Source organism: Bradyrhizobium sp. USDA 376 (genome assembly GCF_054063675.1).
In genome coordinates this window covers 5829957-5883077 of record NZ_JBSSGN010000001.1, presented here as the reverse complement: position 1 = coordinate 5883077, position 53121 = coordinate 5829957, and the positions used below count along the sequence as shown (strand labels likewise).

Annotated in this window: 66 protein-coding genes (2 of these 66 running past the window's edge); 19 read left to right on the top strand and 47 right to left on the bottom strand. The window is 64.0% G+C overall.

The features are described 5' to 3' along the window. Window positions 1-137, bottom strand: the 5' portion of a protein-coding gene (locus ACVJ19_RS27175) for a peptide chain release factor 3 (protein ID WP_211408414.1). Its footprint begins 1486 nt before the window's first position; the window shows 137 of its 1623 coding nt (coding positions 1-137); its start codon is at window positions 135-137; the stop codon falls past the left edge of the window. Between the two features lie 157 nt (window positions 138-294). On the opposite strand from ACVJ19_RS27175, the gene sugE reads away from it, so the two are divergent. After that, window positions 295-609: a quaternary ammonium compound efflux SMR transporter SugE gene (gene sugE, locus ACVJ19_RS27170; protein WP_018646088.1), complete on the top strand. Its 315-nt coding sequence runs from the start codon at window positions 295-297 to the stop codon at window positions 607-609. Here sugE and ACVJ19_RS27165 read toward each other — a convergent pair. The 7 genes from ACVJ19_RS27165 to ACVJ19_RS27135 form a co-directional block, all read right to left on the bottom strand. Beyond that, the gene (locus tag ACVJ19_RS27165) at window positions 602-1609 is read right to left on the bottom strand and encodes an anion permease (RefSeq protein WP_453952261.1); all 1008 of its coding nucleotides are present in this window, start codon (window positions 1607-1609) and stop codon (window positions 602-604) included. The genes sugE and ACVJ19_RS27165 overlap by 8 nt on opposite strands. A 9-nt stretch (window positions 1610-1618) precedes the next feature. Further along, window positions 1619-2263, bottom strand: a complete 645-nt coding sequence (locus ACVJ19_RS27160) for a DUF47 domain-containing protein (RefSeq protein WP_453952259.1) — start codon at window positions 2261-2263, stop codon at window positions 1619-1621. Between the two features lie 156 nt (window positions 2264-2419). After that, window positions 2420-3388 (bottom strand): branched-chain amino acid ABC transporter permease, encoded by a 969-nt coding sequence (locus ACVJ19_RS27155; RefSeq protein WP_453952257.1) that lies wholly within the window; start codon window positions 3386-3388, stop codon window positions 2420-2422. 1 nt (window position 3389) lies between these two features. Beyond that, window positions 3390-4253, bottom strand: a complete 864-nt coding sequence (locus tag ACVJ19_RS27150) for a branched-chain amino acid ABC transporter permease (protein ID WP_453952256.1) — start codon at window positions 4251-4253, stop codon at window positions 3390-3392. A gap of 67 nt (window positions 4254-4320) precedes the next feature. Continuing rightward, a complete protein-coding gene (locus ACVJ19_RS27145; RefSeq protein WP_453952254.1) occupies window positions 4321-5538 on the bottom strand; it encodes an ABC transporter substrate-binding protein in 1218 nt (405 codons plus the stop codon). A 39-nt stretch (window positions 5539-5577) separates the two neighbouring features. Further along, the gene (locus ACVJ19_RS27140) at window positions 5578-6324 is read right to left on the bottom strand and encodes an ABC transporter ATP-binding protein (protein ID WP_453952252.1); all 747 of its coding nucleotides are present in this window, start codon (window positions 6322-6324) and stop codon (window positions 5578-5580) included. Further along, window positions 6317-7072: an ABC transporter ATP-binding protein gene (locus ACVJ19_RS27135; RefSeq protein ID WP_008551999.1), complete on the bottom strand. Its 756-nt coding sequence runs from the start codon at window positions 7070-7072 to the stop codon at window positions 6317-6319. Before ACVJ19_RS27135 ends, ACVJ19_RS27140 begins: the two co-directional genes overlap by 8 nt. A 339-nt stretch (window positions 7073-7411) precedes the next feature. On the opposite strand from ACVJ19_RS27135, the gene ACVJ19_RS27130 reads away from it, so the two are divergent. Beyond that, the gene (locus tag ACVJ19_RS27130; RefSeq protein ID WP_453952249.1) at window positions 7412-8053 is read left to right on the top strand and encodes a hypothetical protein; all 642 of its coding nucleotides are present in this window, start codon (window positions 7412-7414) and stop codon (window positions 8051-8053) included. A 21-nt stretch (window positions 8054-8074) separates the two neighbouring features. Here the strand turns inward: ACVJ19_RS27130 and ACVJ19_RS27125 are convergent, their stop codons facing one another. Further along, a complete protein-coding gene (locus tag ACVJ19_RS27125; protein WP_453952248.1) occupies window positions 8075-8428 on the bottom strand; it encodes an ArsC family reductase in 354 nt (117 codons plus the stop codon). Window positions 8429-8533: 105 nt separating this feature from the next. Between ACVJ19_RS27125 and ACVJ19_RS27120 the strand changes: the two genes are divergently transcribed. The 3 genes from ACVJ19_RS27120 to ACVJ19_RS27110 all read left to right on the top strand — a co-directional run bounded on the left by ACVJ19_RS27120 (window position 8534) and on the right by ACVJ19_RS27110 (window position 10533). Further along, the gene (locus ACVJ19_RS27120; RefSeq protein ID WP_453955218.1) at window positions 8534-8905 is read left to right on the top strand and encodes a tRNA-binding protein; all 372 of its coding nucleotides are present in this window, start codon (window positions 8534-8536) and stop codon (window positions 8903-8905) included. 209 nt (window positions 8906-9114) lie between these two features. Continuing rightward, window positions 9115-9747, top strand: coding sequence for a TetR/AcrR family transcriptional regulator (locus tag ACVJ19_RS27115; RefSeq protein WP_453952247.1), 633 nt, complete (start codon window positions 9115-9117; stop codon window positions 9745-9747). A gap of 3 nt (window positions 9748-9750) precedes the next feature. Then, entirely contained in the window at window positions 9751-10533 is a 783-nt protein-coding gene (locus ACVJ19_RS27110; RefSeq protein ID WP_453952246.1) for a sulfite exporter TauE/SafE family protein, read from the top strand. A gap of 2 nt (window positions 10534-10535) precedes the next feature. On the opposite strand, the gene ACVJ19_RS27105 is transcribed toward ACVJ19_RS27110, so the two are convergent. The 3 genes from ACVJ19_RS27105 to ACVJ19_RS27095 all read right to left on the bottom strand — a co-directional run bounded on the left by ACVJ19_RS27105 (window position 10536) and on the right by ACVJ19_RS27095 (window position 12519). After that, entirely contained in the window at window positions 10536-11240 is a 705-nt protein-coding gene (locus ACVJ19_RS27105) for a glutathione S-transferase family protein (RefSeq protein ID WP_453952244.1), read from the bottom strand. 90 nt (window positions 11241-11330) lie between these two features. Then, the gene (locus tag ACVJ19_RS27100) at window positions 11331-11648 is read right to left on the bottom strand and encodes a hypothetical protein (protein ID WP_453952242.1); all 318 of its coding nucleotides are present in this window, start codon (window positions 11646-11648) and stop codon (window positions 11331-11333) included. Between the two features lie 205 nt (window positions 11649-11853). Further along, window positions 11854-12519, bottom strand: coding sequence for a DUF429 domain-containing protein (locus ACVJ19_RS27095; RefSeq protein WP_453955217.1), 666 nt, complete (start codon window positions 12517-12519; stop codon window positions 11854-11856). A 398-nt stretch (window positions 12520-12917) separates the two neighbouring features. Between ACVJ19_RS27095 and ACVJ19_RS27090 the strand changes: the two genes are divergently transcribed. After that, on the top strand, window positions 12918-14258 hold the full coding sequence (locus tag ACVJ19_RS27090; RefSeq protein ID WP_453952240.1) for an RtcB family protein: 1341 nt from the start codon (window positions 12918-12920) through the stop codon (window positions 14256-14258). Between the two features lie 277 nt (window positions 14259-14535). Here the strand turns inward: ACVJ19_RS27090 and ACVJ19_RS27085 are convergent, their stop codons facing one another. The 5 genes from ACVJ19_RS27085 to ACVJ19_RS27065 all read right to left on the bottom strand — a co-directional run bounded on the left by ACVJ19_RS27085 (window position 14536) and on the right by ACVJ19_RS27065 (window position 19746). After that, window positions 14536-15720 (bottom strand): serine hydrolase domain-containing protein, encoded by a 1185-nt coding sequence (locus ACVJ19_RS27085; protein WP_453952238.1) that lies wholly within the window; start codon window positions 15718-15720, stop codon window positions 14536-14538. Between the two features lie 72 nt (window positions 15721-15792). Beyond that, entirely contained in the window at window positions 15793-16485 is a 693-nt protein-coding gene (locus ACVJ19_RS27080; RefSeq protein ID WP_453952237.1) for a GNAT family N-acetyltransferase, read from the bottom strand. Between the two features lie 4 nt (window positions 16486-16489). After that, a complete protein-coding gene (locus ACVJ19_RS27075; protein WP_453952234.1) occupies window positions 16490-16837 on the bottom strand; it encodes a Lin0512 family protein in 348 nt (115 codons plus the stop codon). A 225-nt stretch (window positions 16838-17062) separates the two neighbouring features. Further along, window positions 17063-18727 (bottom strand): acetolactate synthase large subunit, encoded by a 1665-nt coding sequence (locus ACVJ19_RS27070; protein ID WP_453952232.1) that lies wholly within the window; start codon window positions 18725-18727, stop codon window positions 17063-17065. A 125-nt stretch (window positions 18728-18852) separates the two neighbouring features. Continuing rightward, the gene (locus ACVJ19_RS27065) at window positions 18853-19746 is read right to left on the bottom strand and encodes a LysR family transcriptional regulator (protein ID WP_453952231.1); all 894 of its coding nucleotides are present in this window, start codon (window positions 19744-19746) and stop codon (window positions 18853-18855) included. Window positions 19747-19850: 104 nt separating this feature from the next. Between ACVJ19_RS27065 and ACVJ19_RS27060 the strand changes: the two genes are divergently transcribed. Further along, a complete protein-coding gene (locus tag ACVJ19_RS27060) occupies window positions 19851-20591 on the top strand; it encodes an SDR family oxidoreductase (protein ID WP_453952229.1) in 741 nt (246 codons plus the stop codon). Window positions 20592-20618: 27 nt separating this feature from the next. Then, on the top strand, window positions 20619-20852 hold the full coding sequence (locus ACVJ19_RS27055) for a tautomerase family protein (RefSeq protein WP_453952228.1): 234 nt from the start codon (window positions 20619-20621) through the stop codon (window positions 20850-20852). Between the two features lie 15 nt (window positions 20853-20867). On the opposite strand, the gene ACVJ19_RS27050 is transcribed toward ACVJ19_RS27055, so the two are convergent. Both ACVJ19_RS27050 and ACVJ19_RS27045 read right to left on the bottom strand, forming a co-directional pair. Next, window positions 20868-21494, bottom strand: coding sequence for a PadR family transcriptional regulator (locus ACVJ19_RS27050; RefSeq protein ID WP_453952225.1), 627 nt, complete (start codon window positions 21492-21494; stop codon window positions 20868-20870). A 126-nt stretch (window positions 21495-21620) separates the two neighbouring features. Next, window positions 21621-22172: a carboxymuconolactone decarboxylase family protein gene (locus tag ACVJ19_RS27045; protein WP_453952223.1), complete on the bottom strand. Its 552-nt coding sequence runs from the start codon at window positions 22170-22172 to the stop codon at window positions 21621-21623. A 69-nt stretch (window positions 22173-22241) separates the two neighbouring features. Here ACVJ19_RS27045 and ACVJ19_RS27040 point away from each other — a divergent pair, with 69 nt between their 5' ends. Further along, a complete protein-coding gene (locus ACVJ19_RS27040; RefSeq protein ID WP_453952221.1) occupies window positions 22242-22604 on the top strand; it encodes an MmcQ/YjbR family DNA-binding protein in 363 nt (120 codons plus the stop codon). 45 nt (window positions 22605-22649) lie between these two features. Here the strand turns inward: ACVJ19_RS27040 and ACVJ19_RS27035 are convergent, their stop codons facing one another. Further along, window positions 22650-23390 carry a 2-keto-4-pentenoate hydratase gene (locus tag ACVJ19_RS27035; RefSeq protein ID WP_453952220.1) on the bottom strand — a complete coding sequence of 247 codons (741 nt, stop codon included), beginning with the start codon at window positions 23388-23390 and terminating at the stop codon, window positions 22650-22652. A 79-nt stretch (window positions 23391-23469) separates the two neighbouring features. After that, window positions 23470-23928, bottom strand: a complete 459-nt coding sequence (locus ACVJ19_RS27030; RefSeq protein WP_453952219.1) for a MarR family winged helix-turn-helix transcriptional regulator — start codon at window positions 23926-23928, stop codon at window positions 23470-23472. A gap of 148 nt (window positions 23929-24076) precedes the next feature. Here ACVJ19_RS27030 and ACVJ19_RS27025 point away from each other — a divergent pair, with 148 nt between their 5' ends. Further along, window positions 24077-24478 (top strand): Ohr family peroxiredoxin, encoded by a 402-nt coding sequence (locus ACVJ19_RS27025; RefSeq protein ID WP_453952217.1) that lies wholly within the window; start codon window positions 24077-24079, stop codon window positions 24476-24478. Window positions 24479-24556: 78 nt separating this feature from the next. Continuing rightward, window positions 24557-24970, top strand: a complete 414-nt coding sequence (locus ACVJ19_RS27020) for a cupin domain-containing protein (RefSeq protein ID WP_453952215.1) — start codon at window positions 24557-24559, stop codon at window positions 24968-24970. Between the two features lie 112 nt (window positions 24971-25082). On the opposite strand, the gene ACVJ19_RS27015 is transcribed toward ACVJ19_RS27020, so the two are convergent. Next, window positions 25083-27542 carry a DEAD/DEAH box helicase gene (locus tag ACVJ19_RS27015; RefSeq protein ID WP_453952213.1) on the bottom strand — a complete coding sequence of 820 codons (2460 nt, stop codon included), beginning with the start codon at window positions 27540-27542 and terminating at the stop codon, window positions 25083-25085. Between the two features lie 155 nt (window positions 27543-27697). Between ACVJ19_RS27015 and ACVJ19_RS27010 the strand changes: the two genes are divergently transcribed. After that, on the top strand, window positions 27698-28570 hold the full coding sequence (locus tag ACVJ19_RS27010) for a bifunctional helix-turn-helix transcriptional regulator/GNAT family N-acetyltransferase (RefSeq protein ID WP_453952212.1): 873 nt from the start codon (window positions 27698-27700) through the stop codon (window positions 28568-28570). Here ACVJ19_RS27010 and ACVJ19_RS27005 read toward each other — a convergent pair. Then, window positions 28567-29292, bottom strand: a complete 726-nt coding sequence (locus ACVJ19_RS27005; protein WP_453952210.1) for an SDR family oxidoreductase — start codon at window positions 29290-29292, stop codon at window positions 28567-28569. The genes ACVJ19_RS27010 and ACVJ19_RS27005 overlap by 4 nt on opposite strands. Window positions 29293-29397: 105 nt before the next feature. Between ACVJ19_RS27005 and ACVJ19_RS27000 the strand changes: the two genes are divergently transcribed. Together ACVJ19_RS27000 and ACVJ19_RS26995 are read left to right on the top strand one after the other, a co-directional pair. Next, the gene (locus ACVJ19_RS27000; RefSeq protein ID WP_453952208.1) at window positions 29398-30288 is read left to right on the top strand and encodes a LysR family transcriptional regulator; all 891 of its coding nucleotides are present in this window, start codon (window positions 29398-29400) and stop codon (window positions 30286-30288) included. A gap of 16 nt (window positions 30289-30304) precedes the next feature. Then, window positions 30305-30691 carry an ester cyclase gene (locus ACVJ19_RS26995; RefSeq protein WP_453952206.1) on the top strand — a complete coding sequence of 129 codons (387 nt, stop codon included), beginning with the start codon at window positions 30305-30307 and terminating at the stop codon, window positions 30689-30691. A gap of 21 nt (window positions 30692-30712) precedes the next feature. On the opposite strand, the gene ACVJ19_RS26990 is transcribed toward ACVJ19_RS26995, so the two are convergent. The 3 genes from ACVJ19_RS26990 to ACVJ19_RS26980 form a co-directional block, all read right to left on the bottom strand. Continuing rightward, window positions 30713-31933: an MFS transporter gene (locus ACVJ19_RS26990; protein WP_453952204.1), complete on the bottom strand. Its 1221-nt coding sequence runs from the start codon at window positions 31931-31933 to the stop codon at window positions 30713-30715. A 305-nt stretch (window positions 31934-32238) separates the two neighbouring features. Further along, complete coding sequence (locus ACVJ19_RS26985; protein ID WP_453952202.1) at window positions 32239-32670, bottom strand: PIN domain-containing protein; 432 nt, start codon at window positions 32668-32670, stop codon at window positions 32239-32241. Beyond that, window positions 32667-32954 carry a hypothetical protein gene (locus ACVJ19_RS26980; RefSeq protein WP_211409437.1) on the bottom strand — a complete coding sequence of 96 codons (288 nt, stop codon included), beginning with the start codon at window positions 32952-32954 and terminating at the stop codon, window positions 32667-32669. Before ACVJ19_RS26980 ends, ACVJ19_RS26985 begins: the two co-directional genes overlap by 4 nt. A 117-nt stretch (window positions 32955-33071) precedes the next feature. Here ACVJ19_RS26980 and ACVJ19_RS26975 point away from each other — a divergent pair, with 117 nt between their 5' ends. Further along, entirely contained in the window at window positions 33072-33530 is a 459-nt protein-coding gene (locus ACVJ19_RS26975; protein WP_453952201.1) for a cupin domain-containing protein, read from the top strand. A 131-nt stretch (window positions 33531-33661) separates the two neighbouring features. On the opposite strand, the gene ACVJ19_RS26970 is transcribed toward ACVJ19_RS26975, so the two are convergent. Beyond that, window positions 33662-34603, bottom strand: a complete 942-nt coding sequence (locus ACVJ19_RS26970) for an alpha/beta fold hydrolase (protein ID WP_453952199.1) — start codon at window positions 34601-34603, stop codon at window positions 33662-33664. A 232-nt stretch (window positions 34604-34835) separates the two neighbouring features. Between ACVJ19_RS26970 and ACVJ19_RS26965 the strand changes: the two genes are divergently transcribed. Then, window positions 34836-35432 carry a phasin family protein gene (locus ACVJ19_RS26965; RefSeq protein WP_453952197.1) on the top strand — a complete coding sequence of 199 codons (597 nt, stop codon included), beginning with the start codon at window positions 34836-34838 and terminating at the stop codon, window positions 35430-35432. Window positions 35433-35577: 145 nt separating this feature from the next. Here ACVJ19_RS26965 and ACVJ19_RS26960 read toward each other — a convergent pair whose 3' ends face one another. Both ACVJ19_RS26960 and ACVJ19_RS26955 read right to left on the bottom strand, forming a co-directional pair. Next, window positions 35578-36168, bottom strand: coding sequence for a DUF308 domain-containing protein (locus ACVJ19_RS26960; protein WP_453952195.1), 591 nt, complete (start codon window positions 36166-36168; stop codon window positions 35578-35580). A gap of 105 nt (window positions 36169-36273) precedes the next feature. Beyond that, window positions 36274-36858, bottom strand: a complete 585-nt coding sequence (locus ACVJ19_RS26955; protein WP_453952193.1) for a TetR/AcrR family transcriptional regulator — start codon at window positions 36856-36858, stop codon at window positions 36274-36276. A gap of 79 nt (window positions 36859-36937) precedes the next feature. Here ACVJ19_RS26955 and ACVJ19_RS26950 point away from each other — a divergent pair, with 79 nt between their 5' ends. Further along, window positions 36938-37438, top strand: coding sequence for a peptide deformylase (locus tag ACVJ19_RS26950; RefSeq protein WP_453952191.1), 501 nt, complete (start codon window positions 36938-36940; stop codon window positions 37436-37438). Between the two features lie 123 nt (window positions 37439-37561). Here ACVJ19_RS26950 and ACVJ19_RS26945 read toward each other — a convergent pair whose 3' ends face one another. Together ACVJ19_RS26945 and ACVJ19_RS26940 are read right to left on the bottom strand one after the other, a co-directional pair. Beyond that, window positions 37562-37924: an ArsR/SmtB family transcription factor gene (locus ACVJ19_RS26945; RefSeq protein ID WP_453952189.1), complete on the bottom strand. Its 363-nt coding sequence runs from the start codon at window positions 37922-37924 to the stop codon at window positions 37562-37564. Then, entirely contained in the window at window positions 37924-38586 is a 663-nt protein-coding gene (locus tag ACVJ19_RS26940; RefSeq protein WP_453952187.1) for an SRPBCC family protein, read from the bottom strand. Before ACVJ19_RS26940 ends, ACVJ19_RS26945 begins: the two co-directional genes overlap by 1 nt. A 304-nt stretch (window positions 38587-38890) precedes the next feature. On the opposite strand from ACVJ19_RS26940, the gene ACVJ19_RS26935 reads away from it, so the two are divergent. Next, window positions 38891-39346, top strand: coding sequence for a DUF3592 domain-containing protein (locus tag ACVJ19_RS26935; RefSeq protein ID WP_453952185.1), 456 nt, complete (start codon window positions 38891-38893; stop codon window positions 39344-39346). A 31-nt stretch (window positions 39347-39377) separates the two neighbouring features. Here the strand turns inward: ACVJ19_RS26935 and ACVJ19_RS26930 are convergent, their stop codons facing one another. Further along, complete coding sequence (locus tag ACVJ19_RS26930; RefSeq protein WP_453952183.1) at window positions 39378-40199, bottom strand: TetR/AcrR family transcriptional regulator; 822 nt, start codon at window positions 40197-40199, stop codon at window positions 39378-39380. Here ACVJ19_RS26930 and ACVJ19_RS26925 point away from each other — a divergent pair. Then, the gene (locus tag ACVJ19_RS26925) at window positions 40128-41270 is read left to right on the top strand and encodes an FAD-dependent oxidoreductase (protein WP_453952181.1); all 1143 of its coding nucleotides are present in this window, start codon (window positions 40128-40130) and stop codon (window positions 41268-41270) included. The two genes, ACVJ19_RS26930 and ACVJ19_RS26925, sit on opposite strands and share 72 nt — an antisense overlap. Before the next feature lie 144 nt (window positions 41271-41414). Here ACVJ19_RS26925 and ACVJ19_RS26920 read toward each other — a convergent pair whose 3' ends face one another. The 15 genes from ACVJ19_RS26920 to ACVJ19_RS26850 all read right to left on the bottom strand — a co-directional run. Beyond that, complete coding sequence (locus tag ACVJ19_RS26920; protein WP_453952180.1) at window positions 41415-42296, bottom strand: AraC family transcriptional regulator; 882 nt, start codon at window positions 42294-42296, stop codon at window positions 41415-41417. A gap of 94 nt (window positions 42297-42390) precedes the next feature. Next, on the bottom strand, window positions 42391-43647 hold the full coding sequence (locus ACVJ19_RS26915; protein WP_453952178.1) for a serine hydrolase domain-containing protein: 1257 nt from the start codon (window positions 43645-43647) through the stop codon (window positions 42391-42393). A gap of 179 nt (window positions 43648-43826) precedes the next feature. After that, window positions 43827-46052 (bottom strand): hypothetical protein, encoded by a 2226-nt coding sequence (locus ACVJ19_RS26910; RefSeq protein ID WP_453952176.1) that lies wholly within the window; start codon window positions 46050-46052, stop codon window positions 43827-43829. Window positions 46053-46343: 291 nt separating this feature from the next. Continuing rightward, the gene (locus tag ACVJ19_RS26905; RefSeq protein WP_453952174.1) at window positions 46344-46640 is read right to left on the bottom strand and encodes a hypothetical protein; all 297 of its coding nucleotides are present in this window, start codon (window positions 46638-46640) and stop codon (window positions 46344-46346) included. A 253-nt stretch (window positions 46641-46893) separates the two neighbouring features. Further along, window positions 46894-47793 carry an HNH endonuclease gene (locus ACVJ19_RS26900; protein ID WP_453952172.1) on the bottom strand — a complete coding sequence of 300 codons (900 nt, stop codon included), beginning with the start codon at window positions 47791-47793 and terminating at the stop codon, window positions 46894-46896. Window positions 47794-48107: 314 nt separating this feature from the next. Further along, window positions 48108-48422 carry a hypothetical protein gene (locus ACVJ19_RS26895; protein WP_453952170.1) on the bottom strand — a complete coding sequence of 105 codons (315 nt, stop codon included), beginning with the start codon at window positions 48420-48422 and terminating at the stop codon, window positions 48108-48110. Between the two features lie 88 nt (window positions 48423-48510). After that, window positions 48511-49167: a hypothetical protein gene (locus ACVJ19_RS26890; protein ID WP_453952168.1), complete on the bottom strand. Its 657-nt coding sequence runs from the start codon at window positions 49165-49167 to the stop codon at window positions 48511-48513. Next, window positions 49164-50033, bottom strand: coding sequence for a ComEC/Rec2 family competence protein (locus tag ACVJ19_RS26885; protein ID WP_453952166.1), 870 nt, complete (start codon window positions 50031-50033; stop codon window positions 49164-49166). Before ACVJ19_RS26885 ends, ACVJ19_RS26890 begins: the two co-directional genes overlap by 4 nt. A 59-nt stretch (window positions 50034-50092) precedes the next feature. After that, on the bottom strand, window positions 50093-50311 hold the full coding sequence (locus tag ACVJ19_RS26880; protein WP_453952164.1) for a hypothetical protein: 219 nt from the start codon (window positions 50309-50311) through the stop codon (window positions 50093-50095). A 53-nt stretch (window positions 50312-50364) separates the two neighbouring features. Then, window positions 50365-50556 carry a hypothetical protein gene (locus tag ACVJ19_RS26875; protein WP_453952162.1) on the bottom strand — a complete coding sequence of 64 codons (192 nt, stop codon included), beginning with the start codon at window positions 50554-50556 and terminating at the stop codon, window positions 50365-50367. A gap of 244 nt (window positions 50557-50800) precedes the next feature. Further along, window positions 50801-50986 (bottom strand): hypothetical protein, encoded by a 186-nt coding sequence (locus ACVJ19_RS26870; protein WP_453952161.1) that lies wholly within the window; start codon window positions 50984-50986, stop codon window positions 50801-50803. Then, window positions 50983-51333, bottom strand: a complete 351-nt coding sequence (locus ACVJ19_RS26865; protein WP_453952159.1) for a hypothetical protein — start codon at window positions 51331-51333, stop codon at window positions 50983-50985. The genes ACVJ19_RS26870 and ACVJ19_RS26865 overlap by 4 nt, the downstream gene beginning before the upstream one ends. Then, window positions 51330-52070: a hypothetical protein gene (locus tag ACVJ19_RS26860; RefSeq protein ID WP_456739458.1), complete on the bottom strand. Its 741-nt coding sequence runs from the start codon at window positions 52068-52070 to the stop codon at window positions 51330-51332. Before ACVJ19_RS26860 ends, ACVJ19_RS26865 begins: the two co-directional genes overlap by 4 nt. Window positions 52071-52326: 256 nt before the next feature. After that, a complete protein-coding gene (locus tag ACVJ19_RS26855; protein WP_453952155.1) occupies window positions 52327-52719 on the bottom strand; it encodes a Mor transcription activator family protein in 393 nt (130 codons plus the stop codon). After that, window positions 52716-53121: the 3' portion of a hypothetical protein gene (locus tag ACVJ19_RS26850; RefSeq protein WP_453952153.1), read on the bottom strand. 29 nt of this gene lie beyond the right edge of the window; the window shows 406 of its 435 coding nt (coding positions 30-435); the start codon falls outside the window, past its right edge; it ends in the stop codon at window positions 52716-52718. Before ACVJ19_RS26850 ends, ACVJ19_RS26855 begins: the two co-directional genes overlap by 4 nt.

Below are 53121 nucleotides of genomic sequence, written 5' to 3'. Positions count from 1 at the left end.
AGCAGCAGCTTCTCGGTCAGCGTGGTCTTGCCGGCGTCGGGGTGGGAGATGATCGCAAAGGTCCGCCGCCGCGCCACCTCAGTGGCAAGCGGGGAACGGGCCGGCGATTCGGCTGCGGTCGTGGCGATGTCGGACATGGCGGGAGCGTTTGGCAGGGAAAATGGGCCGGATCAAGCCTGATTTGGTGATTGCGGAGCCCTCCGGCCAGCCCCATATCGCCGTTTGGGAGGGACGGCCCTCCTTTTCACACGTCATTGCATGCGGGGACGGCCCTGCCTTGAACGGAGGGTCGCCATGGCCTGGAGCATCCTGTTCGTCGCCGGTCTTCTCGAGATCACCTGGGCGATCGGCCTGAAATACACCGAGGGTTTTTCCAGGCTTGTTCCCTCCGTCATCACGCTCGCGGCGATGGCGGGCAGTGTCATCCTGCTCGGAGTTGCGCTCAAATCGCTGCCGGTCGGGACCGCCTACGCGGTCTGGACCGGGATCGGCGCAGTCGGCACCGCGACGCTGGGCATCTTCCTGTTCGGCGAGCCGGCCACGGCCTTCCGCCTCGCCAGCATCGGGCTGATCGTCGCCGGCATCGTCGGGCTGAAGCTCGTCACCTGACGAAGATCCTGACCACCCACCAGGTCAGCGCGGCCACGATCGCCGAGGCCGGGATCGTGATCACCCAGGCATAGACGATCGAGCTTGCGACGTTCCAGCGCACCGCCGAGACGCGGCGGGCCGCGCCGACGCCGACGATGGCGCCGGTGATGGTGTGGGTGGTCGAGACGGGAACCCCGAGGAAGGTCGCCATGAACAGGGTCACCGCGCCGCCCGTTTCGGCGCAGAAGCCCTGCATCGGCGTCAGCTTGGTGATGCGCAGGCCCATGGTGCGGACGATGCGCCAGCCGCCCATCAGCGTGCCCAGCGCCATCGCCGCCTGGCAGGACAGCACCACCCAGAACGGCACCGAGAAGTCGCTGCCGAGATGGCCCTGCGAATACAACAGCACGGCGATGATACCCATGGTCTTCTGCGCGTCGTTGCCGCCATGGCCGAGCGAGTAGAGCGAGGCCGAGGCGAATTGCAGGATACGGAAGGCGCGGTCGACCGCGAACGGCGTCGAGCGCACCGAGGCCCAGGACACGATCGCAACCAGCATCATCGCGAGCAGGAAGCCGACCAGCGGCGACAGCACGATCGCCAGCACCGTCTTGGACAGTCCGCTCCACACCGCCGCCGAAATCCCCGCCTTGGCCATGCCGCCGCCGACGAGGCCGCCGATCAGCGCATGCGACGACGAGGACGGGATGCCCAGCGCCCAGGTCACGAGGTTCCAGACGATCGCGCCGACGAGGGCTGCGAAGATCACCTGAGCGTCGACGACGGCTGGATCGATGATGCCGGTGCCGATGGTCTGGGCAACGTGCAGGCCGAACACCATGAAGGCGATGAAATTGAAGAATGCGGCCCAGAACACCGCGAATTGCGGCCGCAGCACGCGGGTCGAGACGATGGTCGCGATCGAATTGGCGGCGTCGTGCAGGCCGTTCAGGAAGTCGAACAGCAGCGCGACGGCGATCAGTCCGACCAGGACGGGAACACCCAACGCAGCATCCACGGGCCTGCCCTACACTTGCTCGATGACGATGCTGTTGATCTCGTTCGCGACGTCATCGAAGCGGTCGGCCACCTTCTCGAGGTGGTCGTAGATCTCGACGCCGACGATGAAATCCATCGCGTTGCCCTCGCGGTGCTTCAGGAACAGCTCCTTCAGCCCGATGTCGTGGAGATCGTCGACCCGGCCCTCGAGCTTGGTCAGCTCTTCCGTGATCGCGGTCAGCATGGCGACGTTCGGGCCGATCGACTGCATCAGCGGCAGCGCGCGACCGACCAGATTGGCGCATTCGATCAGAAGTGCGCCGATCTCCCGCATCGGCGGCTCGAAAGCGCGGACCTCGAACAGCATCACGGCCTTGGCCGTCTGCTGCATCTGGTCGATGGCATCGTCCATCGAGGTGATGAGGTTCTTGATGTCGCCGCGATCGAACGGGGTGATGAAGGTGCGGCGCACCGCCGTCAGCACCTCGCGGGTGATGTTGTCGGCATCGTTCTCGAACTGGTTGACGCGCTGGCAATAGACCGGCGTCTCCTCGCCCCCGTTGAGCATGCCCTGGAGCGCGATCGCGCCCTGGATCACGGTCTGGGCATGGCGGTCGAACAGGTCGAAGAACCGCTCTTCCTTGGGCAGGAACGCACGAAACCATCGCATCATGGGGAAGGCTACCGGTTGGAAAATGGCCCGGCCCGAGCGGGCCGTCACAAAACTGTCATAGACCATTTTCGATCCGCACGCGTGTCATCTCACGCCTGCGGAACCGGTTCATCCACCGCTTTCAGGCGGCGGACAACCCCAAGTTAAATCAATGACTTAGAGTGAACGCCGGAAGTAATGCGCGATTTCGCCGATGACGCCGCGGCGGAAGGTGAGCACGCAGATCACGAAGATCGCGCCCTGGATCACCGTCACCCACTGGCCGAAGCTCGCCAGATATTGCTGCATGGCGATGATCACGAAGGCGCCGACCACGGGGCCGAAGATGGTGCCGAGGCCGCCGACCAGCGTCATCAGCACGACCTCGCCCGACATCGACCAATGCACGTCGGTGAGCGAGGCATTCTGCGCCACGAACACTTTCAGCGCTCCGGCGAAGCCCGCCAGCGTGCCGGACAGGACGAAGGCCAGGAACTTGTACTGGTCGGTCCGATAGCCCAGCGAGATGGCGCGCGGCTCGTTCTCGCGGATCGACTTCAGGACCTCACCGAACGGCGAATTGATGATGCGGAAGATCAACAGGAAGCCGGCGAGGAAGCCGACCAGCACGACGTAGTACAGAACCGTCGGCTTGGAGAGATCGAGGACGCCGAACATGCGTCCCTGCGGGATGCCCTGGATGCCGTCCTCGCCATGGGTGAACGGCGCCTGGAGGTAGATGAAATACAGCAGCTGAGACAGCGCCAGCGTGATCATCGAGAAATAGATGCCCTGGCGGCGGATCGAGATGTAGCCGGTCACAATCGAGAGCGCGAAAGCCGCGGCGACGCCGACGAGGATGCCGAGCTCCGGCGGCAGCCCCCACACCTTCAGCGCATGCGCGCTGCAATAGCCGGCTGTCCCCAAGAACATCGCGTGGCCGAACGACAACAGGCCGCCATAGCCGATCAGAAGATTGAAGGCGCAGGCGAGCAGCGCAAAGCACAGCGCCTGCATCACGAAGAACGGATAGACCCCGGTGAATGGCACCGCCGCCAGCAGCAGCGCCATCACCACGAATACGATCATCTCGTCGCGCATCGCACGCGGGGTCGCAGGCAGCGTATCGTCCGTCAGGGTTGTCATATCAGGCCGCCCTTCCCGTCAATCCCGTTGGCTTCACCAGCAGCACCAGCACCATCAGCACGAACACGACGGTGTTGGAGGCCTCGGGGTAGAAATACTTGGTCAGGCCCTCGATCACACCGAGCGCGAAGCCAGTGATGATGGAGCCCATGATCGATCCCATGCCGCCGATCACCACCACGGCGAACACGACGATGATGAGGTCGGCGCCCATCAGCGGGCGCACCTGGTTGATCGGCGCCGAGAGCACGCCGGCGAGCGCCGCAAGGCCGACGCCGAGTCCGTAGGTCAGCGTGATCATGCGCGGCACGTTGATGCCGAAGGCGCGGACCAGCGTCGGGTTTTCGGTGGCAGCGCGCAGGTAAGCGCCGAGCTGCGTCTTCTCGATCAGGAACCAGGTGGCAAGACAGACCACCAGCGAGAACACGACGACCCAGCCGCGATAGATCGGCAGGAACATGAAGCCGAGATTCATGCCGCCCCTGAGCTGATCCGGAATGGCGTAAGGCAGGCCGGAGGAGCCGAAATAGTTCTGGAACAGGCCCTGCACGATCAGCGCGATGCCGAAGGTCAAGAGCAGGCCGTAGAGATGGTCGAGCCCGGTCAGCCATTGCAGCATGGTCCGTTCCAGGATCATGCCGAAGATGCCGACGATGATCGGCGCCAGCAGCAACGCCCACCAATAATTGATGCCGCCGAGGTTCAGCAGGAAATAGGCGACGAAGGCGCCCATCATGTAGAGCGCGCCATGGGCGAAGTTGATGATGTTGAGCATGCCGAAGATCACGGCAAGCCCGAGACTGAGCAGCGCGTAGAACGAGCCGTTGATCAGTCCCACCAGTAGCTGTGCGTAGAGAGCCTGCATCGGGATTAGCTTCCGCCACCAAAATGAAAGCCCGCCGGCGGCACGGCCGCCCGGCGGGCCACGAGAGTTACTTCTTCACCAGCGGACAGGCGCTCTCGGAGAGCGGCCGGAACGCCTGGTCCGCGGGGACGGTGCCCACCAGCTTGTAGTAGTCCCACGGCCCCTTCGATTCCGAGGGCTTCTTGACCTCGAACAGGTAGGCCGGGTGAATCTTGCGGCCATCGACCCGGATGCTGCCCTGACCGAACAGCGGATCGTCGGTCGGCATCGACTTCATCTTCTCGACCGCCTTGGCGCCGTCATGCGGATTGCCGCCCATCGCCTCCAGCGCCTTGAAGTAATGGATCAGTCCCGAATAGACACCGGCCTGCACCATCGAAGGCATCGCCTTGTTCTTCATGCGCTCCGAAAAGCGCTTGGAGAAGGCCCGCGTTCCGTCGTTGAGATCCCAATAGAAGGTTTCGGTGAAATTGAGCCCCTGCGCCACGTTCAAGCCGAGCGAGTGAACGTCGGTGATGAACAACAGCAGCCCGGCAAGCTTCTGCCCGCCGGCAACGATGCCGAACTCGGCGGCCTGCTTGATCGAATTGGTGGTATCGCCGCCGGCATTCGCAAGACCGACGATCTTCGCCTTCGATGCCTGTGCCTGCAAAAGGAACGAGGAGAAGTCCGAAGAATTGAGTGGATGCTTGACGCTGCCGAGCACCTTGCCGCCCGACTTTTGCACCACCGCCGCGGTGTCGCGCTCCAGCGCCGCGCCGAACGCATAGTCGGCAGTCAGGAAGAACCAGGAATCGCCGCCAGCCTTCACCAGCGCCTGACCGGTGCTGTTGGCCAGCATGTAGGTGTCATAGACCCAATGGATGGTGTTCGGCGAGCATTGGGCGTTCGTCAGATCCGACGTCGCCGCCCCCGTGTCGATCAGGATCGAATTCTTCTCCTTGACGACATTGTTGACCGCGAGTGCGACACCGGAGTTCAGCACATCCATGAAGATGTCGACCTTCTCGACGTCGATCCATTGGCGCGCGATGGTGGTGGCGATATCGGGCTTGTTCTGATGATCGGCGGAGATCAAGTCGATCTTCCAGCCCTTGGCGGCAAGCCCGGAATCCTCGATCGCCATCTGGGCGGCCAGCGTGGAGCCCGCGCCACCGAGGTCGGAATAGAGACCGGAATTATCGGTCAGCACGCCGACCTTGACGGTCTTGTCCTGTGCCGACGCGCCGCTTGCGACGAATCCCAACGCCACGCCGAGAAGAAGTGCAGAAAAATGCTGTTTCATATTTCCTCCGGGAAATCCTCTATTGAATGGCTCGGGGCGTCAGACACCGAGATAGGTATGCAGCTTGTCCATGTTGGCGGCGAGCTCCGAATTGGAAAACCCGTCGATGATCTTGCCGTGCTCGACCACATAATAGCGATCGGCGACGGTGGACGCGAAGCGGAAGTTCTGCTCGACGAGGAGGATCGTAAAGCCCTCCTTCTTGAGGCGCGCAATGGTATGACCGATCTGCTGGATGATGACGGGCGCAAGGCCCTCGGTCGGCTCGTCCAGCATCAGGAAGCTCGCGCCGGTGCGCAGGATGCGTGCGATCGCGAGCATCTGCTGCTCGCCGCCGGACAGCTTCGTGCCCTGGCTGTTGAGCCGCTCCTTCAGGTTCGGAAACAGATCGAAGATCTGGTCCAGCGGCAGTCCGCCTTCGCGCACCACCGGCGGCAGCATCAGATTCTCGCGGACGTCGAGGCTGGAGAATATCCCCCGCTCTTCCGGGCAGAACGCGATGCCCATCCGCGCGATCTTGTCGGAGGTGGCGCGAATGATCTCCTGGTTGTTGAACTTCACCGAACCGGCACGCTTGCCGATGATGCCCATGATCGACTTCAGCGTGGTGGTCTTGCCGGCGCCGTTACGCCCGAGCAGGGTGACGACCTCGCCCGCATTCACGTCGAAGTTGATCCCGTGCAGGATGTGAGACTCGCCATACCATGCTTCGAGGTTGCGAACCTGGAGGATGTTGCCGCCGGTCGCAGCCTTTGCCGGAGCCTCGGCGATCGCAGTGTCAGGCATGACCGGCTCCCAAGTAAGCTTCCTTGACGCGCTCGTCCTTGGTGAGCTCGCTGTAGTGACCTTGCGCGAGCACCTGCCCGCGCGTCAGCACGGTGATGATGTCGGAGAGATTGGCGACAACGCTCAAATTATGCTCGACCATGAGAATGGTGTATTTCGCGGAGATGCGCTTGATCAGCGCCGCGATCTTGTCGATGTCCTCGTGGCCCATGCCGGCCATCGGCTCGTCCAGCAGCATCATCTCGGGGTCGAGCGCGAGCGTGGTTGCGATCTCCAGCGCGCGCTTGCGCCCGTAGGGCATCTCGACCGCGGGGGTATTGGCAAACTCGCTGAGGCCGACATCGTTCAGCAGCTCGCGCGCGCGATCGTTGAAACGGTTGAGCACCGACTTCGAGCGCCAGAAATCGAAGGAACTGCCGTGCTGGCGCTGAAGCGCGACGCGGACGTTTTCCAGCGCGGTGAGATGCGGAAACACCGCCGAGATCTGGAACGAACGGACAAGTCCCATGCGGGCCACGTCGGCCGGCGCCATCGCGGTGATATCCTGCCCCTTGTACAGGATCTTTCCGGCAGACGGTTTGAGGAACTTGGTCAGAAGATTGAAACACGTCGTCTTGCCGGCGCCGTTCGGGCCGATCAACGCATGAATGCTCCCACGGCGAACCTTGAGCGCAACGTCGCGGACGGCGAAGAAGCCCGCGAACTCCTTGGTCAAGCCTTCCGTTTCAAGAATGAACTCATCGGCCAAACAGATTTCCCCCTGCCCGCGCAACGCGTGGCTGTCCTTGTTGCTTCGGCATTCCGGAGGTCTTGGAGCCCATCCGGAACGCCGCCTCCGGGCGCGGAATATGCCGGAGGTGACGGGGGTTAGGCAAGGCGGAAAGCTGAGCAGATCAGGCCTCCGGCTGGGATACAAATGCTCCCTTAGTCGGAGATGTTTGATGTTGTGCCTGCCCGGCCTCCCGGTTCGCAAAAGCACCGGCCATCAAGCCGTCGTTAACGGTCTTTCGCCCTGCGCGCCAGCCTTCATAGAAAATTTTCCCGCAAGCGGCATCATGCTGCGGGTATATCTGCCGGGAATATTGTTTTGGATTTCGCAAGCGCCGCTCCCTCCGTCGTCAAGTCGATCAGGCAGCGAGATCTGCTGAACACGTGGCTGCGACTTTATGCGCGCCAGCAGATCGCACCGGCGATCTGGGAGTACCAGCCGGCACGGCTCGAGGAAGAGCTGTCCGATCTCATCTATTATACGGTGGACAATTCGGATGCCCTCCCTCGCCTCATCATCCAGAGCGAAGGCACGCGCATCTCGCGCGCCTACGGGCATACCGGCAAGGGCGTGCCGCTCGATGAATATATCGGGCCGCGCCTCGTGCCCCTGGTGATGCCCGTCTACCTTGAATGCGTCGCGCGCGGGCTTCCAGTCTACAGCGTTGCCGACGTCGACGACATCTATGGGCGCGTCGTCGCCTACGAGCGCCTGCTGCTGCCGTTCCTGACCGACGGCAAGGTCTGTCACGTCATCGCCTCGCTCAAGACCTTCTGCGAGGACGGCGGCTTCGAGATCAAGAATCTGATGCGCGGAAATGACGCGCTGCCGCGCCCCAAACTGTGCGCCGTGATCGACCGCAATCTCTTTCATCGCGTTCCAGGCCGCATCGCGGCCGCGGACGTCGTCGAGTTCGCCGATCAGCCTGGCGAGGCCACCGAGATCGTCGAGCTGAACTAGCGCCGACCTACTTGGCCAGACTTACTTGGCTTTGACTTCCTTGGCATAGATGTCGGGCTTGAAGCCGACCAGCAGCTTGCCGCCGATCTCCAGCACCGGCCGCTTGATCATCGACGGCTGCGCCAGCATCAACGCCAGCGCCTTCTTCTCGGTCAGGCCTTCCTTGTCGGAATCGGGGAGCTTCTTGAAGGTCGTGCCGGCGCGATTGAGCAGCGTCTCCCAGCCGACCTTGTCGCTCCACTGCTTGAGCTTGTCCTTCTCGACGCCCGCGGCCTTGTAGTCGTGAAACGCGTACGCCACGCCATGACCGTCGAGCCAGGTGCGCGCCTTCTTCATGGTGTCGCAGTTCTTGATGCCGTAGATGATGTTGGGCAAGACAACTCCTCGCGCATGCGTGATGCTTCGGCAGCGGCGTTGTACGAAACTCCGCTTCGCGCGACAATATTGCAAACGAAGCCCGCTCTGCAAAACGGACACATGATGCACGTCACCCATGATCCCGCGGCGACCGCCTCGCCGACCATCGACTTCAACAGCTTCCTCGCGGTCGATATCCGCGTCGGCACCATCGTCGACGCCAAACCGTTCCCGGAGGCGCGCAAGCCGGCCTGGCGTCTCTGGATCGACTTCGGACCCGCGATCGGCGTGCGCAAGAGTTCGGCGCAGATCACCGAGAACCATCCGCTCGAGACACTGGTGGGACAGCAGGTCGCAGCCGTCGTCAATTTTCCCCCGCGCCAGATCGGGCCTGTCGTCTCGGAGGTGCTGACGCTCGGCTTCCCCGATGCCGACGGCAAGGTCGTCCTGGTACAGCCGAGCAAGCCCGTGCCGAACGGCGGACGGCTGTTCTAGCCGCGCCCGATCACGGACCGCAGCCCGGCGCAGTCGCACCCGCATAATCCTGCCTGCTTCCCGTCTGCTGGCGGCCAGGACTTGACCAAAATCCTCTTTGGCAATAACAATGACTGACCGGTCGTTTTTTATTATTGCAGACTGAGGTACGGCCGCAACCGGCCAACAACTAAAACGATCGGGCTATCAGTTATTTAGGAACTCGGCCGATGCCCAAGATCAGCGACAAGCAGCGCGAAGGCCGGCGGCAGCAGATCCTCGAGGCCGCCCTCGCCTGCTTCGCGGAAGACGGTTTTCACCAGACCGGCATGGCCGACATCGTGAAGCGATCGGGGCTCAGCCACGGCGCAGTCTATCTCTACTTCCAGAGCAAGGACGATCTGATCGAGGCGCTGGCCGACGACCGGCATCGCCGCGAGGCCGTGCTCAACTCGGTCGCGCAAGGGTCCGGCGATCCGATCGAAGGACTGCACGCGCTGGTTCGCGTCTACGCGCAATGGCTCACCGATCCCGCCGGCGAAGCGCGCCGCCGTGTCGGCATCCATGGCTGGGCCGAGGCGCTGCGCAACCGCCGCGTCCGCAGCAGCGTCGTCGAAGGCATCGACATGCCGCGCGCGCTGATCGTGGCGCTGGTCGAGCGCGGCCAGCACGACGGGCTCATCAAGCGCGACCTCGGCGCTGAGGCCATCGCGCGCATGCTGATCGCGATCTTCCAGGGCTTTGTGCTGCAAAAATGCTGGGGCGAGGACTTTGACGTCGCGGCCTGCATGGCGGCCGTCGATGCCGTGATCGATGGCCTGCGCACGCCGAAGGCGGACGTCAAGCGACGGACCAGGACATGAACGATGAGCTGGATCCATGAACTCCTCGCCGGCGCCGGCGTCGGTCTTGTCGCAGGATTGGCATCGGGCTTCACGGGCACGAGTCCGGGTGGCGGCCTCGTCATCTTCTCCGTGCTGTTGCTCGGGGCAGAACAACACGTCGCACAGGGAACATCCCTGATCACGCAGATCCCTCCGACCGGCCTTGCCGGCGCGCGCCGCTACTGGCAGAGCGGCAATCGCAGCCCCTTGCCGTGGATCGTCTGGATCGGCCTCGGATTTCTCATCGGCGGCGCCGGCGGCGGCTATGCCGCGGCGGCGGTGTCCGACGCAGTGCTGCAATGGACCTATGTGGTCTATCTCATCGCACTGATCGCAATGTTGCTTCTGCGTAGCGACCGCAAGGACGCCGGCAGCGAGGCTGGCGCTGAGGACGATCTGCCCCCGCTGCCCCTGCTCCTCATCGGCACGCTGGCCGGATTTTCCTCCGGCTTCATGGGCATCGGCGGCGGGCTCGCAATCACCGTCGGCCTCGCTGCGGGATTGCGCGTGCCGCAGCATCAGGCGCAGCTCGTCAGCCTGATCTTCTCGGTGATCCCGACCAACATTCCGGCCGCCTCGATCTACTGGAGCAAGGGGCTCATGGTTGGATGGCCGGCCATCCTCGGCATTTTGGCCGGCATGTGGATCGGCACCGATCTCGGCGCACGCGCGGCCAACGGCGTCAGCAAATCGGCGCTGCGCCGGGCCATGATCGCCCTCGTCTCGCTGATGGCGCTCTACATGATCTACAAAGCACTGACCTGATCTTACGGCCGCTTCGGAATGTTCAGCCCGCGCTGCACCGCCGGACGCGCAAGCCCCCGCTCGAGCCAGGCACCGACGGACTTGAACTGGCTGAACGCGACCAGCTCGCCGGCGCCGTAGAAGCCGATGAGGTTGCGCACCCAGCCGAGCATGGAGATGTCGGCGATGGTGTAGTCGTCATCCATGAACCATTGCCGGCCGGCAAGATGCGTCTCCATCACGCCGAGCAGCCGCTTCGACTCGCCCACGTAGCGCTCCAGGGGCCGCTTGTCCTCAAAATCCTTGCCGGCGAATTTGTGGAAGAAGCCGACCTGGCCGAACATCGGCCCGATGCCGCCCATCTGGAAGTGCAGCCACTGGATGGTCTGGTAGCGGCGCGCGGCATCCTGCGGCAGCAGCTTGCCGGTCTTCTCCGCGAGATATTGCAGGATCGCACCAGACTCGAACAGCGGCAGCGGCCTGCCGCCGGGACCGTTGGGATCGAGGATTGCCGGGATCTTGCCGTTCGGATTGAGAGAGAGGAATTCAGCCGTCTTCTGATCATCCTTGCCGAAATCGACGAGATGAACTTCGTAGGGAAGCCCGATCTCCTCCAGCATGATCGAGACCTTGACGCCGTTCGGCGTCGGTAGCGAATAGAGCTGCAGCAGTTCGGGATTCTTGGCCGGCCAACGCTTGGTGATGAGAAAGGCGGAGAGATCGGACATCGGGACCTTTGGTGCATGGACTGAGGCGTGCTCAATCTAGGCAAGATGCCGCACCGCGCAAGTCACTATTCGTCCCGGCGAACCCCGCGCTTATCGCGGCAGCGTTGCCATCGCCACGATCGGGGTCATTGCTTCATGCTGCAGTCGATACTCGATGAATCCTTGACCCGTGACCAACAGCAGGGCCGTAAAGGCAATCGCGAGCATCGCGGTCGCCAATTGGCACACGTCGTACATGGTGTTTTGTCCCTCGACAGCCTTTGGTGTAAACGTCGGCTCAAGCGCCACGTTCCGAGGCGGCATGAATATATTGCCATTTTTTCCCGGACTCGCTGCGAAGCCATCGGCTGTTCCGGCGGCCCGCGCAGGGACCAATGGCACCTTCGCGCGTTGTCGCTGCATGAACATCGAGAAGCGCGCCTTGCTCGACCACGCTGAACGCTGTCGCCGCGTCGCGAACGAGCTCGCTCATAGCGAAGCCGCGCAACGGTTGCGAGCGATGGCCGACGCGTACGAAGCGAGAGCAACAAGACTGGACGACGAAGGCGCCTCCTCGACTCCGGGTCGCATGAGTCGCTGCCAACTCGAAGCCGATCGGGAGGGCTGATCGGCCTCAAAAATTGATCTCCATCCGCAATCCGCGCGGATCGATCTCCTCCCCGCCGACACGCTGCGTACTGTAGCGCGCCGCGACCGCGCAGGCGCAGGCGTCGATGAGATCGTCGCGGCCGATGCCCGTGCCGTGACGCAGCGTCAACCATTTCGGCAGACGCGTGAAGCCGCGTTGCTCCAGCAGCGCGATGCGCTGTTCGAGGCCGTGCGCCGACGTCTTCCTCGCGAGACGGACTTGCGCTGCGAGATTCCAGAAGATCAATTCCGGATGCGCTTCGCCGATCACTGCCTGCCGCGCTGGCGTCATGGCTTCGTCGACCTCTCTCATCTTGTCCCTGATGTTCCAGAGCTGCGCCGACACGCCCCTGCCCTTGCCTTCGTGCTCCCAGTAATGGCGATTGGCCGCGGCCATGTCCGGGAACGTCCAGAGGTCGCGGCGCGCGCCGAGAAACACCGCAGGCCCGATGAGTTCGCGCGCACGCAGATCGCAAGCGCGATAGCCGCTCGCCTTCAATCCGATCGGCATGTCGATCATCGCGCGTGCGTGCGGGATCGCGAGCAGGCGCATCAAGTTCGGTGAATAATCGAAGCCATGATCGCCGCGCTCGTCGATCCAGGCTGCGACCCAGCCGAAGCGAAATCCGTCGAGGCCGAGATAGTTTGGCACGTCAGGCATTCGTGTCTTGTCGTCAGTGTCTTGCAATTTACACACGCACCTCGCTTGACATCCGCAAGTTGCAGGCGTATTTCCCGCGGCCTCGCGAACACTCCCGTTCGCGACAAGCACCATGAACCGAGCGATGCTGCACCGCTACGAAAGAATTGCCCGCATATCGAATAGCTCAGAGCTATTCGATGTCGCATGCCCGGCTCATGGGAGCGATCTTGCCTGACCGCAAGATCGAACAGTCCGCTTCTCACGGACCCTCCCGAGCCTGCCGCTCCGGAGGGTTTTTTGTTGCCCGCCGCGCGGACGCGAGGCGCGCCCGGGGCCCCCGAATTCTCTGAAATGATCCGGGCGCGCCGGCTAAGGTGCGCGTAGGATGTGAAGCAGGAACCACGACCATGCGACGATCCGATCCCTACATGGAGCGCGCCCGCGAGCTTTGCCTTGCCGCCGGCGTCGATCCCGATTCGCGCGTCGGCGAAGGACGCGGCCAGCCGGCCTGGTGCTCGTACCGGGATGCCGCGCGCAAGGAGCATCTCGCCCGCGAGGCCAATGCGGCCGCGAGCGAGATCGCGACCCTGCGCCCGCAGGAGGCCCGCTTCCAGAATGCGCCGTTGAAGATCTTCGGCCCGCACGAGGAGGCGACCATCGCGCAGATGCGCAACTGCATGGCGGTCGGCAATGTCGTATCAGGCGTGATCTGCGCCGACGGTCATCTCGGCTACGCCCAGCCGGTCGGCGGGGTCATCGCCTATGAGAAGCAGATCAGCATCTCCGGCGTCGGCTTCGACATCGGCTGCGGCAACATGGCGGCCCGGCTCGACACGCGCTTCGACGACATTGCGGCGATCGTGCCGACGATCATCCGCGACGTCGCCAAGGTGATCTCGTTCGGCGTCGGCCGTGCCAACGCGGAACGGGCCGAGCACGAGCTGTTCGACGACAGCGACGCCTGGCGCGAGAGCGACATGGAGGCCTATCGCCAGAAGGCGGTGAGCCAGCTCGGCACGGTCGGCTCGGGCAACCACTATGTCGACCTCATGCGCGACGAGGAAGGCTTTGTCTGGATCGGCGTCCACTTCGGAAGCCGGGGTCTCGGGCACACTTCCGCGACGCGCTACCTCAAGGCCGCCGGCGGCAAGGACGGAATGAATGTCCCGCCCGCCGTGGTCGACGAGGATTCCGAGCTCGGCCGCCGCTACATCGCGGCGATGCAGCTCGCCGGGCGCTATGCCTATGCGGGCCGCGAGTGGGTGGTCGAACGCGTCCGCCGGATCATCGGCGGCAGCGTGACCGAGAGCGTGCACAACCACCACAACTATGCCTGGCGTGAGACCCACGCGGGCCGCGATCTGTGGGTGGTGCGCAAGGGCGCGACCCCGGCGTTTCCCGGCCAGAAGGGATTCGTCGGCGGCTCGATGGGCGACGACGCCGTCATCCTCGAAGGCGTCGACAGCCCGGAGGCCAAGGCTTCGCTCTATTCGACCGTGCACGGCGCCGGCCGCCTGTTCGGACGGAAGGAGGCGAAGCGGCGCTTCTCGCGCGCGGAGATGGACCGATGGCTGAGCGAGCGCGGCGTCACCTTGATCGGTGCCGACCTCGACGAGAGCCCGATGGCCTATCGCCGCCTGCCGGACGTGCTGGCGCAGCACGCCGGGACCGTGCGGGTGCTGCACACGCTGCGGCCCTTCGCCGTCGCCATGGCCGGCGAAGGCGAGTTCGACCCGTGGAAGGACTGACGCGAAACTGTGGGCGGGAGGCGATGTCTCCCGCCCACAACATCTCATTCTCTTCCTCTGATATTTGATCGTCTCTCATCTCGTCAGATATTCCCGCATCAAGGCGCGGGCGCGATGCAGCCGCGCCTTCGCGATCCGCGCCACCTGATGCAGGCCGCCGATGTCCTTCCTGTAAAATGCCATCGCATCCTCCGAGATGAGCCGAAGCAAAATGCCTCGACCATCAAGGGGGCGCGCCGGCCGGAAAGGATTCGCCGGCGCGGGCGATTTTTTCGTGTCAGCCCCCAACGGCCTGGTAGGCCAGGCGCTTGAATTCGAAGAAGAACGGATTCCAGAAGCCCATGTAGCGCTGGGCCATCAGGACGCCCGCGGTATTGGCCTGTGGGCAGATCCACCAATGGGTGCCGGCAAGCCCGCCCCACTGGAATTCGCCGGTCGAATTCTGGGGATCGAACGGCGTCGGCGCGAAGGTGACGGCACCGCCGAGGCCAAAGCCCTTGCCGGGGATCGGACCGAGATTGGCAAAGCGGATGGTCTGGCCTGCGGGCAGCTGGTTGGTCATCATCTGCCGCAGCGTCTCCGGCTTCAGCAGCGCATCCGATCCCGGCAACAATGCGCGCACCAGCGCGAGCATGTCGGGCAAGGTGGAAACCAAGCCGCCGCCGCCCGACAGCCGCGGGAACGGACGCCGATAGGCTTGCGGAAACGGAAGATTGTCTGCGCGCGTCAGGCCCGGCTTCATCGGATCGAGCACATCAGCGCCATTATAGAGCGCAACCAGCCTGCCCTGCTGCGTCTCGGGCACGGAGAAGCCGGTGTCGGTCATGCCGAGGGGATCGAAGATGCGCGCCTTGAGGAAGGCGTCGAGTGGCTTGCCCGAGACGACCTCCACGATGCGGCCCAGCACGTCGGTCGCCACTGAATATTCCCAGCCCACGCCGGGATGATAGGACAGCGGCAGATCGGCGAGCTTGTCGATCATGTCGGAGAGCGGCGTCAGCGGATTGAGCACGCGCGCCTCGTTGTAGCCTTTGAACAGCACCGTGCCGGGATCGAAGATGCCGTAGCTGAGGCCGGAGGTGTGGGTCAGAAGCTGGCGGATCACGATCGGGCCCTTCGCCGGTTCGATATCGGCCAGGCTGGCCGCGCCCTGCCTCAGGACCTTGCGGTTGCCGAGTTGCGGCAGAAACTTCTCGATCGCGTCGTCGAGCCCGACGCGGCCCTCCTCGACCAACAGCATGATCGCGCAGGTGACGAAGATCTTGGTGTTGGAAAACGCACGGAAGATATGGTCGGGCCGGAGCGCCGTCTTCGCCTCGCGATCGGCGAAGCCGACGCATTGCTGATCGACGACCTCGCGGCCGCGCAGCACTGCCCAGGATACGCCCGGAATGATCTCCTGATCGACGTAGCGCTGCATTGCTGTCCGTGCGGCGGAAAAATCTGTCGTCCTGGCGTCCATGTGTTCCCCCCAATTGTGGTTGGGATCGATATAGCGCGAATTCGGTGGATATGAAGCCCCGCCGAGAAACGCTCATCCCTGCTTCATCAGCGCGGTGACGTGCAGGCGACGTCGGATCCGCATGCCCTGCCGCTGATACAGCGCGATCGCAGACGTATTGTTCGAAAACACGTGCAGGAATGGAATTTCGCCGCGCGCCTCGATCCGGCGCGCGACCGCAGCGAGCAGCGCCTGTGCATAGCCGCGCCCGCGATAGTCCGGATGCACGCAGACCGCCGTCATCTCGACGAACTTTCCCGGCTTCATCCGCTCACCCGTCATCGCGACCAATTCGCCGCCGGCGCGGATGCCGAGGAAGGTGCCGAGCTCGTGAGTTCGCAGCGCGAATGGACCGGGCTTCGTCAGCTCCGTCAACGCCATCATGGCAGGAACGTCGGCGGGCCCGAGCACGACAATCTCGGCGTCGCGAAGCGGACTGTCGGCGGGCGAGCCGATCATCTGTTCGCCGGTGTCGGCGAGCACGACCTTGAAGCCCGCGGGAATCTCGACCGGCTCCGGCGTGAACAACGCGGCGACCTGCGTGCCCGACAGCAAATCACCGAGCGCGGCAAAGCTTGCCGCGGACATGTCGACCATGTCGGCAAAGGGCGTCATGTCCACGGGGTAGCGCAGCGCTTGCGGGCCGCCCTCGGCCAGATGCTTCTGGCTCGTCGTCAGCGCGCTCCAGATCGGGCGATCCAGCAGCGCCACATCGCTATCGGACACCGGCCTAATCCTTGTCGAAGCTGACGATGACGGCGGCATTGGCGATGAGGATGGGGTCGTTGGCGACTTCCGTGGCCGAGGGAATCTCCAGCCCGCCCTTGACCGCAGTCACGGTCACGGTGCCGTAAGGCAGCTCCTTCGCAACAGCTTCCTTGTCCACCGCCTCAGGGTTGGGCACCCCGATCGTGACATCGACGAACATGTCGTTCGCGGTCTTGCCGATCATCCGGAAGAAGCCGAGGCTCGAATGCCGGATGGCATCCGACACCGCGCGCTTCGCCGCCTTGGTGGAGTCCCTGCCGTGAACGTCGACGCCCATGCCCATCTCGGTGACACAACGAACGCGAGTCATTTCATAGTCCTGTGGTTGGTTGAGTGATTGTGAGTGTCGGCGATCGGGACGCGCGGCACAAGTGCGGTTGCTGCTCTCGTGTCCCGGACGCGCTGCAACGCTTTGGCGTTGCTGCGCAGAGCCGGGACCCAGGAGGCGATAGAGCGCGCAGATGCGTGGGCCCCGGCTCTGCAGCGCACCGCTGAAGGAGCGCGGCGCTGCGTCCGGAGCACGAGACCGCCGTTTTCACGCCTTCGATTTTTCGTGCGCGCGCAGCTCGTCGACGAGCACCCGCACGTTCTCGGAGTAGTCGATCGGAATCGACACCAAATGGACGCCCCCTTCCTTGAACGCCGCCTCGAGCGTCGGGCCAAAGCTGTCGATGCTCGCGATGCGGTGACCCTTGGCGCCATAGGCCTTGGCGTACAGCGCAAAATCCGGATTGCCAAAGGTCATGCCGTAATCGGCAAAGTGATCGACGGCCTGCTTCCAGCGGATCATGCCGTAGGCGTTGTCTTCCAGCACCAGCACGACCAGGTTGAGCTTGAGGCGGACCGCAGTCTCCATCTCCTGGCTGTTCATCATGAACCCGCCGTCGCCGGCAACCGCGAGCACGCGGCGGTCGGGATAGAGCATCGCGGCCATCATTGCCGACGGCAGGCCTGCGCCCATCGTCGCCAGCGCGTTGTCGAGCAGCAGCGTGTTGGCAACGCGGGTCCGGTAGTTGCGCGCGAACCAGATCTTGTACATGCCGTTGTCGAGCGCGACGATGCCGTTCTCCGGGATCACCTGGCGGATGTCGTGCACGATGCGCTGCGGCGTCGGCGGCCAGCGCGCCTCGGTGGCGCGGTCGGCAATGTGGCTGAGAATTCCTTCGCGCAGCGGCAACAGCGCAGCCGCCTGCGGCAGCTTGCCTTCGAGGCTATCGGCGAGCAGCTCCAGGCTCGGGCCGACATCGCCCACGACCTCGGCGTCCGGGAAATAGACCTGCTCGACGCTGGCCGAAGTGTAGCTGACGTGAATGACCTTCGGCCCCGACGGCCCCATGATGAAGGGCGGCTTCTCGATCGGATCGTGACCGATCGCCACGATCAGGTCGGCGGCGTCGATGGCATCGTGGACATAGTCGCGCTCGGACAGCGCGGCGGTCCCCATGTAGAGATTGGTGCCGCCGGGCACGGTGCCCTTGCCCATCTGCGTGGTGAAGAAGGGAATGCCGGTGCGCCGCACGAAGCTCGCGATGCCGTGCGTCGAGCGCGGCCGGCTCGTTGCCGCACCCATCATCACCAGCGGTCGCTTCGCTGCCAGGATCATCTCGGCGGCGCGGTCGAGCGCAGCGCGATGGGCGACCGGGATCTCGATCGGATGGATCGGAATCACGGGGACGGCGGGCACCTCGTCGCCCGCGATGTCCTCGGGCAGTTCGAGATGCACCGGGCCCGGCCGCTCCTCCATCGCGACGCGGAAGGCATCGCGCACCACGGTCGGAATAGAGGAGGCGCTGACGATCTGCCGCGACAGTTTTGTGAGCGGCTTCATGGTCGCGACCACGTCCACGATCTGGAAGCGCGCCTGCCGGCTGCTCATGATCGCCTTCTGGCCGGTGATCAGGATCATCGGCATCGCGCCGAGATGCGCGTAGGCCGCACCGGTAGACAGGTTGAGCGCGCCGGGACCAAGTGTGGAGAGACATACGCCCGGCTTGCCGGTCAGCCGTCCGTGCGTCGCCGCCATGAAAGCGGCGGCCTGCTCGTGGCGGGTCAGGACCAGCTCGATGCGGGAGTTGCGCAGCGATTCGACGAGATCGAGATTCTCCTCGCCGGGAACGCCAAAAATACGATCGACGCCTTCGTTCTCCAGGGCCGCAACAAACAGGTCCGATCCCTTCACTTTGCGTTCCTGCCCGCTCATGTCGCCTCCCGGTCGTTGTGTGCCCTGTGTCAGGGAACGATCGTATCGTAGCCGTCCATAGCTGCGGCACAACTCACAAAGAGGCGTGCGACGGCTTCAACATTTTTCCGCAGCGGCACGCCCCCTCACAGCTTCGCCTCGGCAAAGATGCCCGATATCCAATCGAGGAAGACGCGCAGGCGCAGCGCGAGCTGGCGGTTTTGTGGAAAGAGCGCCGAGAGTGGCGTCGGCGACGGCGGATAGTCGGCGAGCACCTCGATTAGCGCACCGCTGGCGAGATCATCGGCGAAGCGATAACGGGGCGCCTGCGCGAGGCCGAAGCCGAGCCGGGCGAGATCGGCCATGGTATCGGAATTGTTGACGCGCACGCGGCTCGGCAGCACGACGTGACGCAGCGCGCCGGCGACGGAAAATTCCAGCGGCAGCACATCGCCGGTGCGTGAGGAGACGAAGGCCACCATCTGGTGGCCGTCGAGTGCATCCGGCGCCGCGGGCATGCCGTGCCTGGCGAGATAGGCCGGGCTCGCCACCGTGATCTCGGCAATGGTGCCGAGCCGGCGCAGGATCATGCCGCTGTCCTCGGGCTCGCCCGACCGGATCACGCAGTCGATGCCCTCGCGCACGAGATCGACCAGCCGGTCGCCCTGCCCGATCTGCAGATCGAGCTCGGGATAGCGCGCCAGAAATGCCGGCAGATGCGGCAGGATGAAGGTGCGGGTCAGCAAGGGATGCGCATCGATGCGGAGCAGGCCGCGCGGCCGCGCATCGCGCATCGCGGTTTCCGCTTCCTCGACCTCGGCCAGGATGGCGACGCAGCGGCGGTAATAGTCCTCGCCGTCGAGCGTCGGAGTGACATGGCGCGTCGTTCGTTCGAGCAGCCGTGCACCCAGATGCGCCTCGAGACTGCGCAAGACCTCGCTCGCTGTCGAGCGGGGAATGCCGATGTCGGCTGCCGCGGCCGTAAAGCTCCGCCGTTCGACGAGGCGGACGAACAGGCGCATGGCGTCAAAGCGGTCCATGGCGGATTGTTCACCACAGCCGACAAGTGATGGCAAGTCCAGGGCGATTATCCGGCCACAGCGAGCAGGTATTCCTCGGCCCAACACCATCGAGGAGACCCGCCATGACCAACCAATCTCATCGCGCCGCCATCGTGACCGGTGGCTCCCGCGGCATCGGCGCAGCGATCGCCCGCCGGCTTGCCCGGGACGGGATCGCCGTCGCGATCAACTATGCCAGCGGCCGCGACGCTGCCGACGCGCTTGTGGCCGAGATCGAATCCGCCGGCGAGCGCGCCATCGCCGTGCAGGCCGATCTTGCCGATCCGGCAACGCCCGCGCGGTTATTCGATGCGGCCGAGCGCGCCTTCGGCGGCGTCGACATCCTCGTCAACAATGCCGGCGTGATGGAGCTTGGTCCGCTCGCGCAGGTGACCGACGAAGCCTTCGCGCGGCAGATCTCGATCAACCTCGACAGCGTGTTCCGGTCTCTGCGCGAAGCGGCGCGTCGGCTGCGCGACGGCGGCCGCATCGTCAGCTTCTCGTCCAGCGTCGTCGGCCTCTATCAGCCCGGTTATGGCGTGTACGCTGCAACGAAGGCCGCGGTCGAAGCCATGACCCACATCCTCGCCAAGGAGCTCGGCAGCCGCCGCATCACCGTCAACGCGGTCGCGCCGGGGCCGGTCGAGACGCGGCTGTTCCTCGAGGGCAAGAGCGAGCAGCAGGTGCGCGCCATTGCCGCCATGAACCCCTTCGGCCGCCTCGGCCAGCCCGACGACATCGCAGGCGTGGTCGCCTTCCTCACGGGGAGCGACGGCGGCTGGGTCAACGGCCAAATCATCCGCGCCAATGGCGGCGTGATCTGACGCGAAGTCTTACAGGAGAGAGCCACCATGCCGTTCGCCAACATCAAGATTCCGCAGGCCGCGCTGTCGCGCGCCCAGAAGGCGGAGATCGTGCATAACCTCACGGCGCTGTTCGTCCATTATTTTGGCGAAGCAGCACGGCTGCACACGATGGTGTTGATCGAGGAAGTCCCCGATGGCGGCTATGGCCGTGCCGACGAGGTGTTCATCGTTCCCGACGCTTATCGCGCCAGCGATTCCGTCATGCCAGCTTCAGGCTGAGCTCGGTGCCGCGCTTCACTTCCCGAGGATTTCCGCGGCGGCGCGATCGAGGATCGCGGCGATGCGGCGCGCCTCGGCGGAGTCGCTGTCGTGCTTGGAGCGCAGCGCGCGCTTGAGATTGTGGCGTGCGCGGTGCAGCTCGTCCGAGGCGCCACCGTCGAGATCGCTGACGCCAGCAAAGGCCTCGCGCACCTCGTCCATGCGGCGTCCGATCCGCGACAACGCCTGCAGGATCGCATCGGCGGTCGCGCGATTCTCGGCCAGGTGCGCCTCGCCCTGCGGCGTGATGCTGTAGAGCTTGCGGCCGCCGTCCTGCTGGACGCTGCTGTGGCCGACCTCTTCGAGATAGGTCAGCGCCGGATAGATCACGCCGGGGCTCGGCGTATAGAAGCCGTCGGAACGCTCCTCGATGATCTTGATCAGCTCATAGCCATGGGCCGGGTTTTCGGCGAGCAGCGCCAGGATCACCAGCTGGAGATCCTGCGACGACAGCCGCCGCGATCCGGGGAAATCGTCGCCGCCGCGCCCGAAGAAGCCGTGCCCGCTGCGGCCGAAGCGATGCCGCCCGCCGCCGTGCCGGCCCATGGCGAAATGGGCGAAATGCCCGAAATGGAAGTCTTTGTGGTCTCGTCCGTGGCGCATATCGTAAGTCCTTTTGTAAAACATATCTTACGATATAGTTTGCGATAGTCCAGGCGCAACCCACAACTCTGTGATTGGGGCCACGGCGCCCCGGTCCCTTGCTCGGGACCGGTCCGGCGCCAGCGGTTACTCGGCGGCTTCGCTATGGGGCACGCCCTGCTCGACCTCGAGCTGCAGGATGTCGTTGAAGCGGTTGAAGGCACCGCAGAGCGCGATGCGCCAGGTCAGCTCGACAATCTGCGCTTCCGAGAAGTGCGCGCGGAGGCGGGCAAATATCTCGTCGCGAGTCTTGTTCCAGTTGTTGGTGACGGCAATGGAATATTCGACCACGAGCTTGTCGAGTTCATCGAGCTCGGGATGATCCTTGTAGTCCACGAGGCGCGCAGCGCCCTGCTCCGACACGCCCTGCACCGCCAGTTTCGGCGCGTGATGGGAGACGCAATAGTCGCATTTGTTGAGCAATGAGACCGTGACCAGCGCGAGCTCGAGATGGCGCTTCGAAACATTTCCTTCTTCGGCGAGATCGACCAGCAGCGACCACATGTGCTTGAAGATCGGCAGCCGGTGCGCCATGACACCCGCCTGGTTCTCGAACGCGCCGTAGCTCGTCATCTTGTCCCACAGCGGCCGCAAGGCTTCCGGCAGGTCGTCCCTGGTCTTGATCGAAACACGCGACATGGCAATTGATCCCCGGTTGGAACGCGCATGCTGCCACAAAGATTTGGCCTGCGCCTCGGAAGCGATCGCATGACACCCAAGACATTCGAAGCACGCTGCCTGCGCCTGCCCGCCGTCACCAAGGTGGTGCAGTGGGAGGGCACCTCCGTATTCAAGGTCGGCGGCAAGATGTTCGCGCTCGGCGGCGGCTTTGCCGCGGGCTCCGGCGGCTACATGTTCAAGGTCTCGGACATGGCCTATGGGATGCTGATCGAGCACGGCCTGGCACGGCCCGCACCGTATCTCGCCCGCGCCAAATGGGTGCAGCTCGTCAGCAACAACGCGCTGCCGGATGCCGAGCTCACGGCCTATCTGGTGCAGGCCCATGCGATGATCGCGGCAAGGCTGACGCGCAAGGCCCGCAAGGCGCTGGGGCTCGCCCCGCCGGCATGACCATCCCCGCGCTCGCGGCGATGCTGAACCTTCATTCTTCCTGTCTCAGAAGTCGACGGCAACCTCGCCGAAATCCGCAAGGCCCGCGCGGGCACTGCTCCCCGCTTCTGCGAAGACCATGCCGGTGCACGAACCGGTTGTGACGATCTGTCCCGGCAACAGAGGCACACCTCTGTCCGCACAATGGCGAATGAGCCAGCGTAGCAGACGCCAGATGTCGCCTGCGGGATTGCCTCCAACAGTTTGACGGCGGATGTCGCCGATGGATAGGTCCGCCTCAACGCCCTTCAGATCGATGGAAGCAGGGCTGACTGTCGAGGCTGCTCCGATGAGCAACGCACCGTGGCTCTGCAAATCGGCAAGCTGGGCCAGGGCGGCGCTGTTCGTCCAATCCTCGAGGCGCGTCTCGACCACTTCGATGGCGGGATAGACGGCATCGAACGCACGTGCCAGTTCACGATCGGGCAACGCGGCGTCGTCAGCCGTGAGCCGTCGCCCGACCCGCAGCGCGACTTCCACTTCGACACCGCGCAGGCGGAATTCCGGGCCGAGCCGCGCACCGGAGGCAAGCAGGCCGGACGCAGGCAACGGCGCGCAGACGGGCTCGGCATCCGCGCCCGACGCACCGACCTTCCAGCCGCCGGACGGACCGATTCGGGCAAGCGTGGCATCCTGGATGGCGTAGGCGCCGGCACGATCCGAAGGGAGAATGTCGCGCCACGCCACCGGCCGCCCGCTGCTTCTCGCTGCGATCAACCGGTCTGCCGCTTCACTCGCATTGGTCACGCTGTCCTCCCATACAGTGGTCCGGCCTCGGCAACGGGCGTGCCGCGGCGGAAACTCCCGACTTGTGTGTCTCGATGCGCTAGTCGTCGGCCTTGGTCGCACGCAGCAGATTGTCGCGCAATCTGCTCACCGTCTTCTGTACCACCGGAAACTCGTCGCCGAGGCCGGTCGCCTCGATCAGGGACCCGCCGAGATCCTGCTCGATCAGCTTGCGCCCCGCCGGCGTCAGGCTCAGGCGCACCTGCCGCTCGTCGGCGGGATCGCGCTGGCGCTTGATCAGCCCCATCTGCTCGAGCTTCTTCAGGATCGGCGTCAGCGTGTTAGATTCCAGGAACAGCTTCTCGCCCAGTGTGCTGACGGTCTGTTCGTCCTCGTCCGACAGCGCCACCAGGGCGATGTACTGGGTGTAGGTCAGGCCGACCTTGTCCAACAGGGGCTTATAGGCCCGGCCGAAGGCGAGATTGGCCGAATAGACCGCAAAGCAGAGGAAATTCGACAATTTCCGGTCTTTGCCGGCGGTCTTGGGGGAACGGGCCACGGGAACCTCCGCAATTCGTGATCTGTGGATCGATATAAATCGCATCCGATTAAATCGGAAGGGCTTGATCCGTGGGCGCAACGGGTTTATTTCAACGCGCATACGATTAGATCGGATACGATCAATAATTCAACCGAAGGATACGACCATGACCTCCGCTGCAAAGGTTCTCTTCACTGGCAAGACTCACGTCACCTCGGGCGCCGACGGCGCCGCGCACTCCAGCGACGGCTATCTGAACGTCAAGCTGGCCCAGCCGCACCCGGCCGCCGAAAACCTGTTCGCCGCCGCCTGGTCGGCCTGCTATCTCGGCGCGCTCGGCCTCGCCGCCGCGCAGCGCAAGATCAAGCTGCCGAGCGAGCCGTCGGTCGACACCGCGATCGACCTGAACAACGCCGGCGGCGCCTTTTTCCTGCGCGCCCGTCTCGACGTCAGCGTCCCCGGCGTCGATCGCGCGGTCGCGCAGGAACTGATCGAGGCCGCTCATGGCATCTGCCCCTACTCCAAGGCGGTGCACGGCAACATCGAGGTGACCACCACCCTCGTCTGAAACCGCACGACGCGGACCGGCCGGCATCGGCCGGGCCCGCGCGGCGCGGACAATCTAGCTCACCACAAGGAGCCGACCATGAGCCATCGTCATCTGCGAACCTTGCGCATGCTGTCGAGCGCAGTCCTGCTCGCGGCAAACCTGTTCACACTGCCGGCCGCGGCGGCGCAAGCCGGCATCACCCGCGCCGACCTCCAGCGCCACGATCTCAGCGCGCCGGGGCGCGAGGCCGTGCAGGTGCGCGTGGACCTTGCTCCCGGCGTCGCGTTCGGCCGGCACACCCATCCAGGCGAAGAGATCATCTACGTGCTGGCGGGCGCCATCCAATACGACGTCGAGGGCAAGCCGCCGGTGACGCTGAAGGCCGGCGACGTGCTGTTCATCCCTGCCGGCACGGTGCATGCGGCGAAGAATGTCGGCGTTGAGATCGCCAGCGAGCTTGCGACCTATATCGTCGCCAAGGACAAGCCGCTGCTGACGCTGGCGAAGTGAGGCCGGCAACGAACGGCACAAGAGCTATGCTCGACAAGGCATCGCGCGGCCGCTCGTATCGCGTCGCGGCGTAGCGGCTGGACGTCGCTGCTTCCGCCTGTGGCGTGATCAGCTAAGCCGTCCCTCCGCGCAAGGTTCTGGCCAGTTCGGACAGCAGGTCGCCCAATCGGCTGGCGGTCTCCTGGGAAGGGAGCGGAATCCTGAGACTTTGTGAACCGTTGACGGGATCGCGCTCGAGCCAGGGGTGAGCAGCAGAACCGGAGCCATTCGCTGCGGCAATGGCACCGATGAGCTGAGTCCCCATCTGAACCAACGTTTGCCACGGATCGGACGACACATCGCGCGATCCCATCGTGGCTTCTCCGGCTTGTACGAGCGCGGCTTCTCCCGCGCGATCGCCCAAGGATCCGGCATCGCTGGCGCTTTCGACGGGACCGGCCTCCTCTGCCACCGTGACGGCTTCGCCGCTCCCCATGCCGCCGGTTACGCTCGCCACATCCTTCATGAAGCGATTCAGGCGTGAACCGCCCAGCGAAACCTCGTTGCTGCCTCCGTCGAGAATGCCTTCCGACAGCGAGCGCTTGAATGCCAGCACCGACAGCATGCCTTCCTCGATGGTCCCCTTCGCAACGAAATTGACGATCTGAACCGGGCGCGCCTGGCCGATGCGATGGACGCGCGCGATGCGCTGCTCGAGGACGGCCGGGTTCCATGGCAGGTCCATGTTGACCAGTGTCGACGCGTGCTGGAGATTGAGACCGGTACTGCCGGCGTCCGTCGAAAGGAAGACGCGACAGGTTGGGTCGTCCCGGAAGCGCTGGACCAGTTCCGGCCGCTTCTCGGACGGTACGCCACCATGAAAGCTGACATAGCCGATCCCGCGCGCCTGGAGACGGCGGATCACGACGTCGTGGGTGCGCGTCCACTGTGAAAACACCACGGCCTTGGCGTCTGGCGCGGTCAACAGTTGATCAAGCAGTGCAGCAAGTTCGTCTGCCTTTACACCGTGGTCGCTCTCCTGGTCCAGCAGATAGGTGCTGTTGCAGGACATCCGCATGCTCTGGAGCGCGCAGGTCAGCCGGCGCTGATCCTTGTCAGAGAGAAATTTGATCTTGCGCCAGCGCTGCACGATCTTGGCCACAGTGTCCGCATTTTCTCGATGCAGGTTCATCTGTGGCTCAGTCATCGGTACCAGCACATTCTGGTCGGTGCGGCTCGGCAGTTGCCGCAGCACCTCCGATTTCCGGCGGCGGATCATGACGGGCGCCAGGGTCTCGCCGATCCTGTCCAGTGCCCGATAGCCCGTGACGCGGCCGCCCTCGTCCTTGACCTGATGGTCATGCAGGAGTTTCCAGGTCGGGCCCAGACGATGTTGATCGACGAACTGGACGATGGAGATCAGTTCTTCGAGCTTGTTCTCCAGCGGCGTTCCCGTGAGCACGATTGCGTATGGGCTGTCGATGCGCTTCAGGGCTCGCGCGGCGATCGTATTCCAGTTCTTGACGCGCTGGGCCTCATCGACGATGACCAATTCCGGTGACCAGCCGGCGATCAATTCGAGATCGGGCTGGAGCTTTTCGTAGTTCGTGATCTTGCAGAAATCATCGAGCGCGTAGTCGTTCTGGCGCTGCGCGCGACCACCATCGATGACGCGCGCCCCTCGCTTGTCCCGCCGCCCCGTAAATCGGGCCATTTCGCTTTGCCATTGATATTTGAGCGAGGTCGGACAAATCACCAGAACCCGCGATAGGCCGAAATGATGGGCCAGGATCTCCGTCGCTGCGATCGCTTGAATGGTCTTGCCCAGACCCATGTCATCCCCGATCAGCGCACGGCCCGTGCGCACGGCGAACAACGCGCCTTCGGCCTGATAGGGATAGAGCGGCACCTTCAGCAACCGATGCAACTTCGGGTCAGCCGCGCCACGCGGAAACACCCGGGCGAGTTTCTCTGCCCGGCGGTCGGCATCCCGGCGGCCCGCGACGAAATCGAGCGCATCGTCGTAGGCGCGCAGCTCATGTCCGCTCTTCGATGCCAGGCCGACGAAATCGTCGAGCTCGCCCAGACGGTCTTCCGGCAGGAGGCCGTCGCGGTCCTGATCGAACAGCCGGGCGGCTGCTTCCCTCAGTTTCGTCGGACAATCGGTTCCGGCACGGAAATGTAGGCTACGCAGACCCTGATTGCGCAAGTAGAGCTCGGAAAACGGCGGCTGGTAGCCTCGGGCGAACGCCGCTTTGGCGCCGCGCTTCTTTTCCAGTTGAGCAAGCACAAACTCGAGATGCTTGCAGGTCCCAAGCTCGTTGGTGGCATAGTCCGGACATGAGCAGAAATTACCGCCGGGTCCAAGGCTGCGTATCGCCACACGATAACTCGATTTCGAGGCCGGATTGGTGACGTTGAACTCCGAGAAGAACGGATCGGCGCCCAAATTCTCGAAGTGAAAGGATTGCTCACGGCCGAACTGGCGGCGTAGCGCACGTTGCCACTCGACAGGCGACAAATCCGTCGGCGGGTGCGCGCGAGACAGCTTGGCCGGTTTGCGTTGCGCGCTGCGGGCTGGAACAGATGTCATTTGCTGGCTTTCGCGATGGCGGGCGATTGGCGCGGCATACTAACGTTTGCGCAATCGCGGCATAACGGGCCTCAGATCGAAATCCACTGCTATCAACTCACCGGGTCCGTCCGACACGATTGACAGAAATTATTACCTGACTAAAGTCAGACATCATGTTCGACCCCGTCTCCCGCGTCCGCCGCTTCAACCGTGCCGTCACCTCCGCCGTCGGAGCACTCGATACCTCGTTTCTCGGCCGCGGGCGGCCACTGGGTGCCGCGCGCGTGCTCAATGCGATCGGGCACGGGCGTTCGGACGTCGCCGAGATCCGCGACTATCTCGGGCTCGATTCCGGGCTGATGAGCCGGCTGCTTCGCAGCCTCGAGGACGAGGGACTGGTCGAGACCACCGCGCATGCGGACGACGCCCGCCGCCGCGTGGCAAAGCTGACGCGCACGGGCCGGCGCGAATTCGCGGCGTATGAAGCGCTGTCGAACGCGCAGGCCGAGGGCTTCCTTGCACAGCATTCACAGCGCGAGGCCTTGCTCGCGGCGATGGACCTGATCGCTTCCGCACTGACGCGCGAGCGCATTACGCTCGACGAGATGGACCCGCGATCCGAACAGGCGCGCTATTGCCTCGGCGAATACTATGCCGAGCTCGGCCGCCGCTTCAAACAGGGCTTTGACGTCTCGCTGTCGCGCGATCCCGATGCCAAGGACATGCGCCGTCCGCGCGGAACGTTCATTGTCGCGATGTCGGACACGCTGCCGATCGGGTGCGTCGGGCTGAAGGGAACCGATCACGGCTATGCCGAGATCAAGCGTCTCTGGGTCGCGCCCGCCGCGCGCGGGCTGCGGCTCGGCCGGCGCCTGATGGACGCGACCGAGGCCGCAGCACGCGAGCTCGGTATCGCCGTGTTGCGGCTCGACACCAACAGCGCTCTGCCCGAGGCCGCCCGGCTCTACCGCACCACGGGCTGGCGCGAAATTCCGCGCTTCAACGACGATCCCTACCCGGACCTGTTCTTCGAGAAGCGGCTCTAGGTCGTCCGGGTCGGACGCACGACGATCTCGTTGACATCGACATCATCGGGCTGCGCGATGGCGAAGCGCACGGCCCGCGCGATCGCGTCAGGCTGAAGCGCAACGGCGCGATAGGTCTTCATCGCGTCTGCGGCCACGGGGTCGGTGATAGTATCGGCAAGCTCGCTTTCGACCACGCCAGGATGGATGCAGGTGACGCGGATGTTGTCGTGCTCCTGGCGCAGGCCGTCGGAGATCGCCCGCACCGCATATTTCGTCGCGCAATAGACCGCCGCCGTCGGCGACACGCTCAAGGCGCCGATCGAGGCGATGTTGATCACATGGCCGGAGCCGCGCGCCACCATCTCCGGCAGCACCGCGGCGATGCCGTAGAGCACGCCCTTGATGTTGACGTCGACCATCCGGTCCCACTCCTCGACCTTGAGCGAGGCCATCAGCGACAGCGGCATCACGCCGGCATTGTTGACGATGACGTCGACCCGGCCCCAGACGCCGCGGGCGGCATCGGCGAAGGCGGCGACGCTGGCGCGGTCGGTGACATCGAGCGGATGGGCGAGCGCCGTTCCGCCGGCCGCGTTCAGCTCGGCCGCGAGCGCGCTCAGGCGATCGGTGCGTCGCGCGCCCAGCAGAACCTTGGCGCCGGCCGCGACCAGTTCGCGTGCGATGCCCGCGCCGATGCCGCTGGAGGCGCCGGTGATGAGAATGACTTTGTCGATTGGCATGAGGATCTTCCCGTCGCTTTCGGAGTGATTGCAGGGAAGATGGACCGAGGCCTTTGCTGTGATAAGACGATCATATCTAACCACGCTGGCAAGCTGCGCTAACCGATGGAAACCGACCTCAACGCCCTCGCCGTCTTTGCGCTGGTCGCCGAAGAGCGGAATTTTCGGGCCGCCGCAAACCGTCTCGGCGTGACCCGCTCGGCCGTGAGCCAGACCATCCGACGGCTGGAGGAAAGGCTCGGCATCGCGCTGATCCAGCGCACGACGCGCAGCGTCAGCCTGACCGAGGCCGGCGAGCGGCTGCATGCGGAGATCGCCCCTGCCATCGCCGACATGCGCGCCGCGCTCGGCAACACCGAGGCGCTCGGCGGGCGGCCGCGCGGCGTGTTGCGGCTCGCGGTCTCCTCGATCGCCGAGCATTTCCTGTCCGGGCCGTTCCTTGCCGCCTTTGCCGAAGCCAATCCGCAAGTGCAGCTCGACATCACCGTGACCGACGCGGAGTTCGACATCGTCGCAGCCGGCTATGATGCCGGCGTGCGGCTCGGCGAGGTGATCGAGCAGGACATGATCGCGCTGCCGATCGCCGGCGACGAACGCCAGCTCGCGGTCTGCGCGCCGGCCTTTCGCGATCGCTTCGGCGTCCCCTCGCACCCGTCCGAGCTCGCATCCTTTCGCTGCATCGGCTGGCGTCCGGCACCGAACGTTACGCCCTATCGCTGGGAGTTTTCCGACGGCGGCAAGGAGTTCAGCGTCGCGGTGGCACCTGAGATCACAACCAACGACATGGCGCTGATGATCAAGCTCGCCGTGGCCGGCGCCGGCATCACCTTCGGCATGGAGGCGAGCTTCCGCGCCGCGATCGCACGCGGCGAGCTAGTGCCGATCCTGGAGGACTATTGCCCGTTCTTCGCCGGCTTCTATCTCTACTATCCGAGCCGCCGCAACGTCGCGCCGAAGCTGCGCGCGCTGATCGAGCATTTGCAGCGGCGCGCGTGAGCCGAAGGAACCTGCAATGACCAGGAACGAGCTTGCCGCCATCTATCACGACTACATCGCCTGCCTGAACCGGCAGGATTGGCCAGCGCTCGGACAGTTCGTGCACGACGACGTCGTGCACAACGCGCGGCCGCTCGGGCTGTCCGGTTATCGCGCGATGCTCGAGCAGGATTTTCGCGAGATTCCGGACCTGCACTTCAACGTCGAACTGCTGGTGTCGGACCCACCCGCGATCGCGGCGCGGCTGAGATTCGATTGCACGCCGGTGGGGACTTTCCTTGGACTTGCCGTCAACGGGCGGCGCGTATCCTTCTGCGAAAACGTGTTCTACGAATTCCGCGAGGGAAGGATCCGGCAGGTGTGGTCGATCATCGACAAGACAGCGATCGAGACGCAGCTCTGACGCCGCGCCTCGATCTCACGTTTACGCCGCCGCGGGCGCCACCTCGCCTTGCGGCTTCGCGAATGGCTTGAACGTCATCGCCATCAGGAAGGCGCCAAGGCCCATCGCCCAGGAGGCGATGTAGAGCCAGGCGTAGCTGGAGAACGCATCATAGATCAGGCCGCCGGCGAGCGGGCCCGTCGCCATGCCGAGGCTGCCGGCCATCGCCGTGCCGCCGATCACCGTGCCCATCATCCGCAGCGGAAAGTTCTCGCGCACCAGCACCGCGTAGAGCGGCATGGTGCCGGCGTAGATGAAGCCGAAGATGGCGCCGACCGCGTAGAACGTCGCGAGTTGCTGCGCGAAGACGTAGGCGAGCGCGCCGAACGCCTGCAGCAGCAGCCCCGAAACCAGCACCCGCTTGGCACCGAAGCGGTCGCCCATCAGGCCGAAGGCGATGCGCCCGCCGAGGCCGGCAAACCCCTCGATGCTGTAGATCGTCACCGCCGCGACCAGCGGGATGCCGCAGCTGATGGCATAGGACACGGTATGAATGATCGGGCCGGAATGGGTGGCGCAGCAGAAGAAGTTGGTGGCGAGCAAGATGAAGAATTGCGGCGAGCGCAGCGCTTCGCCCATCGACATCTCGTTTCGTGCAGTCCCCTCCTCCATTGGTGCGGCCGCGGCCTGCGCCAGCGCGGGCGGACGGCGCACCAAGAGCGAGACCGGGATCATGATGGCGGCAACCACCAGCGCGATGATCTGCATCGACGTGCGCCAGTCATGGCCGGAGACGAGCCAGGCCGCAAGCGGCGCCATCGTCATCGGCGCCATGCCCATGCCGGCGGAGACCAGTGACACTGCGAGGCTGCGGTTCGTGTCGAACCAGCCGGTGACCGTCGCCATCATCGGCGCAAAGATCGCCGCGCAGGAGGCGCCGACCAGCAGGCCGAACACGAACTGGAACACGATCAGCGAGGTCGCATGGCTCGCGGCAAACAGGCTCAGCGCCAGCACGGTCGACCCGGTCAGCACCACCGGCAGCGGTCCGAACCTGTCCGTCGCCGTGCCCCAGGCCATGCTGGTGAACGCCATCGCCAGAAAGCCGATCGTCATCGCGCTGGAGATGCCGGTCACCGACCAGCCCGTGTCCTTTGCGATCGGCTGCAGGAACACCGGCAACGAAAACATGCCGCCGATCGCGACGCAGCCGAGCAGGCCGCCTGCGGCGACGATCACCCAGCGATAGTGGGAACGAAGCATCTTTGGTCTCCCGTCAGATTTGTTCTGGGTGGAAGACGAATGGGAATTGCGCCGGCCGACAGCGGCACGCCATTTTTGCCGCACGCTTTCGTGACCTGCCAGCAAAAAGTGCGAAAACAACCCCATGCACAGTAGCCGGCCGCTGTGGGATCAATGACTTACGAGGCCCGCGGCTAGCGTTGCCGGGAAACGGTTGCTCCGTCGGGCAAAACACTGGCAGAATGGCATCATCCGGCCGGACTCGCGATCATCGCGATCGGGCATCGGCCCCTTCGGCGCTTCGCGCATCCTGCCCGTTGTAGCGGTCAGATCTCGCTCAGACCCCGCATGAGATTGGGCGTCGACCAGGTCGCGACGCCGGCTCCTGCAAAGTCACGGTCGGTGGTCCAGACGTCGGCCTCGACGCTCCACGCCAAAGCCAGCACGTAGGCGTCGCGCACCGCCCCGTTGCGGCTCGGGACCGCGTCGCGAAGCGTCTCCTCGCACCGGGCAATGATCGGCTCCAACGAAGCGACGGGGACGATGGTCAGCAACTCCGTCAGATCGTCCAGCACATCCAGCAGATCGGGGCGCAGCAACCCGAGCGCGATGCGCCGGCGCGTCTCCTGAACGACACGGTCCGTCGTCACCAGGATCACCTTCTCCGCGGCGGCGAGAAGTGCGCCCGAACTTCGGCCGCGAACGGCGGCGACCAGAATGGCCGCGTCGATGACAAGGGTCGTCGACGGCCGTCTCACGTCTTCCGCTTGCGCGTCAGGGCTTTCACGGCTGCAACCGACCAATCGACCGGATCAACCTCGCCGAATCCGGCCAGCGCGGCATCGTCCGCAGCCGCATCGCGCCCCTTGGCCAGCCGCTCCGCGCGCCCCAGCACGGCAGCCAAGCGCTCCGGATCGGTTGCCTTGAGGGGGATGAGCAAAGCGACCGTCCGCTCGCCGGATTTCACCGGCGTCGGACCCGGCAGCGCGCCGATGGCCTCGCCGGAAATCTTCTGCAGATCACGGATACTGATATGAGCCATACAAGTTACATACAGCCATATGTAACCCAAGGCAAGGTGCTGGCCGCACGCGACGCCGCCTCTGGCACAGCCGACTTGCCCCACATAAGTTCGATGTGAAATCCCGGGGACGCCTTCATGCCAAAGATCGACATCGCCACTGTCCCGGCCCGCAAGGGCTCGGGCTATCCAGCCCCCTTCGACGCCCCGTGCGCCGAGCGCATCCGCAAGCGGCTCGGCAACGCCGGCGGCCTTGCCGATTTCGGCGTCAATCTGATGCGCCTGCCGCCGGGCAATTGGTCCAGCCAGCGGCACTGGCATTCGCATGAGGACGAGTTCGTTTACGTGCTCGAAGGCGAAGTGGTGCTGATCGAGGATCAGGGCGAAACCGTGCTGCGCGCAGGCGACTGCGCCGCCTTCCCGAAAGGCAGCGGCAACGGCCATCACATGATCAACCGCTCGGGTGTGACGGCGGTCTATCTCGAAGTCGGCTCGCGCTCGCCTGACGATCTCACGACATGCTCGGACATCGACATGATGAGCGCGAATTCCGACGGCCGCTTCGTGCACAAGGACGGCACACCCTATCCGGACTAGGCTGTGCATCTATAAACCCGGCGGCGTCATGTGAGTTAGACCCAAGACGGCAGCAATTTTGAGGTTCCCCGCGAACTCGAATGCGAAGTTGCTGAACCGGAAGATCGGCCGATACAGACACGCTGCCGGCCTTAAGAGTTCGTCATTGAATTGACGGCTTCCACAATGGCAGCCGGGTCTGCATGCGTGACCATATGCCCGGCATTGGGCACGGGGTGAAGATCGGACCGAGGCAGCGTTTTATGTAAATCTCGCGCTTGTCTGAGTTCGATCACCTGATCCTCTACCCCGTGGAATATTTGCACCTGGTGGCCCAAGGTCGAATAATCGGCTTGGAATTGTGCTGCGGTTGAAATCAGGAGTGCACTTTCCTCCGCAGCCGCTCTCAACTGTGTGGGCCTGAGAACTAGAGATGCTGGAAATCCATTCTTGAACGTCAGCGGTACAGACCGGGGCGCGAAGATCTTGCGGAGGGCTCCCGGCAAGACGGCCCACGAAATCATAGGCGCGACAGTGTAACTGACCAAGTCGCCCAAGACCGGTATGGCTGGACCTGACATCAACCACACGTCCAATCGGCCGGTCGGGAAGTAGTACCCGGACGCAAGCACAAGACCCCGGATCGCATAATCCTTCCGCAGGCCGAGAGCGATAGCGACCAAGGCGCCCCAAGAATGGCCCAGCACCACAGGATCACGGATCCCGAGTTGCCCGAGCGCCTTCACCAACAGGGCTGCTTGAGCCGGTGCGCCCCATATTCGGAGCCGCGGCCGCTGACTATAGCCAAAGCCCGGGCGGTCGAAGCACACCACGCGGTGAGTGCGAGCAAGTAGATCGACCAGCCCACTGGTTGTGAAGTCCTGGATCATGGATCCGTTGCCATGGAGCAGCACGACGCAAGGAGCGGCGGGATCGCCCCGATCGATATAGTGGAGTATTACGCCGTCGCACTCGAGAAACTTGCCGATTGGTGGATTCCTTCGCTCGGCCAGTTTGGAGAAGCCGATGTTACCGATGACGAGAAGTGCCAATAACAAGGCAGCGATGAACAATACGGTTTCGGCGGTGGTCATTACTGAGCCTTGAGATACAGGGCTAAAAACATCTGCCCCGCAGCGCGGAGCAGACGAGCCAACCAAGGAATAATTGGAAGTTGAAGCGCTCGTTCCTGCGCGCAATGACGGAGGATTGATTAAAAGATCGCTCGCCCCGGAACGGTCCGGAAATGCCCACGTTTGCTCTGAGGATCGCACCTGTGACGGAGAGCAGGATCCGATCTCACCAACAAGAACGATGGAGCAACGAATGGCCAATCCACGCCAGGAGGAAAAGTCCACCCAAAGTCCTCAGGACACAATCCGCCGCGCCGGCGAGAGGACCGCTGAGCAGACCAGACGGATCGGCTTAGCTACCGCCGAGGCCGGGGAGGAGGTGACGCAAGCCAGCGGCCATCTCCTGCGACAAAATGCCGAGATGTTGCAAAACACCTGGCGCTTCGGCGTCGACATGGCCACGGCAATGATGGGCCGCTCGACTGATCAGCTAGGTCGCACGTTCGGTTTGACCGGCAATGAAGCGCAGCGGGCAGCGGAACGCTCGGTCCGCAATGCCGAAGCAATCATGTACTCTACGACCGCAGTCGCCAAAGGAATGAACGATGCGTCGCGCGAGTACTTCGATTTCGTTCGACAGCAGATCGAGAGAACCATGGACCGCACGAATGAACTCTGGCGCTGCCGAACTCCTCAAGATTGGGCGGCTGTGCAAACCGATCTGATGCGCGACACGATCAGTAGCGCCTTGGATACCAGCCGCCGGATGGCGGACTTGTCTCTGAAGGTGGCTGACGATGCTGGAAATCACATAACTCAGAGCATCGAACGCATGCGGCAGGCTGCTTAGGCGCGGCTGCGCAATCATGGCGCACGTGCGCGGCGGAATCTCAGCCGCGCCTGTTCCTGTGACGCTCGCAAATCGGATCCAGATGCGTGGCGAGCCATCCGCACGCTCGACGGTTGACGCACGCCCGACTTACCCCGCCACCGGATCATCCCAGCTGAGCCGTTCTGGCGCGCCGGCGCCATTCGCTGACCGTGAGCCAGACGGCGGAGACCAGGAAGTAGACCGCACCGACCGCGGCATAGCCCGTGACGGTCGCGATCGATGGAGACATCGGCGTCGTGGCCTGGAAGATGAAGAACGCGCCAGCGAGGGCCGACTGGCCGCCGCTGAGCACCATGGCCCATTGCGCGCCAAAACTCTTCCAGCGCCGCACGGCCGTCCCCAGCTGGAGCAATCCGGACAGGATCGCCCAGGCGCCGAACACACCAAGGACCCAATTCATGCTCGCCTGCAACGCGAGGAGGACCGCGATCACGGTCGCAAGGCTGACCACGACGTTCAACATCTGCGTGCGGTTTTGATTGAGCCCACCGCTGCGCAAGCCATCCACAAAATTGGCCGCGGCGTCCCATGCCGGATAGAGCACGAGCAAGACGCCGGCGATCGCGGCAGACGACGGCCCGGCCGCTAACGCGGCAACGACCCACGCGACGGAGAACGCCGCTCGCAAGAAATAGTATTGCTTCAGCCATCGTTCGCGCTCGGCACGAACCAGGTCCAGTTGATATTGCGCCATTGCAGTGTCTCCTTTACCTACTAGTTGGTAGTTTTCGCACGCAGCAAGATGTCCTCACCCCCCGCTCGCCTGCGCGGGGTGCTGTCATCGTCTCGCCGATATCTTTCAGTGCTTGGCGGACAACCGCTCCAGCAGCGGGCCGGTGATCACGCCGAACATTTTTGGATCGCCATAGGCGCGCGCCGACAGCATCGCACCGTGGATGGTTGCCATGAATCCTTCAGCTTCGACCTTGGCCGAGTTGGAGAGGTGAAGCCGCCCCTTCCGCTTGCCGCGCTCCATCACCGACGTCAGCCACGACGCCAGTGCGCGAAAATGCGCGCGGACTTCGAGCGCCACCTCCTCCGGCAGCATCGGGAGCTCGCTGGCGAGCAGCGCACAGACGCAGAATGGCGCCGTCGCGTCCGCAATGCACGCCTCCCAGTACGCAACGTAGCTTTTGAGCTGGTCTCTAGGATCGGGGACATTGCGCTCCAGGGCAGCCAGGCCCGCCTCCGCTTCTTCGCGGTACCGCGACACGAGGGTGCGGACCAGATCGACCTTGCTGGCGAAATGGTGGTGGATGCTCGGCTTGCGGATGCCGACGACGTCGGCGATGTCCGCGTAGCTGAAGCCGTTATATCCGCCAGCGATGATCAAGCTGCGTGCGCAGGCAAGAATGTCGTCGGCGGTCGTGGAAACGTTGGTCATGGCGAGTTAACTACCTTCCAGTTGGTAGGGCGTCAAGAATGGGATGCTTCAACCATCCGTGAGTGGTAGGAGCCCTCAAATGACCATTCGCCCGATCGTCCGCTACCCCGACCGCCGTCTCGCAATGCCGGCCCGCCCCGTCACCGCGTTCGACGAGAGCTTGCGCGACCTCGCGCAGGACCTGCTGGACACGATGCGCGCCGCGCCGGGCATCGGCATCACGGCGCCGCATATTGGCGTGCCCTTGCGCGTCGTGGTGCTCGAGCTCGCCACCAAGGCGGGGCCGCAGACTTACGTCAATCCGGCGATCACATGGGCCTCGCCCGAGATGATCATGCACAAGGAAGGCAGCGTCTCGATGCCCGGCGTCAACGACGAGGTGCAGCGCCACGCCCGCGTGCGGATCAGCTACCAGGATCTCGACGGCAACCTGCAGACCGAAGAGTCGGAGGCCCTGCGCGCCGTCTGCCACCAGCACGAGATCGACCAGCTCGACGGCATGTTCTGGATCCAGCGGCTGTCGCGGCTGAAGCGCGAGCGGCTGGTGAAGAAGTTCGAGAAGATGGCTCGGAATTCGTAGGGTGGATTAGCGACAGCGTAATCCACCAATTTGAGCACGGCGCCGCGAGAGAATGGTGGATTACGCCGGCGGACTGCGCTTCGCGCCGCCGCCGGCTAATCCACCCTACACGCCTTTTCGCGCTCACGCCCTCTTTCCGCTCCGTTTGGTGATCGGCGCGTTGCGGCGCTCCCGCTTGCCGCGCGCGATTTCGGTCGCGAGCGCGTCGAGCTTCGGCTCCCAGAAATTCCTGAACCGACCGATCCACGCGTCGACCGCCTGAAGCCCTGCGACGTCGACCGAATAGAGGCGTCTTTGCGCCTCCGCCCGAACCGTTGCAAAGCCGCTCTCGCGCAGCACCTTGAGGTGCTGCGACACGGCCGCCTGGGTGATCCCGAACTCGCTCCCGATCACCTCGACGACCTCACCGGACGCCATCTCCCCGGGCGCAAGCAGCTCGAGGATGCGACGGCGGACGGGATCGGCGAGGACCTCGAAGGCGTGCATCAGCTTCCCGTGCCCGGATGCGCGATGTCGGGCGGCATCTCGCCGCGATAGAATGCGATGGTGCGGTCCGAGCGCTCCTTTGCCGAAGCCGGGTCCACCCCGCTTGAGACATGCGCCGCGCGCCAATATTCGCCGCTTGTCGCCATGAAGTCCTTGCCCTCAGGCGAGCGCATCCATGCTTCGGCCGTCTCGTGATCGACCGATGCTCCGGTCGCAAGATATCGCTCGAGTCCCGCAAGAGCGAGATCCCAACCGATCCCAACCGCACCTGGACCGAACTGATTCCAGTGGTCCTCGATGATCGCAGTGTGCTCCAGCGTCAAACGCGCCTGACTTCGCTCCGATGTCAGCCTGACATCGATCCAGCTCATCGCGCCACCGAATTCCCATGTCGCGGCAAAATGCGTCGGCGGCGTGCACGCAGTGATGGTGCCGCCGGCATTCCCCTTGACCTGGTATCTTCCCCCGAGCTGAAGGTCTCCCTCGACCGGCGCAAACCAGCGCGGAATGCGCTCTTTGCTGGTCACCGCGTCCCAGAGATCGTCGATGCTCGTCTCGTAGAGACGTGTCAGTGTCACCGTACTGGCCGGTTTTCCGTCCTTCTCGAAATTCTTCACCGAGCGCGTGACAAGCCCCAAGACCCTGGCGACGTCGATCTCCACTTGCGGTCCTCCCCTGCTTTCGTTGAGCACACGGGCAAATATCGCCCCTCACTAATATAAGTCAATACTTATATTAAATGCATTGTGACGGTTTGGCGACGCGTAACTTCGGCCAATCGTTGATACGCGCTGACCGGCCATCGCAGCATCAGCGGGCTCGTTATCACCTGTCCTTAACTGACTGGGGCAATCGAACTGGCGTGGAAGCCGCATTTGATCTAGAGCGACAGAAGGCGGACGGCTGATACCATTCCAAGCCAAAGGTTGAAGATCGACCTTGCAGCAGATCTGGAATCATTTCTGGATGAATGTATCCGCCCTGTTCGAGACGGCGCTGATGCCTTTTCAGGCTGCCGCGCGACTGGTCGGGCTCAATCCATCGGTCGAGCAGACTTACTTCTTCCTCGTCGGCACCGGCTTTGCCGTCGTGCTGTTCGGCCACCTCTATGGGGACCTCGTTCTTCTGCGCAGGGGCCGCCGCACGGCCGGCACGGTCGTCGGCATCGATCCCGGTGACGAGTCTCCCGATCGGCCGATCATCCGGTTCAAGGATGTGTCCGGCCGGGAGTTCACGTTTACCTCGGTGCTGGGCTGCAACGACACCACGCGCCGGATCGGCGCGCAGGTCGAGGTGGACTACGATCCGGCAAAACCCGGCCGGGCGCGCGAAGCCGGCCGTCCGGTGGCAGACCTGCTCTACCTCGCGTTCCTGGCCTTCATCACCGGACTTCCGCTCGGCGCCATTTTTTTCGTCGGTTGAAACTTACGGCTCGCTCGATGGGTTTCGCTGCCTATCGAACGGCCTCGATACCGGCCAGGATCAGATCGACGCCGGCAAGGAATTGCGCGCGGTCGTCATGATCGCGCAACTGCGGCGCCATCTGTCGCACGAACGGATATTTCGCGGGATCGAGCGCCGCCCACCGGTCCGCGACGGATGCAAGGAAGGCCGATCGATCGGTATCGGGTGCATGAACGCGGGCGTTCGCGGCGTTCTGCCCGGCAACACCGAGGATGTAGTGCACGAGCGCGGACGCGGAGTCGAACTGCGCGATCCGGGGCACGCCGAGCGCCTCGAGCCGGCCGCCGACGCTCTCGACGATCTCCAGCATCGCGGGTCGCCACGGCTCGCGGAAGAGCTGCGCACCTACCCAGGGATGGACGTCGATCGCGTCGAACACCCCAAGAGCCACCGCGCGGATTGCCTCGCGCGGCTTGGCGCCGCTGACGATCTCGCTCATGACGCGCGCGATCACCGCGTCGGTCGCCGCAGCGAGCAGCTCGTTCTTGTCGGCGACGTGCCAGTAGATTGCGCCGCTTCCCGTCGCGAGATGCGCAGCGAGCGCACGGACGGTCAAAGCGCCCTCGCCGCCGCTGTCGAGAATGTCGATCGCGGCCGCGATGATCCGCTCGCGGGACAATGCGTCGGTGCGGCGTTCAATTCGGTGAGCCTTCTTCGCCATGGACGCCATCTTGACATGAATGGAACGTTGCTCCAATACTATGGAACATCGTTCCATAACCTTCGTAAAGAACGCCCGATGACGCCACCGGTCACGATTGTCGGTGCAGGCCTCGGCGGCCTCACCCTCGCGCGAGTCCTCCACCTTCATGGCGTTCCCGCCACCGTCTACGAGGCCGAAGCTTCGGCGACGGCTCGCACACAAGGCGGAATGCTCGACATCCACGACGACAGTGGACAGCTCGCGCTCAAGGCGGCGGGCCTGTTCGACGAGTTCCGCGGCCTCATCCACGAGGGCGGCCAGGCCTCACGCGTGCTCGACCAGCACGCCCACGTGTTGCTCGACGAGCCCGATGACGGCAAAGGCGGACGGCCCGAGGTGCATCGGGGTGCCCTGCGGCGCCTGCTGCTGGACTCCCTGCCCGCCGAGGCGATCCAATGGGGCAAGAAGCTCACCGGTGTTGTCACACATGGCGCCGGGCGGCATGAGTTGACATTCACCGATGGCTCCAGCGTGAGCACAAACCTGCTCGTGGGCGCGGACGGCGCGTGGTCGAAGGTGCGGCCGCGGCTGTCGAATGCTGAACCAAAATATGTCGGCACTTGCTTCATCGAGATGTATCTCCACGACGCCGACGCGCGGCACAAGGCGACGGCTGAAGCTGTCGGCGGCGGTGGACTGTTCGCGGTCGCGCCCGGCCAGGGCATCTTTGCGCATCGCGAGCCCGGGAGCACGCTGCACGCCTACATCGCGCTGAACCGGCCCGCTGGATGGATCGCCGGAATCGACTTCAGCGACGGCCCCACTGCTGCCGCGCGCATCGCGGCCGAGTTCGACGGCTGGGCGCCGGCGCTCACCGCGCTGATCACCGCCGCCGACACGCCGCCGGTGCTGCGCATGATCCATGCGTTGCCGAACCAGCATCGCTGGGAGCGCGTGGCCGGCGTCACCCTGCTCGGCGATGCCGCGCATCTGATGCCGCCCGCCGGCGAAGGCGCCAACCTCGCAATGCTCGACGGCGCCGAGCTCGGCAAGGCCATCGCCGCACGTCCCGACGACATCGAAGCCGCGCTTGCGAGTTACGAAGGCGCGATGTTTGCCCGCAGCGGATCAGCCGCGGTGGGCGCGCATGAGATCCTGGAGCTCTGCCTCGGCGAACGCGCGCCGTCTAGCCTGGTGGAGTTTTTCACGGGCATGCGCGAGATGGCGCAGGACCTGTAGGGTGGGTTAGCCCTGCAGATGCGCGAAGCGCATCTGCTCGGCGTAACCCACCACTATGTGTCCCCGCGGAAGCTGAAGAGGTGGATTACGTCAGCAGACTGCGCTTCGCGCAGCCGCGGGCTAATCCACCCTACGCGACCACACCTATTTCAGCGGCAGGAACAGCTCCGCGACCGTCTCATGCTCCGGCACTTCCGGGAAGAAGCTCAGGCGCTGGCAATAGATCGGGAAGTCGCGCACCTCCTCGCCGCTGGCCGGAAGCCAGTCGCGATAGAGATAGAGCGCGGCGGGCTCCAGATTGTCGGTGTGGCCGACGACGCGCAGCACCGCGCAGCGGCCGCCGGGGATCTCGCCGGCCTCGATCCCTTCGCCGTCCGCAGCGATCAGCTGGTCGGTGCCGACGCAGAGGTCCACGCTGTAGTCGGCGGGCGTCGAGGGACGCCGCTCGGAACGCCAGACATTGAAGGTCGGGCTTGTGCTGGGATGCAGGCCGGCTTTCCTGCGCCAGGCGATGAAGCGCTGGATGGTGGCGGGCAGCGTCGCCGGGTCGCCGCGATGCTCCATGATCGCCACCTTCGTGGTAGGCACATCGCGGATGGTCACGTCGTCGGTGGTAAAGGTCTTCTGCATGAGCTTGCTCCTCGCATTGTCGAGAGGCCCGAAGGCCGCAAGCCACGGCTCCCAGTCGGGAGAGTTCCGGAACGACGACGGCGATTGCCCGAACCGTCGCCGAAAGGCGCGGGCGAAGGCGTCCGGTGCGTCGTAGCCGGCCTCCATCGCAACGTCCGTGACGCTTTCGGCGCCCGTGTAGGCCAGCCGATGCGACGCGCGCTTCAGACGGGCCAGCTGGACATAGCGATGCACTGATAGACCGAAGGTCGCCGTGAACTGCCGGTGGAAATGGAATTTCGAGAAGGCTGCAACAGCGCTCAAGCTGTCCAGGTCCAGATCATCGTCGAGATGCCGGTCGATATGCTCCAGCACCCGCCGCATCCGGGCCTGATAGTTCTGCAGCGCCGCCTTCATCGTCCCTCCTCCGTGACGGCTGCAGTTAGCCGCAGACGGCCGTGGTGCGCTCGACCGATCTTGCGGTTTGGCAGGGAAGAACGCGTAGATTGCCCTACCCGCCCGCCATCAGCTGCTTCGCCAGCGCCATGTAGGCCGGCAGCGTCACGGGATCGTTGGCGGCGTTGCCGGCGACGGGGTGCGAGGCGTAGCGCGCGATCACCATCTCGGCTTTGGGATCGACATAGATGCCCTGGCCGTAGACGCCGCGCGCCATGTAGGCGCCGTGCTCATTGTGCGTGCCCCACCATTGATTGCGGTAGGAGGCGCCGGGCAGCGTGATGTAGCCGGCCGGCTTGAATTTTTCGGGGTCGCCGCCGCGCGCGATGTCCTCGACCACACTCGACGGCACGATCTGGTGGCCGTTGAAGCGGCCGTGGTTGCGCATGGTCTCACCGAAGCGGGCGAGATCGCGCAGTGTCGTGGAAAGACCGCCGCCGCCGCTCTCGGTGCCGATGCGGTCGACGTGATAATGCGCGTCCTCCTCCGCACCCATCGGCTGCCAGATGCGCTCGGAGAGCAGATCGGACAGCGTCATGCCGCTGGCGCGCCTGATGATCCAGGCGAGCACGTCGGTGTTGACGGTCTTGTAGGCGAAGGCCTTGCCGTGCTCGCCCTGCTTCTTCTGCGCGACGAGGAAATCGAAAATATTAGTCGGGCCGTCATAGTCGGGCGGGATCGGCGCCATGCCGTTGGCGCGCCTGAGGCCCCAGACATGCGAGTTCTTGTCGGTGTAGACCTCGGTGTATTCGAGGCCGGTGGTCATATCCATGACCTCGTGCACGCGCGCATCGCCAAACGCGCTCGGCTTCAGCTCCGGCACATAGTCCGTGACGGGCGCCTGGGGATCGATCCTGCCCTCGGCGACCAGCATACCCGCGAGCACGCCGGTGAACGACTTGGTCACCGACATCGCGATATGCGGCTTGTGCGGCTTCAACGCGCCGAAATAGCGCTCATAGATCAGCTTGCCCCGATGCAGCACCGCGATGCCGTCGGTGTAGGTCTCCTCCAGCATTTTTGCGAACGTCATCGGGCGGCCGTCCATCGTAATCGAGGACGACGCGCCGATGTCGTGGTCCTCGCGCGGCAACACCGAGGCCGGCCCCGGCCCACGCCAGACGTTCACGGTCGGCACCAGCTGGCGCACATTGCTCCAGGCCCAGCGCAGCTCGGGGAAGCTGCGGAAGGAGCCGTTCTGGAATGTGATCGTCCGCGCCGGCGCCGGCGGGAAGCCGCGCATCCAGCCGAGGGTTTCGGGATCGGTCTCGGCGGATGTTGCGGGCGGCTGGGCGGCGACGGTGGTTGACATGGACGTTGGCTCCGGAGCAGGCGTGGCAGGTGTCGTAGCACCGGATGAAACGGCAGACATCCCGCGTTTGTGCTGGGCACATACGCGCCAGAGGTGACGGCCACACCTGCGACGACGTCGTCGTAGCTGCGGCCGTCATTCAAACGCCAACGGTCTTCACCGAGGCCAGGCGAAACGCCCTACCCTTTTCGCCCCGTGCGCTTCTTTGCCTTCACCGCGCGCTTACGTCCCGGCGCCGCCGTTCGCGCCGGTCCGCGTGGCGCGCGGCCGCCGCTGTCGGCGGTGAGTTCGGGGCGTAACCTCGCGAGCTTGGCGCGGTCGGGCATCAGGTCGGCAAAGCCGGCGAGCACGCTTGGCGCGGGCGCACCGTCGCCGGCGGCCATCGCTGCCGGCGCCTCGGTCTGGCTGAGCGCCTGCAAGCGCCGGCACGCTTCACCGAGATGATAGGCATCGCCGCCGAGCGCGACCCATTTGCCGACCTCGGGATGCAGCACGAGATTGGCCGAATGGTTGTCGGTGGCGCTGGTCGGATAATCGACGAACACGTCGATGCCGGACTGCACGCCCACCATCACGCCCTGCGCCGACCACGACACCGCGACGTCGACGCGGTAGCGGCCCGGCTTCTCGAAGGCGAAGCCCGCCGTGCTCCAGAACAGTTTTGCCGAGGCCGTGACGCTCTTGCCGGGCTCGAGTTCGGCGAGCTTTGCGTGCTCGCACAGGATCACGAACGGCCGCACCGGCCGCTCGCGCCCCTCGCCGTCTGTGACGGTGATCGACGTGAACAGGGCCTCGGTGCTGACGTCGTTCGGCGCGCGCAGCGACACGCCGCTGTTGTTCGTCATCGTCCAAGTCAGATCCAGCGGCTGGCCGAGCGCGACGCGGTCGGTCGTGGCCGTCACCGTCAGCGCCAGCTCGGAAGGCTCGAAGTCGTGCCGGTCGGCGGCTTGCGGCGCGCCGGTCGGGAACCAGCTTGCGAACGGCCATCCGCCCGGACGAATGACGGGATCGGGCATGTGATTGAGGTGATGCCGGACATTGGTGTTGTGCGCGAGCTTGATCTGGTCGGGGAATACGCCGGGCGCGCCGGTCGCGGGACCGCCGAGCACGTCCGCGACGCTCGGCGTCGTGGTCATGATCGAGTTGTCGGCCGCCGTCTCCTGCTCCTGGTGGATCTGGTTCAGCGTGTGGGTCAGCTCGTGGGTCGCGCTGCGCAGGAACGCACGCGGCACGTCGCGCTGCTTCTTGTTGGCGGCAAGGCCGAAGTTCGAGGAGTCCGCGACGGGATAGCCGTCATCCGAGAAGCTGGCGCAGCCCTCGCGGGGCACGCCGATCTGATCGTACATGATGCCACGCGAGCAGCCGAGCTTTGCGGGCACCACGATCATGTGCACGCGCCATTCGGTGTCGAGGTTGGTCGACGGCTTGCGTACGCTGGTCATCAGCGCGTGCAGGTCCGAAGAGCTCCAGCAATTGGTCGCCACCACGCCTGCAGGCACGGGAACGTTGAGCTGGTCCTGCACCACCGTCAGCTGCCAGCCGGTCTTGGCAAAGACCGTGTCAAAAAACTCCGTGCCGCCGGCGCCATCAGGCACCGGTGCGGGCCTGACGGCGCCGGCCAGCGTGTCGATCTCCAGCGTGCAGCGGCGGAAGAACTTTGACACCCAGGCCAGCGTGACGCTGCCCTTGTCGACGCCGCCCTCGAACAGCCGGCCCTGGTAGAACGGCCCGCCGGTCAGGGAGAACGGGAACGGCGCCGGCACCTTTGCAAGCTTCATCGTCACGGTGCGCGACGGCGTCGACGGGAACGTGCCCTTGAACTGGCCGGCCGGCGGCTGCGTGTAGTTGAACTGCTCGGCGACGATCGTCAGCTCGCACTTCTTCGGCACCGGGACCGCGATCGGCGCGGACACGCTGGTCACCCTGAGATAGGAATGATAGCGCGCGCGGGGGAAGATGGGGATTCTTGGCCTGCGGATCGGAAGCGGAATCAAGGGCTCATCGACCGCGCTGAGCGACGCGGCAAGGCTCGTCAGGCCTGCGTCCGCTGCTGCTTCATCTTCGTCCCTGTTGCCCACAGGCGGCAGCGGCGGGATCGGCGGGATCGGACCGATCACAGGCCGCTTCGAGTAGAGATCGCCGCTGACGATCAGATGGTCCGCGCCGCCGTCGGGCGCCGAGCGATCGACGCGCAGCGTGCCCTCGAAGGACACGAGGCCGGCCGTCGGCCTGATGTTGATCTGGTAGCAGCCTTCGCGGAAGTCGAGCCTGCAGAGCCTGAACGGCGGAATCGGCTGCAGATCGGTCGAGGCCGCGTGGTCGCCGGCATCGTCATCGCTGAAACTGATCTGGCGCGACAGGGGGACCTGCGGCTTCATGGCCGGCGCGACCGAAGCCTCGGTCATCTTCGATAGGCTTGTCGATTCATGCTCTGAGCAATTGCACATGTCGTAATCTCCTCGTTGAAAACGTGGAGGCGATCGACATGAGCAGCGGGCTCGTTGGCGGTTGAAGCGAGTTTCTTGTTGGCCAGGGCGTAAAAAATCGGGCGTGAAAAAAATCCGGCGCGCAATCCTAGAGCATGATCCGGACCCGGAGGGCCGCGTTAGCGCAAAGTGCGAAGCGGTTTTCCGGAAAGATCATGCGTAAACAACAACCTAAAGCGCGATGACGATTCATCCAAATCTCATCGCGCTTTAGGCGCGCCGGTACGTCACAAGACAGCCCTCTGAATCCGTGAACTCAAATCGGTCGGCCTCGAGTGAAATGTGATAGGTCACAAGCTCATCGTTCGCCGTCCCGACGACGAGTGTCTTGGAATCTTCGAGACGGTAGATTCCCGCATCCCACCACACCATGCCCTGCCCTTCGCCGCGCATGCCGCGGTAGGTGCCGGCCAGGAATGTGAGGGTGGCGGGATATTTGTCTGCGCACGCAGCCGCCGTGGTTTTGGTCCACGTCCCAACCATGCTCTGTCCGTGTGTGTCAGCCATAGCGTGTCTCCGTAGCTCATCGACCGGCGATCAGCCGGTTGAAGGCTATTTCAACATGTCGTTCTGGCGTGTGCAGCTCATTTCAGGCTGATGTGGTGGTGGTTTACCACGCACAATCACAGCAGGTATTTTGTCGCATGGTTGATGTGAACGTGTGTGTGAAGCGGTTCACAGCGTAGGTGCGACAATTGGGCACCGGGGTGAGAGCGAGATGAATGGGTGGAGCTGAAGCAGCGAGATACTGCTTACATGCTCATTGCTTAAAGCAGTGCTCGCGGTGCCACTGTAAAAAATGTGGATGAGGCCGATCCGATGGTCTTCTTGGCTCAAGCGCACGACCGGTCCTATTGATGACTGATCGAACTCCTTCCAGGTCGTTTGTCTGGCGCGAGATCAAGATTTCCAGATCATCGGCCAAGCTGATCAGACCTCGGTCGAACATCCAGTGAGCAGTACCGGACAGAGCGATTCCATTGCTCACGATGTCCGGCCCATTTGCCTCCACAGGCCGAATGTGCGCCGCCGCGACTTCTGCGCGCCCCATTCCATTGATGAGCTTCAGCCCGGTAATGGCGCAGCGCTCGTCGTAGGCGCGCAGCACGATCCGGCGAAAAACGCGATCGCGCAGAACTCTTGATACCGTGAGGCTGATGCGATCTCGTTGCTGCTCAAATATGAACGGCGCCTGATCCTCATCGAGTTGAGACAATCGAACATCGCTATCAACTCGGGGCAACAACGGCGCGCCTTCTGCGAAACCGAGTTCAAGTATTCTATTAAAGTCGTCCGGCGATATTGGGCGGACTGCCGACTGAGCGCGCCCCGAAATTCTCCCATGCTCGTTCAAGACGCCGCGCTCAACGGGACCAGTTGCGCCGTTGAAAGGAACCGGGTTCGCAAAATCGAGGTAGCTTCCCGGCTCAATCAGCGCGAGATACATTCCCGGAGCACCTGGGTCGGGAATAACCTGCTGAACCCGGGCAATCGCAAAGTAGCCGCGCGTCTCGGCTACCTTGCTCGGTTCGTAATAGATGATCCAATCGCCAATGCAGGCTTGAACGCGGCGCAAGTACTGACTGGGAAACTGGTATCGTTCAGCCGGGCTGTCATCGTAGATCGAGTCCGATCGATGGATGAATACCCCAAATCCCATGCTTCAGTTCAACCCGTCGGCAACGACACGCGTCAAACCCGTCTGCACCGGCGACGGGTTTCGCTGCGCTCCACCATCCTACGCGCTAAGACGACGATCCAAAGCGAGATGCAATACCTGCAACTTGCTTGGCAGTCACCGCGTGCTCAGTCGCGTCTCCATTTCGCCAAATCGGCCATGAGTTCCTAATCCTTGAATACTTGGGGCTACCTTAGCAGCCCCTCACTCCCACTCGATAATCAACTGGCAAGCGAAACCCGCATGAATAAAGGCGCTCCGGGCGTTGCATTCTCGCTATACCGTCAAACATACCGTCAACCCAGCTTACCGCGCAATCTGTCGCCAAACGCTTGCGCTTCGTCCTCTGATACAGGGCTTGAGCGTGCCGGCTTACGCGGCGCAGCCTTGGGGCGCGGCGGCCTCTGAGCGCGCACACCCGCCGACATCTTGAGGCGGAAGGCACATATCCGGGCCTCGATTTCCTTCATCGCTTTGCCAATGTCGCGCGCAACGATTGAGAGCGCGTCCCTGTTAGTTTGGATCGCCGCCTTCTGCGCGTTCAGAAGCGCCACGATGGATGTGAGTTCGTCCACCAAGTCACTGCTGGTCACGGGTTGTCTTGTTGCCATGGTGCTTCCTGTGCTGAAGCCCAATGATCGCACCACTCAACAAAAAGCCCGCCGAAGCGGGCCTGGTGGTGAGCCACGGCGAAGGCGCTCACGGCTGCCCACCGACACGCGTTTTTGCCGGCACCTTGCGCGTCGAATGAATCGCCAGCACGTTGCACACGAAGCGCGTGCCGCTGTGACGGGCGCTGATGGCGGACACCATGTACTGCACGGCGAAGATGCCGCCAGCGGCCCATAGGCTGCCCGCTGGTGCGCCGGCATACCAAAGCGCAGCCGGCGCGAGCGGTGCTAGGAACAGCGACATCACCGCCATGTCGCGGTACATCAGAAACAGCTTGTGCGCCTCAGACACGGCCGGATCATCCCCCACCAGGCGATAGAGCTTGTACCACTTCGCGTTCTGCTCGCTTGGCTCGGTTGGTAGCGCCCCAACATTTTTAGCCAGCGCCTTCATGTCGATACGGGCATCAGCCGGCGCGTGTTTCGTGAACGCCTCGCTTCCCGGCTGCGGGTTGGCAATCCTCCAGAAGACAAGCCTAGCCTTGGCTTCGTGAGACAGCAAGCCTGTGAATAGCAAAACGAGCACCGGCAGCGCCGTGGCAGACCCTAGGCGCATTAGTGCCAGCGTGCTGGCGTCAACAAGGCCCGGCGCCACGAACAACAACACCGCTGCGATGTCGAATGCCGCCAACCCGGCAAGCCATTTCATGTTGGACGCCTTCAGGACGTTGGAGCGTGTTTTCATCCCCGATACTCGGTGTCGATGTTGAAGTTTCCCTGGTCGTCTACTTCGAATTGAATCCAGCCGTCCTTGCGAGTGGTGAGCACCCGCCTGTTAAGCCCGGAGGTTCGGACCAACACACCGTTGGGGTTGCGCTTCACCACTTGACTGCGATAGGCCTGAATCATGTTTTGCGTGTCGTGCACGATGGCCTTGTCCGACATCACTACTGCCATTGGATGGCAATAGGCAAAAACGTCTTCGCAGTACCCGTTGTCGCGGCCATGATGTGAGGCAACGAGGACATCAACGTCCGCAAGCATTGCGCGGAATGAGGGGTTCAAAAGGTGGTTTCGCCAACCAGGCCCCTCCAGGTCGCCGGGAAACAGGATGCCGAACGGACCGTACTTGATGAACACCACAAGGCTCAGATCGTTCGTCTTCTGGAAAACCGGCCAAGCGTTGTAGAACATCGTGGCCGTGATGCCGCCCATGTTCGTGTTGAAGGGGTAATCAATCGGCGCAGTAAACGTGCCGATGTTTTGCATGTAGCGCTGCGCGTCGCGCGTCAGCGGCCCGCTTTGACGCTTCACTGCCTCGAACGCCTGCGGGCCGAAGGTTGGATTGTGGTGCATCACGGGCACTTCGATTCCAGCGTCCCACAGGCCCTGAAGCCCGCTCATGTGGTCCTGGTCGGCGTTCGTAATGAACAGGTAGTCAAGCCTGCGGCGGGCCAGATTCCTTGTGATGAAATCTGCTGGCGTCCAGTCGTGCGTGTCGCCGCTGTCGATCATCGCCAAACGACCCGCAACACCATTCAGCGTGTGATGCAGCATCGCGCACGCGCCGTGCTCCACGTCCCAAATCCGCAATAGCATCGAGCCTGGCATTCCGCCCCCCCAGTGATTGCCCTTTATAGCGCAACCTGAAGGCGACAAGGCCAGTGAAATTAAGTTGTGAACAGGGGGTGTGGATGCGCTGCGGCCCGTTGCTGGGACTGGAGGCAGATCGCTGCCACCATCAATTCGCTTGCCGCGATGCGCAGCTCATGCGCGACGCTGTTCACGCTGGGGTGTTGAGGTTCGATGCCTTCGAGCCTCGCACGTTGAGCGCTCAGGGTTTTGATGGCGCGATCCAGTCGGCCATCAATGAAATTTGTTTCGTTCATTCGGTTGTTCTTTATGGGAGCGCCACCAGGCGATAGCTGGAGGTTAGTCAGTGCTACGTCGCGTCCACTGGAGTGGGCTTAACTGGCGGCAGGTAGCCCCGCAGCCGAAACGCTGTGCCCCGCAGGTTCTTCAGGGCATCCCGCACCTGTGCCGCAGCTTGCCGGTCGGTCGCAGGAACAGTCGTATCAAGGGCAATGCGATCAGCCTCGGCATTCGCGAGCGAAAATAAACTGAACAGGTCCATGGTGTGGTGTGTGCCTTGTGTGATGGGTGCGCGGTTGCCATGTGGCCGGCTACGATGCCGCGCGTCACCGAAAATTCAGAACCGCTATCTTTCGATGTTGGTTGCCACATCGGCGTGAGAGGGTCACGCCAGCCCGAAAAGTGCGCGGTGCAAAGGGGGACTTCCTCTGCTCACCGACGCCGCGCGCGCCGGAACAATCCAACCGTTCATGTCCCGCCAGGTTGCCCGCTGGCACGGGTGTTCATCAGGCCGTGCCGGCTTGCTGCAGCGCTTGCTTCAGCAGACTGGTGGCCGCGCTGTTCAGGCTGACGCTGCAGCCTGTGCGCTTTGAAATGGTTTGCTGGTGCTTCTCGACAGCGCGCCGCAGTTCGCAGGGCACTACCAAGCTGATGCGCGCATCTGCGCGACTGGGTTCAGGTTTCTGGTTCACAGTTCTTCCTTCCAGCGAAGTGCGAAGCCGGTGCCGCGTTGTTGGCGCTTCAGCTCCCTGCGCCGAATCTTCACCACACGAGACAGGTAGCCCACGGCGGCTTCCAACTGTCGCGGCTGCAGGTCGAAGTGCGCCGACAGGGCCTTTGCTGCTTGGTCAGGGCCGATGAACGGCAGCGCCTGAATGCCGGGGATGCACACCAGAATGCGTTCTTCATCGCCCGATGGCCGTTGGTGCAGCTTGGTGCCATCCAGCACTCGCAGCACAGAACCCGGCAGTTCCGCTTCCTGTTCGGCCGCCGCAGCGCTCTCGCGCCTGGCTGCACGTCTGAGAGCTACAGCGTTCATGCTGCGGTCCAGAACGCGGCGGGGTCCGGCAGCAGCGCCTGTGCGTTCACGAAGGCCGTGATTTGCAGGCGGCCTTGCAAGTCGCGCCGTTCGATGACTACACGAATCTCATCATCAACACCCACGGCGCTGCGGTACCAAGCGCCGATGTACGTCCCGGCCGTCTGGTCCGTCAGTTCTGCACTGATCCCAGCAGCACGCAGCACACCGTCAGCGCCTACAGCCGCACCAGCAGCAGTAGTGCCGGCAATCGCGCGCAGCTCGCCGAACATCAGGCCCTTGGTGGCAGCCTTTGCCAACGTAAAGGCGCTGGGGGTTGCGGCGGCCACGGCGGCGAGCAACACGCTGTCTGCGACTTGCGCGAGGCCCAGCGCAAACGAACGGGAAATTTCGAAGGCAACTTCTTCGTCGCTGCGTTCGCGCTGGTCGGCGCGGGACAACTCAAAGCGAATGCCATGACTTGCGGCCTCGCCCAGGTCGATGCCGGCGCGGAAAACGGAAGGCTCGACCACGGGCACATCCGCGCCATCGGCAACCACCGAAAACGGCGCGGCAGTCACTACGCTGAAGCGGGTCGGGCGCTTGTACCAGGCAACGATGCCGCTGTCGTTGTTCACCGTGTCAGGGGCATCTGCCACCGGGATGATGACGGCTCCAGCGCGAGCGACGCGGCTGTTTTCGAGCAGCTGATGCGAAATGCTGTTCGTGCTGCCTGCCGGAGCGGACCGCGTGCGCATGTCGTACTCGCGGGACATTTCTGGGAGTGGGCGCGGGAAGCGCTTCGCTCAATCGGACGATGCCAACAACAGCTGGCGGCTTGCTGGTTGCGGGATGGGCGCGGTCTTGCGGCGCGAAGCCCTGCGCGGAGCGCGCCGAGCGGATCAGATTGGCAAGTTTGGTGTGATTGATGGTCATGGGGGTGAGTTGTTAATTCCTATGTACGTGCCCATGATCGTGATTACCCGCCTGCAAATCCTCCGGGGGTATTTCCAGTCAAGTGCGAGCTCTCGCCACCAGCTGCGCCACTCGGCGTTCGGTCAAATCGAAGATCGCCGCTAGCTCGGAACGAGGTAGCCCCGCTGCGGCAGATTTCAGTAGCTCGCGATTGCGAAAGGCAACTGCTACGCTGTTGCAGTTCGCAACCTGCAGGATTTCGCCGCCGAAGTGTTGGCACAGCGTTTCGGCATAGGCGCGGCCCAGGATGGCCACCAGGCGGTGATCGTCGCGCAGACGGTCAACGCGAGGCACGTACAGCAGCACCCGCCAGCATTTCTTTCCCGGCACGCCACCGAAATGGCGCGGCAACTGGCCGATCAGGAACAGCGTGCGTTCGCGGCCGATGACATCGGCGATTTCCTGGGCGATGCCAGGGAGGGGTGCCGTCATGGCACTAGCCCCAGCGTGTCGATGCCACCGCCGCAGTCACCACGATACAGGCATGCGGCTTCCACGGCCTGCACGGCGGTGCCCCCCATGTGCAGGACACCTCTGGCCACTTCGCCGCCAGAGCCGGCGACAACGTGCTGGCATTCGATGGTGCAAGGATGGGGGCCAGCGTAGTAGTGCAGGACGCCGCTGCGTGAGAACACGTACAGGTCGGCGACATTGGCGCGCGCCGTCACCGGGAAATCGTCAGGGCGAGCCCCTGCGAGATACCACGCTTTCAGATCGGCGCACACCGCCGCGTCGCCTGTGCCGGCCAGCAGCTCGCCGCCAGGTGAGCGATGAATTTTCGTAGTGGTTTGCACAGCGCCTCGGTGGTCGGTTGTGCGACGGTCGGCCGCCAGC

Bases quoted from the DNA above. Each gene is read 5' to 3' on its own strand.
- ACVJ19_RS27020 (WP_453952215.1), top strand. From the start codon at position 24,557: ATGAGCCATCGTCATCTGCGAACCTTGCGCATGCTGTCGAGCGCAGTC.
- ACVJ19_RS26920 (WP_453952180.1), bottom strand. From the start codon at position 42,296: ATGAAGGCGGCGCTGCAGAACTATCAGGCCCGGATGCGGCGGGTGCTG.
- ACVJ19_RS26990 (WP_453952204.1), bottom strand. From the start codon at position 31,933: ATGCTTCGTTCCCACTATCGCTGGGTGATCGTCGCCGCAGGCGGCCTG.
- ACVJ19_RS26895 (WP_453952170.1), bottom strand. From the start codon at position 48,422: ATGGCAACAAGACAACCCGTGACCAGCAGTGACTTGGTGGACGAACTC.
- ACVJ19_RS26930 (WP_453952183.1), bottom strand. From the start codon at position 40,199: ATGAAGGTGGAGGACTCGCGCGAGGGTGAGGCCGCCGAGGCCTGCACC.
- ACVJ19_RS26900 (WP_453952172.1), bottom strand. From the start codon at position 47,793: ATGGGATTTGGGGTATTCATCCATCGATCGGACTCGATCTACGATGAC.
- ACVJ19_RS27000 (WP_453952208.1), top strand. From the start codon at position 29,398: ATGGAAACCGACCTCAACGCCCTCGCCGTCTTTGCGCTGGTCGCCGAA.
- ACVJ19_RS27070 (WP_453952232.1), bottom strand. From the start codon at position 18,727: ATGAGCGGGCAGGAACGCAAAGTGAAGGGATCGGACCTGTTTGTTGCG.
- ACVJ19_RS26915 (WP_453952178.1), bottom strand. From the start codon at position 43,647: ATGTCAACCACCGTCGCCGCCCAGCCGCCCGCAACATCCGCCGAGACC.
- ACVJ19_RS26960 (WP_453952195.1), bottom strand. From the start codon at position 36,168: ATGGCGCAATATCAACTGGACCTGGTTCGTGCCGAGCGCGAACGATGG.
- ACVJ19_RS27110 (WP_453952246.1), top strand. From the start codon at position 9,751: ATGAGCTGGATCCATGAACTCCTCGCCGGCGCCGGCGTCGGTCTTGTC.
- ACVJ19_RS26885 (WP_453952166.1), bottom strand. From the start codon at position 50,033: ATGCCAGGCTCGATGCTATTGCGGATTTGGGACGTGGAGCACGGCGCG.
- ACVJ19_RS27040 (WP_453952221.1), top strand. From the start codon at position 22,242: ATGACACCCAAGACATTCGAAGCACGCTGCCTGCGCCTGCCCGCCGTC.
- ACVJ19_RS27075 (WP_453952234.1), bottom strand. From the start codon at position 16,837: ATGACTCGCGTTCGTTGTGTCACCGAGATGGGCATGGGCGTCGACGTT.
- ACVJ19_RS26890 (WP_453952168.1), bottom strand. From the start codon at position 49,167: ATGAAAACACGCTCCAACGTCCTGAAGGCGTCCAACATGAAATGGCTT.
- ACVJ19_RS27005 (WP_453952210.1), bottom strand. From the start codon at position 29,292: ATGCCAATCGACAAAGTCATTCTCATCACCGGCGCCTCCAGCGGCATC.
- ACVJ19_RS27085 (WP_453952238.1), bottom strand. From the start codon at position 15,720: ATGGACGCCAGGACGACAGATTTTTCCGCCGCACGGACAGCAATGCAG.
- ACVJ19_RS27065 (WP_453952231.1), bottom strand. From the start codon at position 19,746: ATGGACCGCTTTGACGCCATGCGCCTGTTCGTCCGCCTCGTCGAACGG.
- ACVJ19_RS26865 (WP_453952159.1), bottom strand. From the start codon at position 51,333: ATGAACGCTGTAGCTCTCAGACGTGCAGCCAGGCGCGAGAGCGCTGCG.
- ACVJ19_RS26945 (WP_453952189.1), bottom strand. From the start codon at position 37,924: ATGCACGCCTTCGAGGTCCTCGCCGATCCCGTCCGCCGTCGCATCCTC.
- ACVJ19_RS26880 (WP_453952164.1), bottom strand. From the start codon at position 50,311: ATGAACGAAACAAATTTCATTGATGGCCGACTGGATCGCGCCATCAAA.
- ACVJ19_RS27160 (WP_453952259.1), bottom strand. From the start codon at position 2,263: ATGATGCGATGGTTTCGTGCGTTCCTGCCCAAGGAAGAGCGGTTCTTC.
- ACVJ19_RS27050 (WP_453952225.1), bottom strand. From the start codon at position 21,494: ATGCGCCACGGACGAGACCACAAAGACTTCCATTTCGGGCATTTCGCC.
- ACVJ19_RS27060 (WP_453952229.1), top strand. From the start codon at position 19,851: ATGACCAACCAATCTCATCGCGCCGCCATCGTGACCGGTGGCTCCCGC.
- ACVJ19_RS27045 (WP_453952223.1), bottom strand. From the start codon at position 22,172: ATGTCGCGTGTTTCGATCAAGACCAGGGACGACCTGCCGGAAGCCTTG.
- ACVJ19_RS26935 (WP_453952185.1), top strand. From the start codon at position 38,891: ATGAATGTATCCGCCCTGTTCGAGACGGCGCTGATGCCTTTTCAGGCT.
- ACVJ19_RS27155 (WP_453952257.1), bottom strand. From the start codon at position 3,388: ATGACAACCCTGACGGACGATACGCTGCCTGCGACCCCGCGTGCGATG.
- ACVJ19_RS27090 (WP_453952240.1), top strand. From the start codon at position 12,918: ATGCGACGATCCGATCCCTACATGGAGCGCGCCCGCGAGCTTTGCCTT.
- ACVJ19_RS26905 (WP_453952174.1), bottom strand. From the start codon at position 46,640: ATGGCTGACACACACGGACAGAGCATGGTTGGGACGTGGACCAAAACC.
- ACVJ19_RS27010 (WP_453952212.1), top strand. From the start codon at position 27,698: ATGTTCGACCCCGTCTCCCGCGTCCGCCGCTTCAACCGTGCCGTCACC.
- ACVJ19_RS27105 (WP_453952244.1), bottom strand. From the start codon at position 11,240: ATGTCCGATCTCTCCGCCTTTCTCATCACCAAGCGTTGGCCGGCCAAG.
- ACVJ19_RS27120 (WP_453955218.1), top strand. From the start codon at position 8,534: ATGCACGTCACCCATGATCCCGCGGCGACCGCCTCGCCGACCATCGAC.
- ACVJ19_RS27015 (WP_453952213.1), bottom strand. From the start codon at position 27,542: ATGACATCTGTTCCAGCCCGCAGCGCGCAACGCAAACCGGCCAAGCTG.
- ACVJ19_RS27100 (WP_453952242.1), bottom strand. From the start codon at position 11,648: ATGTTCATGCAGCGACAACGCGCGAAGGTGCCATTGGTCCCTGCGCGG.
- sugE (WP_018646088.1), top strand. From the start codon at position 295: ATGGCCTGGAGCATCCTGTTCGTCGCCGGTCTTCTCGAGATCACCTGG.
- ACVJ19_RS26975 (WP_453952201.1), top strand. From the start codon at position 33,072: ATGCCAAAGATCGACATCGCCACTGTCCCGGCCCGCAAGGGCTCGGGC.
- ACVJ19_RS26980 (WP_211409437.1), bottom strand. From the start codon at position 32,954: ATGGCTCATATCAGTATCCGTGATCTGCAGAAGATTTCCGGCGAGGCC.
- ACVJ19_RS26950 (WP_453952191.1), top strand. From the start codon at position 36,938: ATGACCATTCGCCCGATCGTCCGCTACCCCGACCGCCGTCTCGCAATG.
- ACVJ19_RS27150 (WP_453952256.1), bottom strand. From the start codon at position 4,253: ATGCAGGCTCTCTACGCACAGCTACTGGTGGGACTGATCAACGGCTCG.
- ACVJ19_RS26995 (WP_453952206.1), top strand. From the start codon at position 30,305: ATGACCAGGAACGAGCTTGCCGCCATCTATCACGACTACATCGCCTGC.
- ACVJ19_RS26965 (WP_453952197.1), top strand. From the start codon at position 34,836: ATGGCCAATCCACGCCAGGAGGAAAAGTCCACCCAAAGTCCTCAGGAC.
- ACVJ19_RS26955 (WP_453952193.1), bottom strand. From the start codon at position 36,858: ATGACCAACGTTTCCACGACCGCCGACGACATTCTTGCCTGCGCACGC.
- ACVJ19_RS26860 (WP_456739458.1), bottom strand. From the start codon at position 52,070: ATGCGCACGCGGTCCGCTCCGGCAGGCAGCACGAACAGCATTTCGCAT.
- ACVJ19_RS26970 (WP_453952199.1), bottom strand. From the start codon at position 34,603: ATGACCACCGCCGAAACCGTATTGTTCATCGCTGCCTTGTTATTGGCA.
- ACVJ19_RS26910 (WP_453952176.1), bottom strand. From the start codon at position 46,052: ATGACCGAGGCTTCGGTCGCGCCGGCCATGAAGCCGCAGGTCCCCCTG.
- ACVJ19_RS27115 (WP_453952247.1), top strand. From the start codon at position 9,115: ATGCCCAAGATCAGCGACAAGCAGCGCGAAGGCCGGCGGCAGCAGATC.
- ACVJ19_RS27140 (WP_453952252.1), bottom strand. From the start codon at position 6,324: ATGCCTGACACTGCGATCGCCGAGGCTCCGGCAAAGGCTGCGACCGGC.
- ACVJ19_RS26855 (WP_453952155.1), bottom strand. From the start codon at position 52,719: ATGACGGCACCCCTCCCTGGCATCGCCCAGGAAATCGCCGATGTCATC.
- ACVJ19_RS27025 (WP_453952217.1), top strand. From the start codon at position 24,077: ATGACCTCCGCTGCAAAGGTTCTCTTCACTGGCAAGACTCACGTCACC.
- ACVJ19_RS27055 (WP_453952228.1), top strand. From the start codon at position 20,619: ATGCCGTTCGCCAACATCAAGATTCCGCAGGCCGCGCTGTCGCGCGCC.
- ACVJ19_RS26925 (WP_453952181.1), top strand. From the start codon at position 40,128: ATGACGCCACCGGTCACGATTGTCGGTGCAGGCCTCGGCGGCCTCACC.
- ACVJ19_RS27145 (WP_453952254.1), bottom strand. From the start codon at position 5,538: ATGAAACAGCATTTTTCTGCACTTCTTCTCGGCGTGGCGTTGGGATTC.
- ACVJ19_RS26875 (WP_453952162.1), bottom strand. From the start codon at position 50,556: ATGGACCTGTTCAGTTTATTTTCGCTCGCGAATGCCGAGGCTGATCGC.